We start from the raw sequence: 51,667 nt of genomic DNA, 5'->3' as shown, positions 1-51,667 counted from the left end.
CCTGGTGGTGGCGTCGACGTCGGTTCGGGCGAGGCCCTGGTCGACGTTCTCGATGGCGAGTATCTGAGAGCCGCTGCTGGCGTGAATCTTCCATCCATGCGGGGCGGTGATGTCGACTGCGAGTGCGTCTCCGCTTCCGTAGCACCGAGCCTCGAGCTGGTCGGGGCGTGGCGTGGTGATCTCGGTGTCCGAGTGGTCATCTCCCCAGCCGATGATGATGCTGCCCAGATCGGTGCTGGCATCGGTGACGATCACTCCGCTGGTCGAGGCTGAGACCGCCGCGGCCAGGCGGCCCTCGTCGCCTCCGCAGGCGGTCAGTGCGGCGACGGCGCCGCCGGCAAGAGCGGCAGCGGCAGCTGCCCGGCGGCGCCGTCTGTGGGACAGAGTCATCGGTTTGTGGTTCCTTTCGGTGGCCATGTCGCCCGGTGGGCGGGTTACTTGAAGACGTCGACGAACCAGCGGCCATCGGTCTGCTGGGTAGTGACGGTCTGGGTACCGCGGTCCACCGGCTGTCCGGGCTTCATCAGGGAGAGGTCGACCAGGTAGACCCCGTCGGACAGCTTCATCGTGCGGATGCAGTAGTTGGTACCGACCGGCACAGCGTCGATGAACTTTTGCAACTCGGGCGCGGGCTGCACCGAAGAAGTAGGCGTCGCAAGCGCTCGCGCGGCTTCCCCATTGCGCTGGATGTAGTACGCGTGGTTGAACGCTGCGATGACGCCCGCACCGCTCTTCTGGTCACCGCGATCGGCGCGGCATTCGCCGTCCCCCGTGGTCTCCGGTTCCTCGGCCCTTTCAGGTTCGGGCAGGTTGAGCGTGGGCAGTCCGTTCTCGTCGGTCGGGGCGGCGGCCGTCATCGCAGCCTGAGTTGGATCGGGGTTATCCTCGCGCATCTGGTCGTTCGCGACCACCACGGCCACAACGATGGCGGCGGCCATGCCAATTGCGGCTGCGGTCTTCACGTATAGGCGGCGACCATCGGAAGGGCCATGCGTTCTCCGGGCTGCCGTTGATAGTGGCTTGACCAGCCCCTCGGACACCGCACCAGTGGTGCGGGTGCCTGAGGGGACGTCGCCGGTGGGTGTACCACCGAGAAGGTCGATTACGGCGGGATGCTGTGAGGACTTACGTCCGAGGGTCGGCCTCTTCATGGTGTTGCACCCACTTTCTCGGGATCAGTTGCCGCGCACGACGCCGCCGCCGACGGCGTTCGCCAGCAGGTTCCCCGCCAGACCCGGCGTGGCGTCGTTGAAGAACGAATTGAGGGTGCCCTCGACCTGCTCGATCACCTGTTGCCCTCCGGGCTGGGCCGAGGCGAAGTCGCGCGCCTGTTGGTCGATCGCCGGCGCGGACTCGACTGTGTCCTGCACGGCCGACGCCGCAGCCTGTCCGATCGGGCCGGAGTTCTCCCAGTCGGTGAGCACCGTCTCGGTCTGCGCGGTCACTGCCTCCTGGTCGATGTCCGGGACTTCGACCTCGTGCGGTTCGCCCTTGTCACCCGCCGCGAGCGGGGTCACCGCGGCCACTGCGATCCCGCCGCCGACCAGGGCGCCCGCGGCCGCGGCCGGGATACCCGCTGCTGCGGCACCGATACCCGCGCCCGCGGCGGTGCCGATGACGCCGACTGGCACCCATCCGATTCCGGGGAGGAAGACGGTGCCCGCGGTCATTCCGGCGATGCCGCCGATGGTGCCGCCGACCAGAGCACCTGCTGTGGCGGCTGTTGCGCCTGCGGTGAGGGCACCGACTGTCGCCCCTGCTGCCCCGGCACCGACTTGGGCGGCGGCGATCCGGTCAGCTCGGTCGGTCTCGACACCCATCGATCGCCAGGCCGTCGACACCCCTGATTCGACTACCGCGAAGGTGTTGTTGGTGCGGTCCTTGTCCTCGTCGGTGATCCAGTTCGGCTGCTTGATGTGCATTTCACCGATCCGGAGGGTGTCGCGTGGAGCGATGATCGGAGCGGTCGGCGCGACGGCGGTCGGCAGGTGCAACTCCTGCACCCGGACCGGTGCGACGTAGTAGTCGTCCGGCGTGATGTACGAGTCGTTTTCGTAGTCGTAATTCGGCAACGCTCGCCATTCGATGTTCTCGTAGGCGGCGGGCGGGGCGACCCAGTACTCCGGCTCCGCCGGGGCCTCCGGGACGTACGCGGGCTCGATCTGGGGTGTCGGTGTGGAGGTGGTGGTTCCGCCCTGAGTGTCGGCTCCGGTCACACCTTCCTGGTTGCTTCCACCGGTGACACCTCCCTGGATCGGCTCGGCGATCGCGGACGGCGACAGGGCGATACCGGAGGCCAGCGCCGCCGTGGCTACCGCCAGTGCAGTGGCCGCGTGCGTGGCATTGGCTCGACGGTGCCGGCCACCTGCGCGGCGCGCGGCCCGATTACCGGCGGGGATCTGGTTGCTCATCTCGAATGTGCCTTTCAGCTGGGATCGGCCCGCATGAGACCGGTGAACGCGATGTGGGTCGGAGAGTCCTCGGAGTGACGTCCGGCTCGGGACTGGCCGGACCAACGCATCAGCCAGCGGCATGGCCCATCAGGCCGATGGCGGTCGCGGCGAGTACGGTCAGCGCGTCTTGGGTCGGACGGCGCAACTGAGGCAACGCGATGCGCTTGCCGCCGGCGAAACGTGGCTCGTACGGCATCCGACATACCGGTACCGCCAGGTTGCTGAACCGCTCAACGATGTCGTGTTCGTCTGCCGGGATGTCTCCGGGGCCGTCGGTGATCACGATGACTGTTCGGCTCAACAGGTCGGGCCGGACGGCGGCGAGGGCCTTGAGTGTGCGTTGTGCACCGATGGCGGCGTCAGTGCGGATCGGCACCGGGATGAGCGCCACATGCGCGGCGCCGGCCACCCACTGCCAACTGTCTGCGAGGATCGAGTTCCCGGTGTCGGCGACGATCAGGTCCCGGTGCTGACTGAGGACCATTCCGAGCGCCTGCGCCTGGTCGTACCCGAGGGGTGTGGCCGCACCGCCGATCACGACATCTGCCCCGCTCGGTTGCTGGGTCAGGTACTGCCTCAGCATCGTCGGCCGGACATCGGTTGCCGCGGGGGTGATCTCCGCCAGCAAGTCGAGCACATCCGAGCCATGAGCGGGCGGCACCGTCACCCGATCGGAGAAGCTGCCGCCGACCTCTCCGAGGTCGGCGCATACAACGCGGCGGGAGCCGCGATAGGTGGCAATGGTATCGGTCAGCGCAATCGACAGAGGCGTCTTCCCGACACCACCTTTGACCTGCATGACACCGATCAGCGCACGGTCCGGCAGCGGGCCCGCGATGATGGTCTGGGCATCGCGCAGCCGCATCTCCAATGAGGCTTCCTTCGGTACCAGTTTCAGCCCGAGCGCTGCGTTCAGCCGGCCTCGCAGGCCGAGCCGTGCCGGATCGCTTGCCACGGGCGAGGCCGGCGCCGCCACCAGATCCACCAGTGCCTCCAGTGGGCCGGTGACGGCCTCTTCCGCTCCCTGGTGCTGCGGCGTGCGAGAACGGCTCTGCGTGGCGCCCCCCTGCCGCCGATTGGGGGCCGGCGTCTGCAGCTGCGGGGGGACCGCCGGCTGGGATTGATAAATGATGGATTCGGCTGCCACGACCACGGGCCCCGTCGGTGGTACGGAGGAGTTCGCCGCCCGTGCCGGTGGGGGTGCCGTGGGCGCACCGGTGGGGATTGGTGTGCTGGGCGCGCGTGGCTCCACCTTCCCGTTCGGGAGGACGGTCAGGTGGCGGCTGTTCTCGCCCTTTCGATACACGACCTCCAGACCGACGTTCTGGTCCTTGGCGACTGAGTGCAGGAACCTGTGCACCACGGCTTCGAGCGTCTCGGTTTCGGTCGCTTGCAGGTCCACCGGGTCCACAGCAGCGGAGGCAAGGATCGCGCGGGCGGTCGTTTCGGAGGTGATCTCGACATCGATGGTCGGCGACATCTTTAGTTGATCCCGCTGAAGGCGTTGGCGCCGGACAACTCGGTGTCCATCTCGTCAACGATCGATTGTGTGCGGTCGAGAGCCGCGAGCGCCTTGTCGCGGGCCTCGCCTTCGGGCAGTGCCTCGTACACCGCGCGGCGTTTGTCGACCGCGTCTTTGATCTCAATCAAGCGGTCGCGGGTCAGCTCCTGCGTCTCGCTGAGCTTGGCCAGCCATCCGGGCACGGAATCCTTGAGATACCCGCGAAGCTCGGTGATCACCGGATCGCTGGCACCTTTGGTGACGAACGGGCTGCGCAACGCGCTGATGTCCTCGGCGGTCGGAGTGATCGACTGGGAGATGCGGCGGCTCATGGTGTGTCCTCTCGGGTTGGTTGTGTATCCGGTGGAGCAGTGGAAATCAGTCGCCGCAATGGGCGTTGTGGATGGATGCCTGGCTGACGATTGAGAGCGGTCCGAAAGAACCGCCGATTGTCGATCCGAGTAGTCCTGCAGCCGCAGCGATCGACCCGATGGCCGGTCGGGGCATGCGTGGTTTGGGCTGCTGCTCCGGGGCGGTGGAATCGGTGTCGGTGTAGTCGGTCATCGAGATTCCTTTCCTGGGGTGGGGAGAGGTGTTTCAGACAGTCGCGGGGAGCCGGTCGGGTGCCGGGAGGAATACGACGTCGGTGGGGCCGTAGTGGACGTTGGTCTTGACTCGTCCGCCGGTGTTGATGGACAACGTTGTTTCGAGGACGTCGCCGGTTCCCTTGTCGCGGATGACAGTGACCGCCTCGACGGTGACGGGAACTTCGCTGCCCTGGCCATCGTCGATGAGCACTGCCATGCCTTCGGTGACAGCGGAGGCCGGGATTGCGTCGGCAACATCGTCATCGTCGGTGGCTGCGCTCTGACCGATCGGGCGGTCACCGAGCACGATCGGTTCCAGGACGTCGCCGTGCTCGCGGGCCTGCTTGGCCAGTGCGCGTTCGGATTCGATGAACTCGGCCAGTTCACGCGAGTAGCAGGTGAACTCTGGTGCTTCGAATGGTTGGAGCCCGTCGATGATCGCCTTCTCCGATTCGGACAGCTGGCTCCACTTGTTGGGATGCCGGTCGACGTTCGGGGTCCACCACATCTGTGCGTCGACCGGGCTGCCGTCGGTGCCGAGCGCGATGCCGCGTCCCTTCACCGACGTGTCGACCTCGCGACCGACAGTGGAGTCGCCCCACATCATCAGCGCACCGTCCTGGGAGAGATTTCCGAGGCTCAGGCGCGTGCCGAAGTTGTCACGGGCGTTACCGCTGGCGCCGCCGAACAGCGAGGCGTCCGGACGTTGGACACCGAGCAACAAGCGGATGCCGGCCGAGCGCGCCAGGACGGCGAGGTCAGCCCACGCCCCGAGCGGGTCGAGTTCTTTGAGGAGCTCTCGGGTCTCGTCGTCGCCGGTCTTGGCCAACCGCTGCCACTTGCCAGAGAGGATGAAGAATTCGTCGAGGACCGCGATCATCAGTGGGAGCTGCGAGCCCTCGATCTTCTTGTGGTGAATGTAGGCGTTGCGGGCCATCATCTCGGTGTGCAGCGCGCGCACGAACATTGCTGCGCGGAGCGCGTCGTACACGATCGCGCCGCAGCCGGGGTAACCCTCGAGGCCATCGAGTTCGATCATCTTCGGATCGACCCCAACGAATGGGATGCCACGGCGCGTCGCCTCGGTGAGCAACGTGCGGATGACGGAGGTCTTGCCACCGCCGGTCGGGCCCACGATCAAGCAATGCGGTTTGTTCGAGCTCGTCGACACATCCCAGAACATCGTCAGGTCCGCCGCGCCCGTCGCATACGGCAGGTGCCGCAGGTCCTCGTCGACCAGGGCGAGCGGGTGGTCCACCCGGGTCGGCATCGCAGCCACGAGCCGCATCACCAGGTGCCCCTGCGAGGGGGTCCACTCCGTCGTCCAGGTGCGGCCAGACTCGTGCACGCCGGCAAGAGACGCCAGGGCCTCGTCGACCTTCGCTTGGAAGCCGCGGGCACCGGAGTTCATCGACGGCTCGAACGTGATCTTGAAGCCGGTCTCGACGCCGTTCTCATCGACCGAGTCGACGGTGACCTTCGCGTCCTTGAGGATCGCGCCGGCATCGAGCGCCGCCTGCAGCGCCTTGTGCCGAGAGGAGCGAGTGTCGGGGATGATTTCGGCGCGGGTGACGAGGATTCGATTCTTGTACGCCTCATGCTTGACGCGCACCTCCCATTTTCCGTGTTCGGGGAATGTCTCCTCGATCGCCCGGGTCAGCTCGTCGAACGCCTTGGGCCGGATAACGGTGCCGGGGTGCAGTGTGATCGTCGCCCGGCGGAGTGCCCGTCGTCCGGGAGCCAGTGAAACGGTGACCTTCCGGGGCAGGTGACCGGTGGTCTGACGCACCACGGATTCGAGCATCCGAGTCGACTTGTGCGCGCGGTAGCGGGACACGTCGACAACGCACAGTGGGACAGCTACAGCGGCCAGGGGCCACTGATAGCCGTGCAGCTGGGTGAGCACGGCCGTCACGGTCTCGTTCCCGTCGATGGTCGGCAGCAACCGTGGCGCGTACACCGCCGCGGCAGCGCCAGCGACGGCGACCGGTGAGGTGGGGGTGAAGCGGCCGATGCGCGTCGGGTTGCCGTCCGAATCGACCTGCTTACCTCCGCGCGCGGTGGCAGAGTCACCAAAAATCTCGCGATACTGCTGAACCACCCAGTCCTTGACCGGGTCACGACTTGCATTCACCGCGGGCTCCTTTCGCACGGTCTGACACCACTGCGGGAGTGATGCGGGAGCACTGTGGCAAAAAGTGCGCTTCGGGTTCAACGGGGTATGTGGATAACTTTCGAGCGGCGCATTCGACGAGCAACTCCTGGCCCATTGGTGCTCCACTCGGGCACCTCACCGCCCCGAACCCTGCAGTCCCTGCACCGCTCATCGAGACCGATTTGTGCCGCGCCCCCAAGCCGTGGCGAGGTAGGCATCGGCAGGAACGCGGTCGCTGTGTCGGCGAGGTTCGACGCGGTATTCGCTGCACGTGGCGGAATAGTGTGAGTGCGCGGTGAACCCACCCGCCACCGCACTCCGAACAGCAGTCGCGTACCGCATCGCAGAGCGCTCGAATGAGCGGTCGAGTTCCGGACGTTTCGACGGTAATCCGACCGCTGCGGCGAACATGTCCGACACCCGACCGAGCACGCGCGAAAAACCTCGATCTGCGAGCGGTACGGACGGGCTCGGTTTGGCGGTCGTAGCGGTCCCGATGTCAGGCGCGGCGGGTCCTCGCAGTGCGCGCTGTACCGCGTCCCGCTGCGCGGTCGAAACAGCATCACTGCAGGCCTGTGACATGGCCGTCACGAAATATGTTGGCGCGGCGCAATTTCTAGTAGTACACTCCCCCTAGGCCCGGAGGGCCGGGGGGAGTGACCCCCGGAGGGGGTGGGGTTTCCCCCCTTTTTCGGACGCTCAATTCGACTGCTGGATTCGACCGCTCGATTCGGACCCCCGATTCGGACGCCCGATCTCCTGCCTTACAGAGCACGCTCTGAATCGGTGCCGCAGCACTCCCATTCGATCCTCATCTCGACGGCGGGAAGGTGCGTGCTTGTCTGCGCCTGAACACGGGTGGTCAGACACCACACTTCAGCGCTGAATTTCGTGTTGTCACGGCCCTGCCGCAGCCGTTCCTCCGTGGGACTCCCACGCACCGCCCCCTCCGGGTCCTGTTGTGCTGCGCTGCGAGCCCCGGATCTCAGGCTGAGCGGATCAAACGCGCACCGAACGACACACGACCCGTCACGGGTCTACACGTGACACCCTCCCGGCCCATACACCCGATGCCCGCGCGCAGCTCGTGCGGGTTTCACCAGATGGCCGAGAGCAAGCACCAACCGATACGCCGACGACCACCGCTGCGCCTTCGAATCGGAAGTTATCCACATACCCCGTTGAAGTCTGCGCGCGATTTTTCTTACGGTCGCCCGCACCAAGTTTCAGGTGCTCGCCAGATTCGACCCGAGGAGAACCCATGTCTCTTGCGTCCACCGCCGTCGACGCCGCACTCGCTTCCCCCGAACACACCTCGATCGGGGGTGACGTTCTTGCTCAGGAAACCGAGGTGAACACCAGCAATCTCAAGGACTGGATCGGCAACAACGTATTCGTCGTGATCTTCCTGCTCGTTGGCTGCGCGATCGCGCTCGGCGCCCTCAAGAGCAACTTCGCCAAGGTGCTGACCATCGGCGGACTGTCTCTCGTCGCGATCACCTTCTTCGTGCTCGCCGGGAGCCAGAGCGCAATGAATGGGCTCGGGGCCTTCGTACTCAGCCTCTTCAACGTCGACGTCTGACGCGTGCTCGTCCTTGTGCACAAATCCTCGAAGGGAGTGAGCGCGTGATCGACAACGACGATCTGCTCTATCGCGTGGACTCGCACTACCTCGGCCCCTCCGGCAGAACGCTCCCGATTCGCATCCGGTACTCCGCCGTCGGGGTGGGTGCCGCGATCTTGGTCACGGTCTTCGTTGCCGCCCGCATGATCGTGCACGTCCCGCTGGGCTTCACCCCGCTGGCGGTGATGGTCACGCTCACCGTCTTTCTCACCACCAAGATCACCCGATACATCAACGCTGACCGTCCCCTACATTCCGTGTTCATCGCGGCGTGGAACGACTTGGTGGCGCCACGGTCGCCGAAGCCCGGACAGACCGTCCTGGCCCCGGTGCCAGCTGCATCACGGCCTGGCGTCCTCGACCTGTCCGCTACCCCTATCGAAGGTGAGAGCCGATGAGTCTGAACAAGGACATTGCCGCCCTGTTCGACCCGAACTTCGACGAGCCGGAACCGCCCGTCGTGCCGCCGGGTGCCCTGCCTCCCTCCTGGGCCGCTGCGATGCGCGGCGCCGCCTCCGCCATCTCGCCGGCAGAACCGGCAACGCCGCACCTGGCCTGGTCTCAGGTCTCCGACGCCGGCATGCCGCCGGGCGAATCACTCAGGGCACCTGCGGCAAGGCCCGCGCCGGCCGAGCCGCCCGCCGGCGAAGAACCCACTGGGCCGCGGCGACGTCGTAAGCGCGGCACGACCTCCGAAGCCGAGTTCGATCGGCAGCGCACCGCGGCGAAGAAGCAGGCCAAACGTGACCGCAAGGCCATCCGGCTCGCCCTGACCGGCGTCGAGGGCAACATCACCCGTACCCGCAGCACCTCGACAGCATGGTTCGTCCAGCCTCCAGGGCCCTGGAATATGAGACCGGTCGGCCGGCAGCGTCAGTACATTCGTAGCGAGGCTTTAGTGTTGGCCAACCTCGCCGAATCCGGTGTGACGACCTTGCATCGGCGAGTAGTTCGTACGCCGTGGCCGGTGCGGCAATGGGCGCAGCAACACGACGCGTGGGCCGAGCCGATCGATGATGTTCCCGGTGCCCTGTCGTGGGCGGACTACCTGCACGGTCACCAGCACGCGATGCTGTGGGACAACCCCACCCTCAAGGGTCGGTACTGGGGCATCGACCTGCCGCCGCGGTCAAGACTCGGACAGGCACTCGACGCCATCGCGCAGATTCTGGGATACGCCCTCGACTGGCCGCTGCTCGGACGTCTGGCTCGGTTGGTGCGCCGATGGGCTGCCAACGCGTTCGTCACTGAGCGGGACACGATGGCCGAGCATCTAGCCACCATCGAACGCCACCTCGCCGGGCAGGGCGTGCGGGCGCGGCCGGCGACACCTGGGCAGATGGACTATCTGCTGCGGCGCTCGGCCACACTCGGATTACCCCTCGATGCGGACGGCGTGCTCGCCGGCGGCGGCGACTGGGAAGCCTCCGACATCCCGGCACTCGAGGACCTCGCTCAGGTCGCGCTCACCCCCGGTGACGGGTACACCACAGTCTCGGGTCTGGTGGACGGTCATGACTACACCGGTTACGCGATCGTGCTGACAGTCGGGCGCATGGCGCCGCTGCCGATCCCCGAGCGGATGTTGCCCTGGCAGGTCATCGGCGACTCATCAGGCGAGCCGATCGAATGGTCCGAACGCATCCGCGTGCACAGCAAGGGCGAAACGCTGCGCAAGATGCGCCGGCTGACCTCGAAGATCGAGGCGCAGTTCGATCACTACACCGTCGAGCACGACGAGTCACCTCCGCAGGAGTTGGCCGAACAGCACACGCGGGCACAACACGTCATCTCCGACATCGAAGAGGACCACTCGGGGCTGTCGGTGCGCACAGAGGGTTACTACCGGCTCCTGGTGGTAGGTGCGTCCCCCGAGGAGGCGAAGAACAAGGTCGCGATGATGCGCGAGATGTACGCCCCACACATCTCTCTCGAACAAGAGCACGGCCAGTACCAGATGCTGCGCGAGTTCATGCCGGGCGAGCGGCTGGCGAATTACGCGCACTGCCGCCGGATGAACGTCGAATCCCTCTCCGCCGGCATGGCGGCCGTGGGAGATCGCCTCGGTGACCGGACCGGGGTGGTGCTCGGCCAGACCGCGAGCATCGCCCCACGACCGGTGATTTGGGATTTGTTTGCCGCGCACTCGAAGAAGGACAAGTCCGGGCTGACTCCGGTCGTCGCCGTCCCCGGCTCCGGCAAGACGTTCCTCGCCGGGGTGACCGTCTATCAGGCGGTGCGTGCCGGCGCCTACGGTGTGGTGCTCGACCCGTCGGGTCCACTCAAGAAGCTCGCGCAACTGCCCGAATTCCGCGGCATCGCAGAAGTTCACGCGCTCACCGGCCGCAGCTCACGGCCCGGGTCGCTCAACCCGTATCGAGTGATCGTCGACCCACGCCGCACCGATCCCGAGTACGACCCGGCCGGCCCCGACTACCTCGACGACCTCGACCCGGCCGCGGCCGCGGCCGCTCAGTACGAAGCGGACATGCGCGCGGCCGCCGCCGAACGAATCTCGGTCGCGGTGTCGGTGCTGAAGATGATGCTCACCCCGGCCCGGCTCGAGCACGAGTGGACCGAGACCGTTCTGCAGACCGCGGCGAACAAGGTCGGCGGCGAACGGCATCACAACTTGCGCGAGGTCCTCGACGCCATCGCCGTGATCGGCGGCGAGGACGAGAACGTAGATCTGCGCACCTGCGCGAGGAGCGTGCACCAGGACCTGGTGATGATGGCGGACCTCGCCGAGGCTCGCGTGCTGTTTCCCGAGGAGGGCACGCGCGGCGAGGTCGACGACGTCGACAGCAGCATCCGGCTGACAGTCCTGACGATGCCCGGACTGCAGCTTCCTCCCGAGCACACCGATCCGTCGCAGTGGACGCCGCAACAGCGGATGGCCGGGCCCTTGATGCACATGGCCGCGTGGCTGGCCAACCGACTTGTCTACGAGCTGCCCCGGCACGTGCGCAAGGTTCTGTTCCTCGACGAGAACAAGTACCTCGAGCAGACCGGCGCCGGTCGCACCCTGAACCAGCGGATCTCTCGCGACTCCCGCAAGTGGTACGTCCGGGCGCTGGTGTGCAGCCAGCTGCCCGATGACTTCCTCGGTGTCGACGGGTCCGACGACAAGTCCGCCTTGTCCTACGAGGTGATCATCGGCGACCTCGGCGGCAACGCCCACGCGATCGAGGGCGGGCTGAAATTGCTGAACCTGCCCCTCGGTGAGGGCTATGAAGACCTGCTGGCCAATCTCGGCAGCGGCGGCGAGGACACCCTCGACGAGGACACCGACACAAGCGACTTCGACCAGGCCCGCCGGTTCGTGATCAAGATGGCCGACGACATCGAACTCGTCCGGTCGGACTGGACGCACTTCACGCACCTGGCGCACGTGTTCGACGCATTGAACTCGCGGGCCACCCGAAGCGCCTTCGGGGGTGCCGCATGATCGGCCCGCTGCGTCCCCCTCTCCCCCGCGTGGCCACCGCTGCTCAGGGAGGTCGACTCCGGCGCTATGTGAGCATCTGGGCGCGGTTTGCGGTCGTGCTGGCGCTGGCACTGGCACCGGTCATCACTCCCGGCGGCCCGATCGCTGCCGCCGACGGGTTCGACTGCAAGGACGTACCTCGCCCAGAGTTCCCCAACGACGTGTTCGAGACGTACTTCGACGCCACCAGCGCCGACCGGACACCGATGCCCGAAGGCGGCGGCCAAGGCTCGACCGGCTACCAGTCCTACGGTTGGGCGGGGCTGAACTGGTCCACCTACGACCTCGGCTGCGGCAACGATCTGGTCCGCGCCCCCGACGCCGTCGGTGACACCGGACTCGGCAACATGTTCATGACCATCGGCAAGTCGCTCGCGGCGGCCGCATTCTGGCTCGACGACCAGACCAAGACAGGCCAGCATGCCGCGGCAGCCGGTGTCGGCTCGGCACTCGAGAACTTCGACCGCATCCTCGACTCCATCGTCACCGGAATGTCCGGCGTATACGGAATCTGGCTCGGACTCGGCCTCACCGCGGCGTCGACGATCATGCTGTGGAAGGCGTTCAAGGCGGACGCCGCGGGGGTCACCAAGACCGCAGGCGTCGCCGCTGCCGCGCTGACATTGGGCGCATTGATGGTCGGGGCGCCGCAGAAGGCGATCGACATCGCCGACGACACCTTCGGGGCGGTGATCACCGAAACCCAGGACGAGATCTTCTCGGTCTCGTTCGGCGACGGCGACGGTGCCGGAACTCTTGCGGGCGGCGAGACCGACCCGCGGAACGTGCTGCTCGACAAAATCTTTCTCGAGGACTGGCGCAAGGGATGGTTCGGCACGAACTACGACCCTCAGGACGCCGCCGGCTTGGGTCCGAAGCTGCGAGATGCACTGGCGTTCAGCTACGTCGAACAGCGAGCGGTCGCCGACGACCCGAACGCACAGAGCGAGCTGGCCGATCAGAAGGCTGACAAGTTCCGCGAGATCGTCGCGTCCCTGGAAAAGGACCACAAGCTCTCCTATCACCAGTTCCAGGGCAAAGAGTCCGGCCGGTCCTCGACCGGATTCATGGCAATGGTCAAACTGGGCCTGCCCTCAATCCTGTGGATCGGCGCATCGCTCCTCAAGCTCACCGCCCTGCTGGCCATCCGGTTGGCGATCCTGTTCGCACCGGTGTGGGTGCCGATCGCCATTGCCCACGGTGGGCTGCTCGCGCGGGCATTCCGGATGCTCGCCTCGGCCTTCCTGTGGGGGGTGGCCGGCGCTGTCATCGTGGCGCTGTACCTGATGATGGTGGTGCAGCTCTACGTCACCAGCAGCGGAGCGGTCGACGGCAGCTGGCGCCTGTGGTTCATGGTCTTGCTGTCCGTCGTGTGCTGGTCAGCGATGCGCCCGTTCAAGCGGATGACGCAGACCTTCACTCAGAACAACGCGAGCATGGTCAACCGCAAGGCCCGCGGCGCCCAGAAGTCGATGAAACGCAAGCTGTTCGAGGCCGGCAGTTTCGTCGCTGGCGGTCCGGCCTCGGCGATCGCCGAGAAGGCCGCGGAGCGGTTCGCCCGACGTGGTGGCCGCGACCTCGACGACAACGACACCTCGATCACCCCGGTACGACCGGAAGGCCGGGGGCTGAACAACCGGCGCCGCCAAGAGCTTGCCGAATCCCGTGCCGGAGCCCGCAAAAACCTGCTCCGCCAGCAACTCGGCCGCGGTGCCCGCTTGGGCTCGGGCAGGAACACCGAGGACCGCGACGCCCGTATCGCAGGGATCGCGGCCATGGCCAGCAGCGATATAGCCAAGAGCCGAAACAAGCTCAGTGACCGCGACACCGACCGCGCCCTGCTGGCCGGTACGTCCGCGTGGCGCCGTCTCGACAAGGACGAAGCCGAGGCCCAGAAGAAGGAACGGCGCGCACGTCGGGAACTGGTCACCGCCTCGGTCGGACAACGCTGGGACGGTGGAAACGGCTCGGCCATCGCGCCGATGCGGGTCTACACCTCCCACCGTGGCACCGCCGCGTCTGGCAGCGCGGTGTCGAACTCGGCGCCGCGCCAGCGCATGCGGAGCCAGCAGTCCCATGCGCGCCTGTGGGACGCCGCTCTCGGTAATCAGTCCACCTCCCCCCGGAACACGGACAGGTACAACTGATGACATCCTCCGGTCCCAACCCCGTCCTCGCGCCGATCCGCCGATGGGTGCTCTACTCACGCACCAACCTGGCAATCACCGTCGTGTCGGCGATCCTGGGACTGTTCCTCATCGGCATGATTTTCGGCGAGCAGAAGCTGGCCACGAACACCGCGAAGACCACCACGGCCGCCGCATCGAGCACCACACCGGCAAAGGTGGAGCCCATCAGCTACGAGCTGACCCCGGTCCGCGAGTCCGCGGTGGCCGGCAAACCGGCAAACAAGGTGGCCGCCACCGCCCCGGCCACCGCGATGGCGTACGCACACGCATACGTCGACGCCACGCCTTCGGATACCAAGTGGACCGAGGTGATCGCCCGATACACCTCCGTCCAACCGGGCGACACCCTGCTGGCCGCACGGCCGCAAACGATGGTGGCCATCACCGGTCCGACGGCCAGCGAACTGATCAACGCAGAAGGTGGCACGCGCAAGGCTGAGGTGACGATCCCGACTCAGGCCGGGCACCTTCGAGTGACGCTCGTCGTCGAGGACACCATCAGCGGCGGGCAGCGATGGGTGGTCGACACTCCCCTGCCCACCCTCGACATGTCCGAGGTGGCGATGCTCGCGCCGGACACCGCTGTGCGGCCTGACCCGAACTTCTCGGCACCAATTCCGAACCCGAGCACTCCGGAACCGGCCCCGACGACCGCGCTCCCTACGACGACTCCGCAGGCCAGCGAGGACACCGACGAGCTCCCGAGCCAGAAGCCGCTTCTCTCGCCCGCCTCGGTCCCGGTCCCCGGACCGATCCCTCTCCCTGAACTCGACACCCCACTCCCTGGGGCGTTGTGACCGTCAGCCGCGCCGCGCGGGCGCTGCTGATGACCGGGTCGATCGCAGTGGTGCTCGGAACATCGGCGTGCTCGTTCGCCGGAATCCCGGTGATCCCGAAGGACCGCTGCACGACCGCTCCGGACGACTCCTCCGGGTCCGACATTCGTGCCGGTCAGGTCGGCCCCCTCGCACCGTCCGGACCGATCCGCATGCCGGTCGAGTCCGGCACCACCGAGTTCACCTCCGGATTCGGTGAACGATGGGGCGCCCAGCACCAGGGTGTCGACCTGGCCGGCCCCGTCGGCACGAAGATCCTCGCCGCGCTCGACGGCATAGTCGTCAAGTCGGGAACTGCCAGCGGATTCGGCCACTGGATCGTCGTCGACAGCAACGTCGAGGGAAAGCCCGTCTCCACGGTCTATGGCCACATGTTCGCGGGCGGACTACATGTGTGGGAAGGCCAGCTGGTGCGCGCCGGTGATCACATCGCCGACATCGGAAACGACGGCGGGAGCACCGGTCCGCATCTGCACTTCGAGTACTGGGAAGGCGGCCGACTGCAGGGCGGCACCGCAGTCGATCCGCAAACCAAGCTCGGTGATCTGAACGCACAGACCGGCGGCGCTCCCGCAGCCCCGCACAACGGCGACAACGTGCAGCTCGCCGCCGCATCCCGATCGACAGCGGACTGCGCCGGTTTCGGCATCGCCGGTGCCGGCGAGCTGGCCTCCGGCATCGTTCCGTCTGAGTTCGAGGAACCGATCCGCAGGGCCGGCGGCGTGTGCCCGGAGATCGACTCCCCGCTGATCGCCGCGCAGCTCGAGCAGGAGAACGGATTCCGTTGGGGCGCGGGCGCACCGGTCTCATCCACTGGAGCGATGGGCCCGGCCCAGTTCATGCCCGGAACTTGGGCGACGTGGGGTAAGGACTACGACGGGGACGGCAAGGCCGATCCGAACTCGATCGGTGACGCGGTGCTCTCCCAAGCCCACTTCATGTGCGCGCTTCACCAAAACGTCTCCGGCATGATCGGCGCAGGCAAGGCCACCGGGGACCCGGTCGAGCTGACGCTCGCCGCGTACAACGCCGGCCCCGGCGCAGTGCAGCAGTACGGCGGCATCCCTCCGTACCCCGAAACCCAGCACTACGTTCCCAAGATCATGACGGCCCGGGCAAGGTTCACGAACCCGAACTCGACCGGACGGTTCATTCCCGGCCAGTCGGCCAATGGCGGACAGGTCGTCAACGCGGCCCGCGAATACCTCGGCACCCCGTACGTGTGGGGTGGCGGCGGTACCGGCGGCCCGTCCGGTGGCGGGTTCGATTGCTCAGGTTTGACCAGCTACGCCGTGTTCGCCGCCAGCGGAGGCAAGACCACGCTCCCCCGCACCTCGGAGCAGCAGTGGACGGTCGGTGTCGAGATCCCGATCAACGACGCTCAACCCGGCGATCTCGTCTTCGGCTCGTGGGGCCCGGATGGTCCCGGCCATGTCGGCATCTTTGCTGGCAACGGCCAGATGGTTCACGCCCCGACCACCGGCGATGTCGTCAGAGAGGCACCGTTGTTGCAGTCGGGGATGAAGGCCCGACGGATGACCTAACCAGGGGACGTGTCGTCTATTGTAGGTTCTCATGATTGATGTCGCTTTTCTCATCGATCTGTCGCCCAGATGTCGCTTCCGACATTTTAGTGAGAATCGATCTCGGCGTGTCTGCGGCCTGATCCTGGGCTTGGGCGGTTGGGTGTCCGCCATGACTAATGAGGGCAGCCTGATGTGGGCTGGTTTGGCGGGAGTTGTGCCGGGGTCGGAAGTGGCCGTGCGGTTCCGGGGAGACGACGGAGCGTTCGTCGATACGACGTTGCGGCGGTTACCGGTGGAGGAGGTGCTGGCGGGCCGTCCGGTGCGGGAGTTCCGGTCGTGGCAGGGGCGGCGGCACTATTCGGGTTGGTACTGGTCGGCTACCACGGGTGGTCATGTGGTCTACGAGAGCCGTCTGGAACTGGCGAGAATCCTTCTAGCGGACCAGGACCCGACCGTGGTGGCGATCGCGGCGCAACCGTTCCTGCTCGAAGGTGTCGATGGCGATCGGAAACGACGGCATGTGCCGGATCTGCTGCTGGCGCACAAGGATGGAACGCTGACGGTGGTGGACGTGAAGGCAGCTGCCCGCGTTGCCGATCCGAAGGTTGCGGCTCAGTTCGCGTGGACGAGGGCGGTGTGTGAGCGACACGGTTTCGGGTTCGAGGTATGGACGGGTGCCGATGCGGTGCTGGTGGAGAACTTGCGCTTTCTGGCCGGGTATCGGCGGCCTGCCACGATCGCGACCGAACTGGTGCCGGCGGTGATCGATGCGGCGGTCGTGCCGGTGGCGATCTCCGCTTTGGAACGGCGGCTGGGCCTGTCGGTGCCGCAGTGGCTGGTGCGACCGGTGATCCTGCACCTGTTGTGGCGATCGTGGCTGGTGGCGGATCTGTCGCGGGTTCTCGGCGGCGACACGCTGGTGTCGGCGGAGGTGGTGGCGTGAACGCGCGCACGGTGACGGTCGCGGTCGGGGCGGGGCTGATGGTCGACGGCGACGCGGCGCGGGTCGTGGAGTTCGACGGCCGTAAGGTGGTCGTTGAGTACGCGGACGGCCGCTACGGAAGCTTCGCTTTGGCGGAGTTCGTCTCGCGGGCACGTGGTTTGGAGCCGGTCGAGGAAGGTCTGGATCCGGGGCTGGTGCTGGCGGGGCTGTCACCGGCCGAGCGGGAGCAGGCCGCAGCGCGAGGCGAGCATGTCCGGGAGGTGTTGACCGGCTACAGGTCCGGTTACGCCGAGGCCGCGCGCACAGATGAGCCCCGCCCCGGCTATGCGCCGGCGGTGGGGCTGAAGGCACGCTGCGAGGCCAAGGCCGCGGAGTTGGGGGTGGCGTCGCGCACTGTCGAGCGGTGGGTGGCCGCCTACCGGGATGCCGGTGAGGCGGGGCTGGTCGATGACCGGCGCGGCCGTGGCCGCGGCTCGACGGTGGATCCGCGCTGGGAGGCGGCGGTGGCCGCGGAGCTGGCGGCGGGGGTGTCGGCGTCGACACCGACCCGCTCGGCGGTGCTGATGCGAGCCGCCGAGCGGCTCGAGCGCGACCACGGGGTGGGAGTGGTGGCGCTGCCGTCGCAGGCGACCGCCTATCGGCGGCTGGCAGAGCTGGTTAAGGGCACGAACGCGGTGAGTGGGTCGGCGAAGGCGCGGCGTTCGATCGCCCAACGCCCGAAGGGGGTTTACGGCCGGCTGCGCGCCACGCGTCCGGGTGAGTATCTGATTCTGGATACCCAGGATCTGGATGTGTTCGCGATGGAGCCGGTGACCTGTCGGTGGGTGCGGGCGCAGCTGACGGTCGCGCAGGATCTCTTCGACCGGCAGATCCTGGGGTTGAAGGTGACCCCGGTGTCCACGAAATCGGTTGATGTCGCCAGTGTGTTGTTCGAGTCGGTCACAGGCCGCAGCGCGGGGCGCCCAGCGTTGGGGCCGGTGCACGGGTTGCCGAAGCATCTGGTGTTCACCGAGGAGAACACCGGCGCCGACGCCGAGATCTGGTGCCCGCCCGAGACCCTGGTGATCGATCACGGCAAGGCGTTCCTGTCGGCGCATGTGATCGGGGTCTGCGCCCGATTGGGGATCTCGATCCAGCCGGCCCAACCGCGCAAGCCCACCGACAAGCCCACGGTCGAGAGGTTCTTTCGTTCGTTGAGAGAGGGTCTGATACAACATCTTCCGGCCTACAAGGGCCCGGACCTGCACAGCCGCGGAGAAGGTCTCGAGGAGCAGGCGTTTTTGTTCCTGCACGAGCTCGAGGATGTGATCCGCGACTGGATCGTGACGGTCTACCACCCGAGTGACCATGACGGGATCGCGGTCGCCGAGTGGCCGAATCTGGCGATGTCGCCGAATGACATGTTCGCCCTGGGCATCGCCAAGGCGGGAGTGTTGCGGATCCCGGCCGCCCCGGAGCTCGCCTTGGAGTTCCTGCGGGTGGTCAAACGCACCATCCAGCATTACGGCGTCGAGATCGACGGCCGCCGCTACAACGGTCCTGCACTGGACGGCTACCGCAACGCGACCAGCCCCTACGGCGGCCTCGACGCCGGGAAATGGCCGTTTCGCGTCAACGACGACGATGTCCGCCACATCTACTTTCAAGACCCGGGCGATGGGCAGTGGCATCAGCTCGACTGGGAACACGCGCCGATGCTGGGCACTCCCTTCTCCGACGAGGCCGCCCGCTACGCCCGCATCCTCGCCCGCCGCACCGACCGTTTCACCGACCCCGCCGAGACGCTGGCCACATTGCTGAGCCGGTGGGATGCGGGTGAGGTTCTCGACCGGCGCGAACGGCGCATGGCCGCCCGGCTGGCGGCCGAGCGCAGCGGCCTGGCCGCGGCAGCCGAGCTCGAACTGGCCGCCGACCCTGTTCCGGCGCTGAGCGCCGCCACCACCAGCTCGGGCCCGCCGGTGGTTGGCGACGACGATGACGACAGCGAGATCCTCGACGACGTCGACGACTTCTACGCCGACGCGCTGGAGGTGCTCGAGTGAGCAGCGCCTACAGCCTCTCCCGCAAGGACGGGTGGCGCCGGTTCGTCGACACCGCGCCCCGCACCCGGCCCGACACCCTTACCGCTACGGCGTTGTCCGCCTTGGGGAGTGACGCCCGCGAGGACTATGACGACGCCCGCCACGACTGGCACGCCAACTTCGGCACCATCGCCACCCCGCAGCTGAAGGCGGTGCGCGACGAATTGGAGTTGATCGTCGCCTCGAATCGTCAAGATCCCGATCGTGTTCGGGGCGCGGCGGTCATCGACGGGTTCCCCGGTCTGGGCAAGACGACCATCGTCAACCTGTTCGGCCGCGACTATCACCGCCAGGCCCTGCGTCGCCGCGGCCCGGTCACCGAGTCCGGTGATGAGCACATTCCGGTGTTCCGGGTCGGTCTGACCTCGAACACCACGCTGCGGACGTTGAACAAGATGATCTGCCAGTTCTACGGGCATCCCGGCGCCGATCGCGGCAGCGCCGCCCAGTTGGCCACCTACGCCCTGGACTGCGTCCTCTCGTGTGATTCGCGGGTCGGGATCATCGATGATATTCACTTCATCGACCAGAACAGCCGAGACGGGCTCGCCGTCAGCAATCACCTGAAATGGCTGGCCAATGAGCTGCCGGTGACGTTCATCTACGCCGGAGTCGGTCTCGGAGAACGCCGGTTCTTCGAGGAGGGCCTGTCCGGGTCCTCGGCCGCGTTGGCGCAAAGCGCCCGGCGCTGGACCCGCCTCGAAGTCGGCACCTTCGCCCACGACCGTCACTGGAAATCCCTGGTCAAGGCGGTCGACAAACAGTTGGTGCTCACCTGCTGGCAGCCCGGACAGCTCACCGGCCTGGCCGACTACCTGTTCGCCCGCACCGGCGGGCACATCGGGTCGCTGATGACGCTGATCAACCGCGGCTGCTTCAAAGCGATCCGCACCGGAGCCGAGGCGATGTCACAGGAGCTGCTCGACACCGTCCGCATCGACGAAGCCTCCGAAAAGGCACGCCACCGGCTCGAAGCCGCGACCCGCACGAGAGTCGAGCGCAAGCAGGTGAGGCGATGACCACGATCACCACTCTGCCGTTGCGAACACCGATCACCGCCGGCGAGAGCCTGGATTCCTGGATCGACGCGCTGGCCCGCCGCAACGACACCTCCCCGCGGGAAGTGCTGCGCGCCTTGGGCACCGATCACCTCGGTCTATCGATCCGCCAGCTGGTCGATGAACTTGATTCCACGGAGCTGCGCCGCATCGAAGCCGCTACCGGGCTGCCGGCCCGTCGTCTCGACGCCGCGACCGGTCCCGCCGTCCCCGGGATCGAACGGCTATCGATGCATTGTTCACGGTTCTGCCCGCGCTGTTTGGCCGAGGCCGACGGGCGTTGGCAACTGTCGTGGCGGTCGAGTTGGGCGATGGTCTGCGGTCGGCACCGGCTGCTGCTGCACGACACCTGCCCGGGACCGGACTGCCGAGCAACGCCCCGAGTGCAGATCGTCGGCGGCGCCACCGCACCACCGGCGTCGACCTGCAGCCGCCCCATTAGTCGGTCGTGGCTGCGTTGCGGCGGCGAGCTATTCGCCGCGGCGGACCTACCCGCCCCCGACGAAGTCCTCGATGCCCAGTCCTGGATCGATCAACTGATGGCCGCGGCCCGCGCACCTGGCCCCGATCCGGCCCATGCGACACTGACCGATCTGCATCTGGTGGTGGCCTGGTTGCTGCGCCTGGACCGCGCGGCCGCGATCGCTGCGGCCCGCGCGATCAACCCGCGTCGGCACGCGACTCCGCCGCAACCGCGCAACGGCAGCCCGCCCGACCTCGATGCGGCACTGACCGCGGCGCTTCTGATTCGCGCCAGGACTGTTCTCGGGGACGACGAGGCTAGCGCGATCGACGAGCTGCGCACACTGGTGACGAACCATCCTAATCCACAACGGGTCTCGCCACCAGAGTTCACCAAGCGACACTTTGTGGTCATGCCGAGCCAATTTCCCAACCGCTATCTGCGCGCCGTCGACGCCGATCTACCCGGAGCCGTCCGGCTGCGCATGCGGACAATCACTGCCTCGGCCGCAATACCGCGCGCCGATGGGGCTGCGCGGATCCGGATGCTGCCGCAACTGTTCTGGCCCGACTGGGCCGGCCGTCTGCTGCCCGTCGCGGGCGGCTTCCACACCGACCTGTTCCGAGCTGCTCTCAGTGTCCTGCTGACCGTCCCCGGTGATCCCTCGCAGCGGATGGACACCCACGCCGGGTTGTTGAACCCACGCGTCACCGCCGCCAACCTGAGCATCACCCTGCAAGGATTCGACAAGCTTCCCAGCGGATCGGCGCTGACCGATGTCCTCGTGCTTCTCTGCCGCATCACCGAACACCTCGACCAACACGGCACACCGATCGACTACCAGCGGAGACGTGAGCAGATCCCCGCCGAAACCATCACCTGGGACCAGTGGCGTGACCTCGCCTGTTCGGTCGGAGCGCACCCCGGCAAGCACCGTCAAGGACGGCTGCGGCACGCCCAACGTCACCTGCATCAACTGCTGTCCGGTGCCGACCTCGCCGACCACCGCCACCCACTGGCGTTCCGCAGCCCCAATGACCGCGGCACCTTCGTCGAGTTCACCACCGCCATGGCAGCGCCGCTGCGCCGAGCCCTGAACGAACACGCCGAATCCATACTGGTTAACCTCGCCATCGACGAACCACTGACCTGGTCGCCACCAACCGACCTCGCCGACGGGCTCGCCCTGCCGGGCATCGATACCGGCGACCTCGACCCCGACAAGGTCAGTCGCCTGGTCGTCGACGAACACCGCTCCTCGAGGGAGGCCGCCGAGGTTCTCGGCGTCCACCTCGAGCACGTCCGCATCGCGATGGAACGTCTCGACCAACCACGACGACAGTGGGCGCCCCATGCGGCACCCGCCGCATGGTTGCGTGAACAACACGCCGCCAGGCTGTTCACCCGCGAGTTCTTCGATCGCGAATACATCCAGGCCGGACGCAGCCTGAACGACATCGCCGCCGACACCGGCATCGGCCGCCACATCATCACCCGATTCGCCAAACAAGCCGGGATCTCCCTGCGCAGGGCCCGTGCACCCTTCCGCATCGACCCGGTCTGGCTGCGCGAGCAGTACTGCGCGCAGCTTCGTTCGACCGCCGACATCGCCGTCGAACTCGGCACCGAGCAGATGCGCGTCAACAATGCCCTGCATCAGCACGGCATCCCGGTTCGGCCGCAAGGCGTCGCGAGCCGCACCGAGATGATCATGACCTTCGACCACCTCCCACCGATCATCCGCGCATCTGTCGAGGGCACCCTGCACGGTTGGATTCGGCTGCACCGCTTCCGGATCACGATGGCGTTCCCTTCCCTGGGCACCGCCGCCGGCTACCTCGGAATCAAGTCGAACAGCCTGCTCCACCAACTCCGACTCCTCGAACATCACGTCGGAGCACCCCTGTTCCACCGATCCCGTCGCGGCACCGCGCACAAGCCCACCCCACACGGACAGACGCTGCTGCGCGAACTCGACAACGAGCACGTTCAGCCACTGATGACCGCCGCCCTGCATGCCTGCAGTGCCCTCGCAATGCCCGACGCGAAGACCCTCGCACACGCGGTGCGCGAAGCAATGACACCGCCACGAAACCCTGGCCTCCTCAAACCTTTCAGAGATATCCCCGTCGGTCGGCTGCGGATGACCCGCACCACGCTCACCCTGCTACGCCACCTCACCACAACCGATGCCGAGGAGTTCTATGGCCACGGCCTGCATCAATGCACCAGCATCCAACACGGCACCCTCTACCCACTCCTGAGAAGTCTCGAACAAGCCGGATGGCTCACCAGCCGCGACGAAGACGAGGCCGACTGGCTCGCGGGCGCCCCACCCGGATGCGGACCAGGACGACGCCGCACCTACTACCGACTCACCCCAGACGGGCGGCGCGCTGCCCTCCGCGAACTCAACACGCCAAGAAAGCGACAGAACAGTGAGAACCCAGGAGCGACAAACCCATGAGAAACCACACCATCAGCCCAGGACAGCCACGACCAGGACGACAAGAAGGACGAGAACCTACATCTATGCGGGTCAAGCCACATTTTCACGGACAGAAAGGAACTGGAGATGACGGTTCGTAAGGTCCTGGTCGTTCTCGTCCTGACTGTGATGGCCGGTCTTTTCGTGTACCTGCACTTCACTGGCGACGACCGAGACGGCCCGGACGCGGGCGCCCAGCGGGACACCACAACCAACCACCCAACGACAACCAGCGCCACCGCCGCACTCGAGGACACGATCCCGCAGCAATCGGCCGGCGCCCACGCGGCCGAGGATGCCGCCCGTCAAGGCTTGACGGTGGCATTTACCTGGAACCCGGCAACCGACGGCTCTCCTTCCGATGCGTATGCCCGGGCCCGCCCATGGTTCACCGAGGTATTCGCCGCCCGCACGATCATCGACGGCGGCCCCGAGCGCGGGCCCGGCATTCAGTGGGACCAGTGGGCGAGCCAGGGCGCCAAAGTTGTTGCCGACGTCGACCTTGGCTGCTCGGGATGCCCACCAGATTCCGAGACCGTCGTCCATCGTGTCGCCACCATTTCTCAAACCGCGATCGTCGGCGAGCAGACCGAAGAGGTCACTCCCGACACCACCGTGTGGATCACTTTGATCCGAACCATCGAACGGTGGCTTATCGACGACATCCGCTATTGACACCGACGGTCCCCGGCGTGCTTGTGGTTGTCCTCCGGAAACACCAGACAGACGGCAGGCGTTGGGCTCTGACACCTGAGACGTGCTACCTTCCCAGGTCGGTGGCTTGACTTATGGTCTGCATCAGGGGATTTCACTCCCCATCGTTGATCGAGAAGGGCTGAGATGAGGAAATCCACATTCGTTGCTGCCGGTGCGGCAACCGTCACGGCTGTCACCCTATCCCTGGCAGCCTGCTCCAGCTCGGAGTCCGAGACTGGCAACGCCGGAACGGTGGCCCCACCTGTGGACACGTCGGTCAAAGACCAATGGGAGGACGCGATCTCCATCGGGGTCGGCAACAAGCAGGGCACCGGCCTCGTCACCCAGTCTGCAGCTGACCAGGTCACCGCGCGCTGCATCGATGAGGGCGACACCCTCAAGATCGAGTTCACGGCTCCGGACGGTTGGCACGCCCAGCTCACGCACGGCTCGCAGATCGTGAAGGTGAAGAACGACGATCTCGGCTACCCCGAACACGATTTCGAGACCCCAGAAGGGATCATCGAGGCGACTCAGCCTCAGAAGGATGAGCCCAACCGCTTTTCGATGGGCGTCACCTGGGACAAGCCCGGGCCTGGCGAGGTCGAGGTCCAGCTTGAGGACGAGACACCCCCACACTGGGTGGTCGACTCGCCGTACAAGGAATTCGCGATGTACGCCCACATCACCTGCGCAAGCTGACACGTTCCCGACATCCATCCCGTCAGGGATGTGCCATCTGCGCTGATCAACACCGGTTTTTGCGCACTTCATTTCTCCAACTACAAGTACCCGAGGAGACCTCGATGGCATTCCACACTCCGTACGGATCCTCACGTCCTGCGCCGCCGGTCACCGGACAACCACGTCCCCACATCGCCGCGCAGCGGCAGGATGGTCCGTCGACGACCGAGTTGATCCACTCCCGGATCTTCAGCGACTTCCGCCCGGATCGGTCATCTCACCGAAGCTGATTGCATTTCCGCGCGGACGCAGAAAGCTGGGGCACTTCCTCGGAAGTGCCCCAGCTTCAGGGACGTGTCGTCTATGCAGCTAGGAGGCTGAATTCAGTGCCCCATGCCGATGCCGCCGTCGACATTGATGACGGTGCCGGTGATGTAGGCGGCTCCCGGGCTCAGCAGGAATGCCGCGGTGGCAGCGACCTCTTCAGGCTTGCCGAACCTGCCCAGGGGAATGTGTGACAGTGCCGTCTCGACGACCTTGTCGCTGACCGCCGCGGCCATGTCGGTCTCGGTGAAGCCGGGAGCGATGACGTTGGCCGTGATGCCACGGGAGCCGAGTTCGCGGGCCAGCGAGCGGGTGATACCGACGACCCCGGCCTTGGCTGCGGTGTAGTTCACCTGTCCGGGCATGCCCGAAAGGCCGCTGGCCGAGCCGATGACCACGAAGCGGCCGGCACGGTGCTTGAGCATGTTGCGAGTCGCTCGCTTGGTGACCCGGAAGACGCCGGTCAGGTTGGTGTCGACCACGCGGATGAACTGTTCGCTGCTCATGCGCATGACGAGGGTGTCGTCGGTGATGCCGGCGTTGGCGACGACGCCTTCAATGGGACCGTCTGCGGTCTCGACATGGGTGAACGCGCGGTCGACCGAGTCGTCGTCGGTCACATCGCATTCGACGCCGTGGACGCCGTCCGGTACGGCGGAGCCACGGTGCGTGCCCCACACGGTGTGCCCCTCTTTGACGAGATGGCTGGCGATCGCGGCGCCGATTCCTCGGTTGGCTCCGGTGACGAGGACGCGCAAGGGTTTACCTCCAGGTAGTGATTTCATCGTTCAAAAAGATGTGGTGGGAAATATCAGACCGGTGCCGGAACGGCGTCTTCCTCGACCAGCAGGATGATGGCGACCGGGTCGCCGTGCTTCTCACGCGCCGAGTGCAGGGCGAAGGTCGACGCTATGAAGCGCTCGCCGTTGATTTCAAGCTTCTGGTCAGATGGCGTCTGGCCGTCGGTTCGGGTCAACTCGTCGAGGTTGACTTGCTCCATGACCTGCGTGATCCGATTCTCCCCGAGCGGCGCGAGACGGCCGATCGTGGTCAGCGGGATCTTGTCTCGGGCTTCGACGAGAAGCAGCGTGGCGTTGCTGAACCGGATGAGGGACGAGATATTGGCTTCCAGCTCACGGTGTTCGATCTTGAGTGTGAGGCCGTAGAGATGCCGCTGTTCACCCTCGTCGGTGACGCGTAGGCGGCAGCTCGACCACATGTGGACGTATTCTTCCCCGCCGGGACGTAGGCTCCAATAGCTCTGGATGAGATCGCCGTCGTCACCGGTCAAGGCGTCGTAGTAGCCGCCGACCATCGAAAAGGCGTCCTCAGGGTTGAGCCAAGTGAAGAGGTGTTGGACATGGCGTTCCTCGCCGGCCTGCCGGCCGTCCCCGATCATGCCGGGATCGTCGCCGCTGGTGCGTGTGGTCTTTGCCGTCATATCCAGGACCCAGGCGTTGTAGGTTGGGCGCGGATCTGGCTTGCGAGTTCCCACCCAGAGGATCAGTCCCACGGGGGTGCCGTCGGCTGCGTCGATCTGGTGCGTCTCGACATTCAGTCCGTCCACCGCCGGAATGGAGCGCCCGTCGAGCGTCGCTTCCACTACCGCGCGCACGACTGCCTCACCGGCTCTGTCGAGACCGAGTTCGCTCGCGCATCGCTTCAGCCGACGGGCGACCCGCTCTCCCGCCGCCGAGTGGATGAACACTTCCCCTGTATGCCGGGTGCCGATGATATCGACAGCCAGCCACATCCCCTGGATAGCCATTGCCTCAGCATATGGGAGGTACCCGTTGACCTTTCGCGGTGCCCGACCAACCCTAGGCGGTTCGAGAACACGTTCTCGGTTGCTCCGAATTAGCCCGATCTCCGGATCGTGCGACACGGAGCCGCCTTCCATCGTTTCGTCTTGCACATGCGTTACACCGGTTGGTATGTTTCCGCTGCGACCGATGGTGCAGGGCACTCTCGGACCGCAAGCACCGACCGGTGAGCGATTCCTGGTTGGAAGCAGATGGCCTGCGCGGCAAGCGCGTTGGGTCCGCTTTCAGCTACCCAGAATCGGGGAACCGGTAATGCCCACTCTCACTTCACTTCTCGGCGGTAACTCGTCATCCGCTGTCGCTGCGCGCCCAATTCCACTATCCGGTTCGTCGCAGAAGGACGGACCGGAGCCGTCGCCGCTTCATCTTTCAGGCGGGCGTGCCCGGTGGGCGGCTCCGCGCGCGTTCGTACGACTCACGCAGCTCGCCGCCCGGGATTCCGAGAGCAGCGGACAGCTTTGCGGCAACGTCCTCGGTGAGGCGAGCCTCGCCGCGCTCGATCGCCCCGACCATCGTTGTGCTGATGCCAGCCTTCTTGCCGAGTTCCGGCTGGGTGAGACCGAGAAGAACGCGCCAGTCACCGGGGTACCTACCCTCGGACGGAACGATGACGAGGTCCGACATCTGGAGGCCGAGCGCACGCACCACCTTCGCCAGGTGGTCGATCTGCGGCGATCGGGCCCCCGTCTCCCAACGGCCGATCGCGGTCTCGGTGACATCGGAAACGCGCGCGAGATCTCCGCGCGACATGCCGGCTTTCTCCCGCGCCGCCGTGAGGCGCTTCGGGACAAAGCCGCGGATTACTTTTCGAGACACGAGCCGGGCTCTTCGTGCGACAGGGTGGCCTTCATTGCTAGACACCATGCGCCTCCAGATATAAGCTCGACACACCGTCCTTCAATAACGGTATGTTTTGTCGGTACATTACATCGCTCACATCGGGGAGGATGAGTCGCCAGAACAATGAGAAATCCCCTGGTCGTTAGCACCGACCAGGGGACCCCGTAGCCAAACCGACTGTTAGCCGCAGCCGGAAAAGCCGAGAAGTCGAGGGTTAGCCGCCCTCGCTTCGAATGCAGAAATGGACCCTCTGCCATGAATACGTTAGTTGGCGCGTCAACTACGCGCCCAGTGCCTCCTGAGATTGAAACCGATCCGCGACTCGTACTCGCTGCACACAAGCGCGTGAACGGGAAATGCTCCGGGTGCGGATATATCGGCCCCCAGAGCCAGCCGCTGTGCGACCTAGCCGCCAAAGCGCTACGCGTACTCGCCGACCGAGGTATGCGACCGCCACACGTGCGTGCCCTCACTGACCACTCCGACCAGGAACTACTACGGCTCGCCGACCAGCACAGCGGTGACCATCGGTGCCGGCGGTGCGGCTTCGCCTACTCGAAGACCGTGCGTTCCTGCCCGGCGTATCGCCGCATCCGCGACGCCCTCGAAGCCCGCGGCCTGATGCAACTCACTCCCGCCGTCTCCCCCGACCGCGGCCTGTGCGCCAGCAAAGGAACCGGCTGGGCAGTCGATGGCATCGACATCGCTTCCTGGCGTAAGGCTATGGACACGTGCGCACAGTGCCCACTGCTGGCTCGTTGCCAGGAACAGCTGAACGCTCTCCTCGATCGCGGGGAGCGACCACGCGAACAGATCGTCGCTTCTTTGCTGTTCACCACCACTGGACAAGTCATCGACCGGGCAAGCCTCGACCGGTACGCCATCAGCCGTGGCCGCAGCACCCGCACACGGCCGGCAACCGTGGTGCCGGCCGTCAAACTCCTTGAGGTGGCGGCATGACCTCACTCGTCGACCAGGTCTACTTCATGGCCAACGGCCAAGTCGAGACCCCAGCCACCGAGGGGCCCTCCGCTGTTCGGTGGGGATGGTTCGCCGACCTCTACGCTCATCCGCACTGGGGCCTCGTCACGGTCCCCGGATTCTCGCAGGCTGAGGCACAGACTGTCGCCTCCCTCTGCCGCGCCACACCGATCGCCTCGGTGGACTCGATCTCAGCACGCTGGGATGTATTCGAGCAGCTCGCGGCGATCAAGCTCGATCGCGCGCCGTCTGATTTCGCGTGGGCAGCGGTAGCCAACTCCGCGATCGATGCCCGCGATTACTTGGCCGGCGGCAACTTCAGTGGCGCAGAAACGGTCACCAGCGCCTTCTGGGCTCATTTCTCGACTCAACCCGCAGCAGTCGCCGAGAGTCAGATCTCCGCGGCAATCGAAGCGTGGAACACCCGTTTTCACAGCTCAGCAAGAGGGGCAGCCGCATGACCAACCTCACCGCCACCGACCGCCACGGACACGAATGGGAACTCATCCCGATGCGAGAAACGATCTGCGCTCGCAAGATCGTCGAAAAGGCTGCTACGCCGACCGTGCTCAACGCAGATCAACTCCTCACCAACCACGGCCCCCTGCTGCTCTCCACCGATCGGCCGATGTTCAGCGTGGGTACGTGGGATTCGCTCGTCGACGTCGTCGACCTGGTCGCCACAGATCCAGAGACAGCCACCATCGAGCAGATCCGGAAGGTCGCCTCTGTGGCCCAACTCATGCTCGCAACGACGCCGCATCAGCAGCACATAGAGGCGGTGCCGATGCCGCGTCCGCTCCCCCATTCAGCACGCGCGAGCCTCCGCAGTCTGGAGGGGGGCCCGTGGTGAGATGGTTACCGACCTGTGTCCAAAGAGAAAGAAGTGCTGCATGTGACTGAGTAACCAACGAACGTCCTCGATCAATAGAACTCAAAAGAGCAGACCCTCAGAAACAAGAAAACCCCCTGGTGGGGGTGGTTTCGGATCAGGAACCGCTACCGCGGTATTCGTCGAGGAGGACTTGGTCGGTCCTCCTACCAGAGGGTGATGGCCTGGCCGGGCCGTCACATTTTCTCTGAGGGTGAGAGTCAGAAGTTAGCGCTTCTGAAACTCGTACTGCACATCCCCGAAGGGACATTCACACACCGTGAATACGTCTCAGGATAACGCATTGCCTGAAACAGCATCAAGAACCCAATATTCCACGCTCGGCGTGTCGTCGGACACTTCCGCGTACACACCCGATACCGCCCCCGATTCGGAGTTGGCGGCCCTCGTCGTCGACGCGAAACGGTGGGTCGGGGAACTTGAACAGCTCAACCACACCAGCGGTCAACGTGGCAGCTCATGGATGCTGCCCATCCCCGATGGCGCCTACCTGGGTATCCCGGTCTGGTCCAGTCCGGGCGAGTGGCTGCGGCAGCTTCGATATGTGGTGACCCATACCGAGACCGGCAGGACCGCGGTCAAACGGCACCGCATCGGCGTTGAAAGTCTGGTCGCGGTCGGGACCGCCCACGCCCGATTCGCTGACACCGAGACGGGTCGGGATATGACCGCTGCGGTGGAGAAAATCGAACGTGTGGCAGGGGTGTCCGAGTCGGTGGTCCACCGCGCCCGCCGAGTCCTGCGTGATCTGGGAATGGGCCACGAGATCGTTCGCGGTCGCCACCTCCGGGGACACGAGTTCATGGCAGCTGAGCTGCATCACGGTGGCCACCAGCATCGGGCCGCGAGTGTGTGGGCCTTGTCGAGCCCGAGATGGGTCGTCGAGGCCACTCCCCAAGCAGAGATTCCCGGGCGCACCCCCTCGCGGTCTGCGCACCGCGCGCAGACGTATCGGCAACGCCGTCAACGGCAGCAGGCAGCAGCAGCCAAAGCCCAGGCGAGCAATCCACAGGTCACCGGGCGTGACACCCTATCTTCTGGCTCTTCTGTTCTTGAGAAGTTCTCTCGTAAGAGAGAACTCACCAAGCGCGCGCGAACGCACGCAGGAGCAATTACCGCCAATACCAACCAGCCTCTGCACACCCAACGCGCGGCCGCAGAACTCGCCCATCTCGCCCCTGCACTAACTCCGGATAAGCATATCGGCCAGCTCGTAGATGTACTCGTAAGCACCGGCATCGACACCACCCGCTGGACCGGCCGCGACATCGCCGACGCCCTCACACGCGACACTCAAGACCGTGGTTGGACCTGGCCCGACGCGAAGAGCTGGAACACCGGCGGCTACACGGTCCAAAACCCAGTCCGGTACGCCCACATGCGACTCTCGCGCATCGATTTCACCGGCCCCTCACCGAGCCAGCAACGAGCCAGAATCGACGTCCAGAGACGCGTTGAGCAGGCAGCACGCGCTAATGAGGCCGCGACGGCCCGATCCCGGGCAGCAAGTTCCGAACACCGCGCGGCGATGCGCGCGAATTGGCGCACACTCGCCGCCACGCACGCCTCACACCAAGGGGTCCACGAATGATCACCGCCTACACCAAGCCGCCGTTTGTTCGGTGCACTGACACCAACCGGGCTGTGATGAAGGCCGGACTCGAACGCAGCCTGGCCGACATAGCCTCGACCGTGACTTCTGGAAGCAGCACGAAACGAAGGGCGTTACTCCATGGGTTCCCGCAGCCACGAAGGATTTGGGCATAGGATGCCGCAAACCGCCGCGTTCACCCCCGCCCCTACCCCGAGGACGGAATCTCACGTGTCGACGAGCCAGACGAAGGCGAAAGCCAGACCGCGCCGCTCCCCCACTCGCCAGCAACGAACAGCGCAGGTCAGCAAAAACTCCGACTCTGTCCGCGAACGGCTACGTACCGGGACTACCTCTGTCGTCGTCGACACTGCTGGAAGTGAGATAGACCTCGACGACCGCACGTTCGCCAAAGCCAGGACGGACGAGTGGACCATCCGCATCATCGGTACGTCTCTGGTGCGCATTCACCTCGATACCCCGCTCCCGGAGACCGCGCAGATCGTGGCCACCGACGCTGCCCGACTACAAATCACAGGGCATGTGCGCCTCTACGCCTACACCAACACCATCGTCGACGCGTTCGATCATTGTGGCGTGATCGCACGCAACCACGCCACCATCAACGCCTGCGACAACGCCCAGGTCAATGCGACGGACAGCACCTTCGTCAACGCCTATGACAACGCCGTTGTCTACGCCGAAGGTGATGCGGTGGTCCACGCCGGCGGCAACACGCACCTCGTTCTCAGCGAAAACGCCAGAGCAACCACCCAACGCGGTGTCACCGTCCATGGGCCCTCCCGCAAGAATGTCTCCGTCCGACGCTGAGATCCGTTGCCGACCAAGTTTCACTGGAGGTGGCAGAAATTGAATTGACACCACGCGCTGGACGGAAATCGCACGAGCGCTTGATCGAGACACGCTGTACGCGGCTGGAGCTGGCCGAACGCTGTCCGCAGCATTTCACCGTTGGGGATTGGCCGGGGGAAGAGCCCTCCCGGGAACTCCACGCCGCCGGGAGCTGGATGCCCGTGCGGGCGAACTCGAACACCGCAACACCCAAGTCGCTTCCTCAAATCACCGAGCCGGCGGGTTCCGTTGGTGTTGCTCGATTTCCGCGGACGATGCATCGCTGGTCGTTTAGTGGGGACGTGCCGTTTTCCCATGTCAATGTGAGCGATTGACATCTCAGGGGGCGCAGGGTTCCGAATCCTCTACCTCCACTGGCGGGCCAGCGACGACTGCAGCAGTGTGCTGGTTCACCTCAAGCGGCCCGGAATTGGGCCGGAGGTCAACGCCAAGATCCTGCTTGGGCTCCGCAGGCGGCAGTGAGGTCCTCTCTGCGGCCGTTGCTTCTCGTGGGGTCTGGCTCCGAGTCTCTTCATTGCTCACGGTCCCATCTCCGGGGGCCATCCCCCGCCATCCTCGTTTGACGGGTAAGTCACGCTCGAAAGCCACCACCCGTGGGCGCGGTCTTGGTTTCTGGTGATGTGCGAAGTCGCGAGAGGATTCTTCCACCCTATTGCTTCATATGCCGTGAGCTTCCGCATTGGTTTCTGACTGATGTTCTGGAACGTCAGCGGATCTCCGATGAGCCCAGCAGAGCCCACCGGAGCACAGCCCAGTAGGGCGCATTAGAGCGCAGCTCAGCAGAGCACAGCTCAGCAGAGCACAGCCCAGTAGGGCACAGCCCAGTAGGGCGCATTAGAGCGCAGCTCAGCAGAGCACAGCCCAGTAGGGCACAGCCCAGTAGGGCGCATTAGAGCGCAGCTCAGCAGAGCACAGCCCAGTAGGGCGCATTAGAGCGCAGCTCAGCAGAGTGCAGCCCAGACCAGCTGTTGTTAGTGGTGATTCCGATAGCAGAGATGTTCTGAAGTTTCCTTAGATAACTGCATGTCATTGCAGGCTATGTGTCCTTGGGCTACATACGATCTAGCTAGCTAAGGGAAGTAGATCAGATGTATGCGTAGGAATTGTAAGGTAATATAAGCTTATATAAGTGCCCATATGGGAATAGGAAAGGGAGGAATATGACGATCACGGCGATCGCGAACCTCAAGGGCGGCGTCGGAAAGACGGTGGTCGCCAATGGGCTCTCGCATGCCGCTGCCGCAATCCGCAGGCCGGTCCTGCTGGTCGACGCGGATATGCAAGGCAACTCCACTAAGCACCTCACCGGGTACACGACATCTGAGCCAGCGCCGAATTCGCTCGCAGATGTACTCGACCGATCGACGGATTTGCCGATTCATGACGCGATCTTCGCCGCACGGCGTGAAGAAATACACGTAGTGCCGTCGGGCTTCGCTGAACTTCAGGCGGTTTCGGACCAGCTGGGAACCAAGCCCGGGGGAGAGATGTCCTTCGCTCGCGCGCTCAAGCCGGTCGCTGGCGACTACGAGCACGTCCTGATCGACTGCCGCCCTGCGATTGACCTAGTGTCCCGAAGCGCCCTGTACGCCGCCGACAATCTTCTGATCGTCGTTAACCCGGAGCCGGACGCAGTGGACGGCCTCAATTCGATCCAGAACGCACTGGAAGACCTGGCTGAGTACATGGACAAGGTCCTTCCCATCGCGGGGATTGTCATCAACAAGCTTGACGGCCGTCGCAACGACCACGCGGACGTTGTCTCCTACCTCAAGGAGTACGCGGCTGCAGACGGTATCGCTTTGCTTGGCGACCCGATCATTCAGAAAGCAGACATCTCCAAGCTGACCAACGTCGGTATGGGGTTCGATGAACACCCCTCCAATCCGGTCTGGTCCCGCAACCTTCACAACAACTTCATCGAGATCCTGGAGAAGGTGGCACTCTGATGAGCAAAATTCCCCAGCCCGCCCGACCCGTGCCTCGCAGTGCGCGCAACACGTTCGCTCAGGCAGCGGCAACGACAACCGCAATGCCAGAGGCCGTTGCATCGGAGTCGCCCGCAACGTCGTCTGACGCGCCCGCAACGTCGTCTGACGCGCCCGCAACAGTTACTCGCTCTGCAGCATCGTCTGCAACGCCGCGGCAACGCAAGGCTGCACCGGAGTCGACGAAACCGGCCGCAGAGAAGAAGCGCAAGGCTCAGACCACCGACATCCTGCTGTCTCTGGATGAAGAACTGAAGGACCGCATGGTCGCAGCGCTCGAACACACCCGCCCCCGGACCGGGATCAAGAGCCAGCAGATGTTCATCCGCACCGCGATCGACCAGCTGTGCACCAAACTCGAAACCCAGTACAACAACGGCGAACCTTTCCCCGCGCCTGCCAACGAAATCGCCATATAGCCCATATGGGCAAGCAGTCGCCATATGGGTTATATGCGCAACGTTGCGCCGAAGCCGGATATGAAACCTGCCAGCACAAACAGCATTGCAAAGGTATGGCCGTGCAACGGCCGCAACGAAAAGAGACCCCGCCGGGGCCTAGCCGGCGGGGCCTCATTGACCGGGACCCCGTGGAAGGAAAACCCGATCATGACCGACCTTAATCTCCGAGCATTACGAGTCCAGCGCCGCAGCATCTTCGCAGTCGGCATTGCGGTGGCAATCGCCGTAGTTGCGTTCATGCTGTCTTTCGCGGTGTTGCGTGAATTCGCATTGCAAGACGGGATTCCGCACTCACTCGCGTGGATCTTCCCACCGATCGTCGACAGCGCAATGCTGAGCGCAACGATTGCCGTCGTTGCGCTCCGGACGATCAACCGCAACGGCATTGCAACCGCAACGCGTCCGGTGGGAAGTGCACAGCTCTCGCCAGGCACGATTCGCTGACGACCGACAAACAGAGAGACCCCGCCGGGGCCTAGCCGGCGGAGCCTCATCGACCGGGACCCCGTGGAAGGAAAACCCGATCATGGCCAACTTTAAGCTCCGACTTAAGCCTCGACGAGGACAAATCCAGCTCGCCAGCCTGATTGTTTCGTTGGTCCTTGGAATCCTCATTTCGATCGGAATCACCGTAGGTGCCTTTGTGCTGTCCTTCGCGGTCCTGCGTGACCTCGCACAGCAAGCCGGGATTCCGCACTCACTCACGTGGATCTTCCCGCTGATCGTCGACGGCGCAATCATGGGCGCAACGATCGCGGTCGTTACGCTGAGCAAGATCGACGGCGTGCCGGGTAAGCGATTCTTCAAGGCGCTCGCTGTCATCGTCGTTTTCATCAGCGTCGTCGGGAACGCGTACCACGCAGATCAATGGGCAACCCGAGCCGGACAGAAGGTGGCAGCCGGCGCCGATCTGGGGTACACACCGCTCTCCCCGATAGGAGCTGCGCTCATTGCGGTCATTGCGCCGCTCCTGGTCCTCGCCTTTACCCACGGCTGCGGGATCCTCATCAGGGCGATCGGGATCGCCCAAGCCTCCACCGCGCGCGTCCAAGAATCTCGCGACCAGGAACAGCGGGAAAGCGCTGTGGAATCCGAACACCGCGACGAGCGGATCCGGCAGACCTCGCAGCACTACCAGCGCAATGCGACAGACGTTGCGCCGGTGCCCGGTGACATCCCGGTTGGTGTTGTCCCGATCGATGTTCCCGTCGCCGCTGCGGCCTCGACCCCCGTAGGCGAGACCGCAGATTCGGCCCAGGTTGAGGACCTGAGCCCCGTTGCTCTCCCCACGGAGTCGGCCGTTGCCGACGTTGCGGACGCGGACAGCGTTGCGGACATTGCAGACCTGGGGCAGCAGGGGGTAGTCCGCAATGCGCCGAGCGAGGACTCCCAAGAGCTCTACGTGTTGCCGGACGAGGAGCAGACCATCGAGAACCTCCTCGCCTTCATCGACTCCTGCGATGACTTCGAACCCGTCGTCAAGGAAACCGCCCGTCTCCGGATCACCGAGAACCTCAGCTACGCCGAAATTGCGACGATAACGCGGGCCAAGGCGTCCTCCACCGCAATGCGCCGTTTCGACAAGGTCGCGCACCGCGCAGTGGATGCTGGATTCCGGACACCGCCGCTGCCCGAGGTCGACGATGCAACGGACATTCGCAATGCGGCAACACCTGATCAGCAGTACGCGCTGGTGGGGGCGCGCTGATGCCCCACCGGGGGGAGGGCGGCGACGATCAGTTCGTGCTCTTCGACCTCACCGCCGACGAGGCGGCCGAGGGCGATACCCCGGTGGACGCCGGTGCGGCAACGAGGGCCATCGAATCCGACGTTACGGTGCAATACTCGCCCGTTGCGGACGCAACAGAAGTCGACGTTGCGCACCAGGACGTCTGCGCTCAAGCAACGTCGGACGAGGATGCAACGGAGGTCGGTGTTGCAGACGAAGCGCCCGCAGCGTCGCCGCCGCTATGGGAGGCGTTGCCGGTCGGTGACGAGGCCGACGGTCATGCGGTGATCGTCACCGCGGCGGGGACGTATACGCCGTCCGGGCGGGAGTTGACCGGTGGGGCCGCCGCGTGGCGATGCGGATCGCCCGCGAGGCAGGTCGTTGGCCGGTCCGCACCGTCACCGACTCCTGGGTGTACCTCCTCGCCGGTGGCGAGGATCTCGCCGACCCGAGCGCGGCACTGGGGAAGATGGCGGTGGAGAAGGACACCGTCCTCACCGACACACTCCTGTCCGCCGTGGCGTCGGCGCAGGACGTGCACGAGGTGAACCTGGCAATCAATGCGGTCTTCGCCGACGAGAACGACGGGGAGGGGGTGCTCTGATGGCCCTGCACCTTCCCACACCCCGCACCACCAAGCCGCCGCAGCAGGCGGTCGGCCTCGACGGCCTCAAAGTGAACGTCGCCGACGCCGCGACCAGCGGTGTCGAAAAATCGAAGCAGGTCAAGAGCGGCGGACTGGCCGCACTGACCAGCAAAGTCTCGATCAAACAGCTGCGCACCGAGCTCGGCAACGACGGTCTGCGGCAGGCCGCGATCGACGCCGGCCGCACCCCACCGTCCGACCGGACGTTGCGGCGGTGGGCGCAGCAGGGCCGCATCCCGCACCCGGACATCCTCGAACGCGCGCAACGCCGTGCGGCGATCGAACGCCTCGGCGGCATTGATGCCGTCGCACAGAAGATCGGGCGTTCCCGCTCCGCCGTCTCCCGATACCGCTCCGGGGACACCAACGAGCTGCGGGCCGACGCCAGCAAGAAACTCAAAACCGTAAAGGCGCAGGACATCATGAAACGCGCCGGGGTGCTGCGGCCGGACGGCACCCCGAAAAGAGCAGTCATCCGGGTCAAGGGCGGTGTCATGGTCCGCAACGGCGCCGACGTGGGATACGACTACCGGGTCCGCACCCTGGATTTCGCGAACTCCGACACCCCGTTCAGTAGCGAGGAGTCCCGCGAACTGGCCGCCGCCCTCGCGAACGACGATCACGCCCGAGTCGTTGCGCTGCTCGAGCGGCACGCCACCCTCGACTACCCGGAGAACAAGGGCTTCGACAGATACAGCGACCAGTTCGGGTTCCACTTCGACCACATCGATTCGGTCCACATCGACTGGATCTGACCCGGAGGGGACATGTCGTTTCCGCAGGTCATGACGCGAGGAAGAGACACGGCGTGCGCGGGGGCGGGAGGCAGGGCGGGGTGCGGATGAGGGTTATCCACATACCCCGTTGAATCTGGCTGCCGAATTCGGTCACCGTATGCACCTCACCCCATCGGTGTGTGTTCTTCGGACGCTGCGCGTGGCATCCCGGGGCCGCATCGAGGGGTGAGCGTCCAAGCTCGCCGGCGACAGATGAGGTGCCCATGCCCGCAAGATGTTCGAGAGCCCGCAGCGTGGTGGCTCTCGTTGCGTGCGCGACCGTCGCCGGCGGTGCCGTCGCATTGACCGCCCCCGCTATCGCGCACGCCGACCCCACCGGCTGTGCGGCGACGTTCAATTTGCTGATCCCCGGTACCTGGGAGACCTCGGAGAACGCCGACCCCCACCAACCTGTCGGGATCCTCACACCGGTCGCTGACGCCATCACCACTGCCCACGGCGGGCGGGCAGAGGTCTACACCCTGCCGTACATGGCCCGTGCGTTCGACAACGGACATACCTACGCCGACAGCAAGGTCGACGCCCTCACCAAGGCCGAGGCCGTACTCACCGAGGTGTCGAGCAAGTGCAGGAACACGAAGTTCACGATTACCGGCTACTCCCAGGGCGCCGATGCAGCGGGCGATCTCGCCTCGGGGATCGGCAACGACAAGGGGCCGGTGCCCGCTGATCGTGTGCTGGCCGTCGGCCTGCTCGCCGACCCCGGCGCCGGCACCAAGGGTGCGGCGATCGTTGGGCCTCGAACCTCCGGCGCAGGTATCGCGGATCCGCGACCCCAGGGAATGGGCACACTCTCCGGCAGAGTTGCCTCGATCTGCGATCCCGGCGACCTGTACTGCTCGATCCGCAAGGGCGACAACCCGCTACTCGGCTCGCTCGGATCGATTCTGAGCAAAACCACCGGCACGGGCGACACCAGCAACGTCGGCGGAAGTGCCGAACTGGCGACCGCGCTGACCTCGGATTTCTCCGGAGCTGACCTGCCCGCGCTGGGCCGGGGTGTTGCCGCGCTCGGACAGCAGCTCGCCGAGCCGAACATCAACGTCGGCGCTGTTGCCGCAACGGCGTCGTCCATCGCACAGACACTCGCCCCGATGGCGGATCTGATCGACTCCGGGACCGCGCACGCCGCCGCCGGACAGCTCGCCGGAGCCCCGGTGGGTAGCCCCGAACACAGTGCCTCCGAGGTGCTGTCCCACGCCGGGGAATCCGATCTGTCGGCCGCGCTGACCGCCGTGACGACGCTTGCCGACACCGCGGGCAGGCTGGCCGATTCGGGCTCATCTGTGGCCGGGACGTCGGGGGACGCGGCGCAGCTCTCGGCCGCGGCCACCACCCTCGACGGTCAGCTCGCCCCGCTGACATCCACCCCGGCCGATGCGCTGTCGACGGCCTCGAATGTGCTGTCGGTGCTGAAACCGGCCACGGTGGTGGGCCAGGTCCTCAACGTCGCCACCGGGGTGACAGCTCTCGACGTGCCTGGCATTCTCCGCAACCTCACGATGCTGCCGCAGAAGGTCGCCGCGCTCGACGCCCGCGGAGCACACCAGGTGGCCGGCGAGCTGAACAACCAGTTCGCACCGTTGGTGAAGATGGCCGCGGCCGTCGATCTTCGCTGGGTGTCGCAGGTGCTCTCGGTCATCCCGGACCCCACCGGGTACACGCAGATTGCTGCGCTCGTGGCGTCGATCCTCGCAAATGTCGACGTCATCCGGCTCGCCACCCTGATCGGACAGATCCAGGAAATTGCCTGGACCGCGGTGGAGAAACTGCTGCCACCACCCGGGCAGCTACCCGACCCGCTCGGAGCGGGTGCGGCGATGACCGGACTGCTGCCCGTTGGCCTCGACCTGGCCTCGGTCGCGGTGGCCATGCTCTCGGGCAAGGCATCCAAGACCCCTCCGGAGCTGCTCGGCACAACCTCGAAGGCGGCCACCACCATCGCCGCCCAGGCGCAGAATTTCGATCTGCCGGCGCTGACCGGCTCGTTGACGACCATGGCCCAGTCCCGCGGTGCCGAGGATCTGGCCGCTCTGGTCGGAGAAGGGCTCGAGGCCGCGAGCTTTTTCACCTCCGGCGCCCACACCAACTACAGCGCTCTGGTCGTCGATAACGCAGGCCGCGACGCGATCACCTGGCTGTCGGATTGGCTGACGCTGCAGATCGGACGGTCGGTATGACCTCCCGCGCCCACAATCCGGCCGCTCGCTGGACCTTCTGCAGCCTGTGTCATCACCGCGGTTATCACAGCCGCGCGGACGCCAGGGCCGTGCGCAGAAGACATCCCGGGGAGAAGGGCCTCGCCGTGTTCGTTTGCCCGCACACCGGGGGACTGTTCCATGTCGGTCACCGCCCAGATGCGCTGACCAGTGGTCAGATCGATCGGCAACTGCTGCGACACCAAGCAGTCCGAACAGCGGAAGGTCGACGAGAATGAGATTTGGCAGCAACAAGTTTCGATCGTCGATCGCCCTGGCGTACGTCGCGGTCGGGTTCCTCGGGGGCGCCGGCCACCAAGCCGGAATCGACCGCCCGCGCGGTCTACCACGGACTGTGGTCACCGCGGCACAACAGTCGCCGGCAGAACAGGCCCCGGCGGCAGGCGCCGCTCGAGCGGGGGCCGAGGTACCCGGCGTTGACGAGTTGATCGCCGGGATGACCGTTGTCGGCCCATCTCCACGGTCGCCGGATACGACCGAGACTGCGGCAAGGGAAACGGCTGCGCAGGACTGGGGAGAACGACGCGCGGTATTCGCTGACGACACCACCTCGAACGTGATCGCATCCGAGGAAAAGTGAACCAGTCGACATCGAAGCGGGGGCCGCAAGTGCCCCTGATGATCAGCCGGAATATCAACAACGATACGAAGGAACCGCAGATGAGCCTCCACGCCGATGTAGTCCACCGTGCGCTCTCCCTCGACGAACAGTGCGTACATGCGTTGAGAAACCGCGGTCTGCGGCTGACGCGCGCCGAGAGGCAGGTTCTTTATCGTGTGGTGCGGCAGAAGGGGAGTGAGGAGTTCTTCCTCGGTGGTGTGCTGGGGATCCACTTGGTTCTCTTTCTGCTGTTCGCGTGGGTTCTCCGCGCCTTGGGAGATCAACTCGGGGTGCCGATCCTCCATGAACTTGCGGGGCTCGCCCTGTTCGGTGCGGCGTTCCCCTTCGTCGCGCAGTTCTTTCGGTGGGTGCTTCATTCCTTCGGGCCGATCCGCGCCTGGCGTACCCGCCGCTTCGAGACTGCCCGGGGCCGAGCCGAATGCGTGCTCTCTGAGATCTCAGAACGAACAGCACCGGTCACCGCCTGACAGCGTCACTCCACGAACTTCGTGGACTCAACCGAACAGGCAGCCCTGGAGAACGACGCACACACGGGCGATGCTCACCGGTCACTAGCGTGACTGAAAAGAAATCCGCGGCAACAGGTGATAGTCGGCGTCCTACCTGTTTGAACGACACTTCCTGCGAACGATTTCCGCTTGTAACATACAAGCTCGACGTTGTAAGGTAGTGGAGATCGGAAGCTCGGATGATCTTCAAGGCATGACAGGGTCGAGCGGAACGGACCGGGGGAGAATGGAATGTCCCACGACGGCGTCCTCATCACCCCTGTCCACCGAGCGGCGCAGCGTCGTAATCGACTAGCCCGCTTCGGTATCCGAGACCGACTCGGATGTGGGGACATGCCGCCGGGCCAGTACGATGCCCACATGTGCCGCTCGAAAGCCCACGGAAGTGGTCGACGTTGCCCGGGGTGCGGAAGCTACAAGGCCGCTGCGAAAGCCAACGCGAACAGGCGATTGGGCCGTGAAGCTAGGAAGAAGGTCGTCGACCACCTGAAATAGCAGGGCATGACCCTGACGGCGGCCGCAGTGCAGGCGGCGCCCCCGAGCGTCCTGCCGGAGCTGATGTCGGCGTTGGGAATCGACCCGGCAGTGCTGGGGGAGACCCCGATGCCGAGCGTCCACGCCAACCCGCCGTCAGCGAAACTGCTGATCGCGCACGCCGAAGCCGAGCGTGCGAAACTCGCCAGCCCGACGCTCACCCCGGCACAGGTCGCGCTGGAGGAGGCCGAGCAGCACCTGGCCGCAGCCGACGCGGAGACCGACGACGCCCGAAAGGCCGTCAACCGGATGCGGGCCCGGCTGCGGAAGGCGAAGAAGGCCGCCGCGGAAGGGACCGGAGCAGAGTCCGAGGTCGCCGCGAAACAGCAGGACGTCGACGACGCCAAACAGGCATATCTCGATGCCCAGCGCCGTCAGGGCGAAGCCCGCGACGACCTCGCCGCCGCCAAGTTCGGCCTGCACGAGGACATGTCCACCGCTGCCGAACGCGACGCCTACTTCGCCTCCCTCTCCGACGACGAGGTCGACACGATCACCCGAGCGCTGAACCGCCGCGCCGCGCCGGCCGCGGAGCAGGCTCTCACCGAGGGCGGACAGCCCGGCCTCTCCTCGATTCCTCGGGATACCGGCGTCTACAACGCCGGCACCATTCCGATGGAAACCGGATCCGGTGTCACCGAGGTCGAGGGACGCCTCCTCGACGGCGGGACCGCCATCTACCGGCGCGGCTACTCGGACTTCATCATCCTGCAGCGCAGCGGCGACGCGTACCACCCGGTGGGGCAGGCGAGTAGTAAGAACGACGCGCTGGCCAAGGCCAATCGAATTCCGGTCCTGACCGCGCCCGATCCGCTGCCGACCGGTGCGACCGAGATGCAGAAACAAGCCCACGCGATGAAGGGCGAAGTCGGGCTGCACGTGGCCCGGAAGGCGGTCGCCGGAGCCCTATCCACGCCGGCCGCGCAACAGGCGTTGATCGACGAAGAGATGGCCGAGGCGAGGGACACCCTGACCCACGCACTCGGCGGCGGACCGGCCCGCGCCGACATCCACGACGGCATCAAACGGCACAAGAGCCGGCTGCGGGAGCAGGCGGCGGACGCGGCAGGGCAGCAGGCGCGGGCGACAGCCCTCGCGGCCGGTGCGAGCACGGCCGAGGCCGACGCCGCGTACCTGAAGGCGCACCGACGTGCCCTGGGAACACCGACGGTCGGGGGCGGGGTGATCCCGCACTTCGACCACGACATCCCACCGCACAGCCTCGGCGCCGACACCCACGCCAGCCTCTGGCGCAGCGGAATCCGCGCCTACGGCAAGGAAACCGCCGGCGACTACAGCGTCATCGGACAGAAGGCCGGCGACCTGAAGGCCTGGGGGTTCCAGGTGGGCCCCGGCGGGCAGGTGCAGACGTCGAGCATCGGGTCGTTGACCACCTCGAATGCGCAGTTCGTGCAGAAGATGCTCAGCTATCAGGAGCGGACCGCGCTGACCACCTACACCGGCGGCGGCTACCACGCGATCAATGCGGCGATCACCGGCCGCGACCCGAGTCCGTCCGGGCACGTCAAGACCGTGGTGTCGCAGCTGGACTCGGCGTTCGGCAAGTTCCGGGAACACAACCCGAACACGGCGCCGATGACCCTGGTGCGCGGCACCCGAGTGCCGAGCGGATTCAAGGGCAGCACCGAGGAGTACATCGACGCTGCCTTCACGGTCGGGTCCCGCATGCAGATCGGCAAGGTGACCAGCTTCTCCACCAACCACGGCACCGCGAACGCCTTCGCCGGCCACCCGCCGTACATGATGGTCGTCCGCACCCGAGACGGACTGCCACTCAAGTCCATCTCGAACTTCTCCTCCGAGGACGAGGTCGTCCTCCCGATGGGCACCGATCTGCGGTGCGTGAAGGTCGACCACCAGGGCATCGGTGGCCGGCCGACGGTCTACATGGTCGCCGAAGACCTCGTCGCCGAATCCGATTCCGGCACCGGCGGCGGCGCGACCAAGGCCGCGTAAAACATTATCTACCAGCTAAAATGACACGTCCCCTCCCGGGAGGGGCGACAACGGAAGGACTACCGCGATGGCCGCACTCAGCGACGAGCAGCTCGACGAGATCCGCCGGCAACTCGATCAGGGGATGACCCCGGACGCGATCGCCGACTACCTCGGACGTGTCGCCGACCTGGACCTGATGGACATCGAGACCGTCCGCACCGCCGCCTACGCCCTCTCGCGAGGAGAGACCCCATGACCGCACCGACGACCGGCAACCACACCGCGCCGGCCGACACCCAGATCCGGTACGCCAACGCGATGACCGGACTGGCCGCCGGCGACGCCTGGGGATACCAGGTCGAATTCACCAGCTACGCACAGATGCCCGCGTATCCGGTCACCCCACCCACCGGACCGTGGGTCATCTCGGACGACACCCAGATGACCCTGGCCGTGCACCACGCCCTGGCCGAAGTTACCGACTTCGACGACATCGAGACGGTCACCGACGCTATCGTCCGGCAGTTCCTGCTCTGGCAGGTCGACCCCGACAACACCCGCGCACCGGGCCGCACCTGCATGCGCTCGCTGCACAACCTCCGCGCCGGGGCCCGCTGGTACGACACCGACGGCGCCGTCGAATCCGCCGGCTGCGGGGCAGTGATGCGCCTGGTGCCCACCGCCTTCGCTCCGCAGCCGTATTGGTTGGGGTTGACCGCCCTGCAGGCGGTGATCACCCACAAACATCCCCGCGCCGTGGTGCCGGCGTTGCTGCTCGCCGACGCCACCCGCCACGCACCGCAGCGCCGCGGCCGATTCCTCGAGCACGCCCTCACCGCCGCCGCGCAGATCTACCACGGCACCAGCACCTGGACCGAGGACCGGTATCTGCGGGAGGTCCTCGCCCCGATCACCGGGGACGTGTCGTCGTACCTGGTAGACGGGCTGAATGACGGGACCGCGGACATCCTCACCGCCGCCGCGGGCCGCCTCGAACAGCTCCGCCCGCTGTCGCCGGCCGAATTCGGCGACCCGTGTGCCGGGATCGGAGAGGGCTGGGAATCGGCCAGCGCCATCGCCCTGGCCCTGCTGGTCGCCGACCTCGCCACCACAGACAACGGCCACCCGGCTCCTCTGACAGGGCCGGAGGCGCTCGCCTGGGCGGCCACCAGCAACGGCGACTCCGACTCCATCGCCTGCATCGCCGGCGGACTCATCGGCTCCGCCCACCCCGAAAACGGTTACTGGGCCACCGCGGGTCTTTCGCCCTCCTTCGAGCCCCGCTATTCAGAGGAGATCACTGCCGCGGCGAGCCGGCTCCCGACCGGCGGCACAGCCGACTGACGTCACCTACGCCACCACGTAGGCGCTCCGTGGAGCTCGCGGGGGAGTACCTGCAGCACTGTCCATAGAACCCCTATTGCCCCTATCTCCCATATGGGTAGTAGGGGCAATAGGGGCGCCCGGTTGGCGGCCGCAGCGCGTCCCTGCTGTGGCCCGTAACTGGGAGTCTCTCGCGCCGACAGGCGGCCGTATGGGAACATATGTTCGAACGAAGGTGTCGGGCGTGGGAGGTGCTGTGGAGGCCGAAGCGGCGGTGGACCCGAGGGCCGACCGCATCGAGCAGCTGCGACGGCGGATGGACGCGATCCCGGCGCGCTCGGCCGGGCCGCCCCGGATCGGCCGCTCCGACCCGCGTCCGGTGGGGGAGCAACCCGCAGCGGCGGACATCCGGACCCTGCCGGTCGCGGGTCCGTTGGCGGAGCTGCTCGTGCACCGGGGGCTGGTGCGCGGCACCGTCGCGCAGATCACCGGCCCAGCGTCCCTGCATGCGAGTCTTCTTGCCGCGGTGACCGGTTCCGGCCACTGGGCCGCTGTGGTCGGCGACCCGACTCTCGGATTGCTCGCCGCCGTCGAGATGGGCGCCGACCTGAACCGGTGCGCGATAATCCGGGATCCAGGGGACGACCCGATAGCGATCGCCGCGGTGCTGGTCGACGGCCTCGACCTGGTCCTGGTCAGCCTGGGTGACCGGGACATCTCACCGAGCCGGGTGAGGGCGGTCACCGCGAGGGTGCGGAGGGCCGGGGCGGTCTTGGCTGTCGACGGGCGATGGCCGAACGTCGATGTCCGGCTGCGCGCGGAGGTGGCCGGCTATCACGGACTCGCGGCCGGCCGGGGGCGGGTGACTGGCCTCGACCTCGACGTTGAGGCCATCACGCGGGGCCACCGGCCGCGCCGAGCCCGGGTCACCGTTGCCGGCTGCGGCGGGCACGTCGAATGGACCACCGCCACAAGAAATCCCGTCGCGCCGTCGCCGGCGCCGGAGTTGCGGGTCGCCCAATGACCGAACCTGCCGTGGCCCCCCGATGAGCGCGCCTGCCGGCCTGGAGGGTTGGAGCGAACCGTTTCCCGGCGCGCCTGTCCTACGCCGCCTTCCTGCCCCGGTGCCCGTGGTTGTCGACATGGCCCACGTCCTGCCCGGACCGTCGGGGTTCATCCGCGCCGACACTCTGGCATTACGGGTGAGGGCAGGCGGGGTAGTTCTGGAGTCGGAGATGCCCGGGGCCCTGCATTCCTGGCTCCGCGTCGCGGCCGACGGACGGTGGCTCGCGCAGGTCTGCGTGCCGGTCCGCTCCGCGAACGGACGCGGGCACCTCGACCTCTGGCTGTGGGTCGAATCCGCGAACGTTGCACCACAACCGACCATCCGCGACACCCCACCGGCACCGGAAAATGATCCTGAACTGGGTGGATGACACGTCCCCCAAGTGGTGTCGCGGATACTCTCACCCTCCCTGGTATATGAGTATTCCGGTAACGGGTACCTGTTCCGCTCACCCGGCCGCGCTTGTAGGCTCGCGGCCATGACCGACAGCGCACGCGACCGCGAACTCGATCTCGTCCTCTACGGTGCCACCGGGTTCGTCGGCAGGCTGCTCGCCGACTACCTCGCCCGCACCGCCCCGGACGGGGTACGGATCGCGCTCGCCGGACGCTCCCACCCGAAACTCGAGGCGCTCCGCACCACCCTCGGGCCGCGGGCCGCGAACTGGCCGATCCTGATCGCAGACTCCCAGGATCCCCTCGCGCTCGTCGAGCTGGCCGCCCGCACCCAGGTTGTGGCGACCACGGTGGGCCCGTACGCGAAGTACGGGGCCGAACTCGTGGGCGCCTGCGTCGCGGCGGGCACCGACTACGTCGACCTGACCGGGGAGGTGCTATTCGCCCGGGACAGTATCGATGCCCACCACGAGAAGGCCCGGGCGGGTGGGGTGCGGATTGTGCACTCCTGCGGGTACGACTCGATCCCCTCCGACCTCGGGGTGCACGTGCTGTACCAGGCGGTCCGAGCCGACGGCGCCGGCGACCTGGGGGAGACCACGCTGGTGGCGTCGCTGCGCGGCGGCGTCTCGGGCGGGACCATCGATTCGCTGCGCACCCAGATCGACGCCTCCCGCCCCCACCCGGCGCTGCGCCGGTTGGCCGCATCCCCGTACTCGCTGAGCCCCGACCGCACCGCCGAACCCGACCTCGGCCGCCAATCCGACATCGCGATCGTGAACGGCGCCGACATCGCCCCCACGGTGCGGGGGTGGACGGCACCATTCGTGATGGGCTCCTACAACACCCGCGTGGTGCGCCGCAGCAACGCGCTGCGCGGCTACCTGTACGGGCGCACCTTCAAGTACCGGGAGGTGATGAGCGTCGGCGGCTCCCGACTGTCCCGCCTCTACGCGGGCAGCGTCGCCGCGATTCTCGGTGGCCTCGTCCTCGGCCTCAGTGTCCGGCCCACCCGGTATCTCCTCGACCGCATCCTCCCCGCCCCCGGCCAGGGCCCCAGCGAAAAGACGCAACGCGACGGGTATTTCGCCATGGACCTCTACACCACCACCACGACCGGCGCCCGCTACACCGCCCGAGTGAAAGGGGACGGGGATCCCGGCTACCGGGCCACCGCGGTCATGCTCGGCGAATCCGCACTGAGCCTGGTCCTCGACCGCGACCGGCTCCCCGATACGGCCGGGGTCCTCACCCCCGCCACCGCCCTCGGCGACGTCCTCGTCGACCGGCTCAGAGGTGCCGGCCTCGAGATTTCTGCCCGCACACTCTGACACGACCTTCTCTCGAGCCGCCGGCTGGCTCGCGAGTTCAATTCCACCCACGCGATGGGAGCTCGTATCGGGCTGACCCGCCACGCCGGAGCCTGCAGCATGATCCGAGTCTGGTCTTGTCTGCGAGCATCCCTGCGGTCACCGACGCATGAGGTGGGGGACGTGTCGTCCTTCCTGTTCAAGGGATCGCAAGTGTCGCATCAGACTCGGTTCCTGGTGTCCCGTCTCGCGATGTCCGGGTCGCCGGCAGGGCTGCCGGACGGCATCTCGTTCGGGGTTTCGTACCTTGCAATGCATCGTTGTATTGTTTGGGCCTGTACGGACCCGCGCGCGGCACCTGCCAGGCGTGATCGCCGGGCAGCACCCGAAGGACCCCGTCCGATGGCCGGGGAATGACCAGAAAGGACACTCGTCCACGATGGCGAACCCGCATCGATTGACCACCGATCAGGTCCTCGAGCTGATCAAGGCGGAAACCGGTACCGAGCTGTCGGCCACGACGTTCCGCGGATACGTCACCCGCGGGCAGGCTCCGGCGCCGGTGGAGAAGATCGGCCGCACCCCGCTGTGGAAACGGTCGGAGATCATCGAGTGGGCGAACAACAGGCCCGGCCAGGGCGCGCGCACCGACCTCCCCAAGTCCCGCCGCCGGCGCACCGACTGACCCTTCTCATCCCTGTTGGTCACTTGCCAACGAAATAAGCTGGTGTGCAACAGAACCGGGCGAACAGCGAAGGTTCTCGGGTGGGGGAGACGGGGTGGGCGTGTGGTGCCCGGGCGACGCGGACACGGCGGGACCGTTACCATCGCCTCTGGCCCTGCGGGGACCAGCTCCACTACGAATATCGACGATTACCGGGGGATGAATACACATGAGCGCTGAGGTCACGCAGGCGGAGAAGGACGGCGCCAAGAAGTACAGCCCGATCGTGTTGTCCGCCTACGACACGTTCGTGCTGCAGTGGAGCAACACCTACGCCTGGCGCTGCCCCCGCGAGCGACTCCTGGCCCACTACGACACCCACCTCGGCGCCCGGCACCTCGACATCGGCCCCGGCACCGGCTGGTACCTGCACAACGCCACCTACCCCACCGCGGCGCCCGAGATCACCCTGATGGACCTCAACACCAACACGATGGCGATGACCACCGGCCGGCTCGCCGACCGCGCTATCACCCCCGCCGTGCACACCGGCAGCATCCTCGCCCCCATCGACCCGGCCGTGGGGGTCTTCGATTCGGTGGCAGCGAACTTCGTGTTCCACTGCGTCCCCGGAACCTGGCCGCAGAAAGGCGTAGCGTTCGGGCACATCGCCCGGGTCGTCGCCGACGACGGGGTGTTCTTCGGCTCCACCATCCTCGGGACCGGTGTGCAGCACAACCTGTTCGGCCGCGCGTTGTGTGCCTTGTACAACGGGCCGATCAAGGCCTTCGACAACACCGCCGACGACGAGGACGGGCTGCGCACCGCCCTGTCGGCCGCATTCGAAGATGTCGAGATCACCGTCATCGGCACGGTGGCCGTCTTCGCCGCCCGCCGGCCGCGACGCACTCCGGCCTCTTAGCGGCCCCGAGGCCGACAGATCCGGCGCCCACCCCCGTCGACACTGCCGGGCCGTGACGTCATACCCCGGCACTCGGTCGACGGTAGAGAAACAGGCCGCCACCGCACGCCGACCGATCTACGGAAAAGTTCCGCAGATCAGGACCGGGATGGAGCACCGGCCTGGGGCAGTGGGTGGCGACCTGTTGCTCGTCGCAGAAGCCACCATAGATCGCCGCACCGACAGATCCGCCGCGCACAGACTCCGGCGCCGCCCCGGACGGGCTGCCCGCGACATCACTGGACCGCCTGGACTCTGCGGCTCGGCACCCTCGTGGTCGGTGCCGCGATCCCCTCAGCCCGACGGGTGGCGCGGTTGCTGTCGCTGCCCGCGGCACAAACCTTCGCCATGACGGTGCTTTCGCCACCGCTGCTGGTCCCTGTGGTGGCACGCCGCCGCCCTGGGTTGGGGCTCTGATGGCGGACTCCACCCGGATCGGGTCCTGAGATGGCCCGCCGTCGTCCTATCGGGGAGGTGCGGTTCACTGGTCGGCGGGGACATGCCATGCCCGCTGGTCGAGGCATCTTTCGGCCCGAGTGCGAGGGTCTTCTCGCCGCCGGAGCCCTCGAACCCGCACAACCTCGAACCCGCACAACCTCGAACCCGCACAGCCTCCACCGCGTTTTCCCGCGAGCTCTGGAAGCAGCACGAAGAGCGCATCTCCGTCCGACGTGATCGCGCATGACATAGAACCTGTCCGTCCGCAGGTACATGAAGCCTTGTAACATCACAATGTCATCATGTAATGTACATGTTGTTGATGCAACGCCGCTACGTCGAATTACTGCCACTGCCACTGCCACTGGCGCTATTAGTCACAAGGTCAACATGCCATGTCGGACTGTGTCAGAACAGGCGAGCGACCGCCGTCATCGCGTCCCCGTTGAACCCGGCGCCACTTACTCTGACGCGCACCAACCACCTACAGGAGTTCTCGTGTCCCACCTCATTGCCGAAGCCGTCACCCCCGACCACCGCGACCGCATCACGATCGTGCACGGATACCGCCGCGACGAGGCGGGTTCGCAGTTCGCTGCGGTGGAATTCGCCGACGGCACCGCGGGGGAGGTCGACGTCCTCGACATCTTCCTGTCCGTTCCGGAGGCGGTCGCTGTCGCAGCCTGAGCTGCTCCACGGGCCTATGTGTCGGGGTCCTGCCATCGAAGCCCTGCACGAGGACGTCATCGATGCTGTCCGAGTGTCTGGGTACGCTGTCCCCACGGCAGTGCGGGTGTACGACGTTCCGCTGTAACACAGGTGCCAGTCGCACGCCGGAGGTCTTCCGGGTCGCTGCACTGCGGTCCAGCTCTTCGACGATGAATACCGGTGCCTCACCCAGGTAGGAGTCACGAGATGATCCCGAACGATCACCACGTCCCGGTCCACACCGGCAGTGTCCACACCGAACCCTGGCGCACCGCGGCCGCCGACACCCTTCGCTCTTGCCTCGACGAACGCGCACGCCTCTCCCGGACGGGGAGGAACTCGGGCGACCACCGGCCGCCGCTGGCATTGCGCCTGTATCGCGCCGAGGACCTGCTGCCGCTGACCGCCGCGACGCCTACCCCCGAGACCGAGACCGAGACCGCACGTCGCAAGAAGCTGAGTTTCTCGCCGGGAATCGCCCTTGACGCCCTGGCCGGCCGCCGCACGGTCCTGTGCGACCCGACCACCGCGACACCAGCCGGTGATGCCGAGGTCGTGCGTCTCGGCCGGCTGGACGATGAACCCGAGGCCTCAGGCGAATAGTTCCTTCATCGAACCGCCACCACTCGACCCAAAACAACCGTTGACCGGCGTTGACGGCATGTCCCCGGTCTCGATTTCCTGCGCCGAACAGAGAGGTACCAATTCGTGACCGAACTCCCAACTGATCTGAGTGCACCACCGGTGCGGGGCAGCGGGGCGGCCCGATGATCGGGCGTCCCCCGACATGGGGAACCCCGTTTCCGGGTGAGGTGCTGCCCACGGTGGAACGCGAAATCGGCGCCCTCCGATCGGAACTCGCGGTGCACGACGGTGACAGCAGCCCGGTCGTGGGGATGTTCCGCCGATACCTGGAGCTGCTCGAACGCGACGGATTTCTGCTGCGCGACCGCGATCGGTTCGAGATTCGGCGCTTGCTCCGGCGGGCCCAGGGCCAGGTCACATCCACCGCGGTGTTCCTCGCCGGCGTCGTGGCGACGATCCTCGGGGCCGGCGGCGCCTGCATCCTGATGGACTACACCGCCGCCGCGCTCGGCCCGGCCAGCTTTCTCGCCGGAGTCCTGGTGGGAGCCGTGATCGCCGGTACCGTGATGCGAGTAGGCACACGTGAGCTGGAGTCGTGGACAGCGCACCTCGCCGACACCGCGATGGCGAGCCTGAACGAACGACTGCCCTGACCCGT

General features: G+C 66.1%; 46 protein-coding genes and 1 pseudogene. 36 read left to right on the top strand and 11 right to left on the bottom strand.

Annotated elements, in window-relative coordinates; translation table 11 throughout:
• From JWS13_RS05365 to JWS13_RS05335, 7 genes are all read right to left on the bottom strand, one after another.
• Window positions 1-390: hypothetical protein (locus tag JWS13_RS05365; RefSeq protein WP_206004841.1), on the bottom strand; the 390-nt coding region annotated here is incomplete at its 3' end.
• Window positions 391-434: 44 nt separating this feature from the next.
• Window positions 435-962, bottom strand: coding sequence for a DUF8176 domain-containing protein (locus tag JWS13_RS05360; RefSeq protein WP_241032103.1), 528 nt, complete (start codon window positions 960-962; stop codon window positions 435-437).
• Window positions 963-1,175: 213 nt separating this feature from the next.
• Window positions 1,176-2,411: an insoluble domain protein gene (locus tag JWS13_RS05355; protein WP_206004840.1), complete on the bottom strand. Its 1,236-nt coding sequence runs from the start codon at window positions 2,409-2,411 to the stop codon at window positions 1,176-1,178.
• Between the two features lie 109 nt (window positions 2,412-2,520).
• Entirely contained in the window at window positions 2,521-3,933 is a 1,413-nt protein-coding gene (locus JWS13_RS05350; RefSeq protein WP_206004839.1) for a CpaE/TadZ family protein, read from the bottom strand.
• A gap of 2 nt (window positions 3,934-3,935) precedes the next feature.
• Complete coding sequence (locus JWS13_RS05345; protein ID WP_206004838.1) at window positions 3,936-4,286, bottom strand: hypothetical protein; 351 nt, start codon at window positions 4,284-4,286, stop codon at window positions 3,936-3,938.
• Window positions 4,287-4,332: 46 nt separating this feature from the next.
• The gene (locus tag JWS13_RS05340; protein WP_206004837.1) at window positions 4,333-4,518 is read right to left on the bottom strand and encodes a hypothetical protein; all 186 of its coding nucleotides are present in this window, start codon (window positions 4,516-4,518) and stop codon (window positions 4,333-4,335) included.
• Window positions 4,519-4,551: 33 nt separating this feature from the next.
• Window positions 4,552-6,675 (bottom strand): FtsK/SpoIIIE domain-containing protein, encoded by a 2,124-nt coding sequence (locus JWS13_RS05335; protein ID WP_206004836.1) that lies wholly within the window; start codon window positions 6,673-6,675, stop codon window positions 4,552-4,554.
• 1,282 nt (window positions 6,676-7,957) lie between these two features.
• Here JWS13_RS05335 and JWS13_RS05330 point away from each other — a divergent pair.
• The 12 genes from JWS13_RS05330 to JWS13_RS05275 all read left to right on the top strand — a co-directional run bounded on the left by JWS13_RS05330 (window position 7,958) and on the right by JWS13_RS05275 (window position 24,789).
• A complete protein-coding gene (locus JWS13_RS05330; protein ID WP_206004835.1) occupies window positions 7,958-8,278 on the top strand; it encodes a hypothetical protein in 321 nt (106 codons plus the stop codon).
• A gap of 44 nt (window positions 8,279-8,322) precedes the next feature.
• A complete protein-coding gene (locus JWS13_RS05325) occupies window positions 8,323-8,718 on the top strand; it encodes a hypothetical protein (protein WP_206004834.1) in 396 nt (131 codons plus the stop codon).
• Complete coding sequence (locus JWS13_RS05320) at window positions 8,715-11,768, top strand: ATP-binding protein (protein ID WP_206004833.1); 3,054 nt, start codon at window positions 8,715-8,717, stop codon at window positions 11,766-11,768. The genes JWS13_RS05325 and JWS13_RS05320 overlap by 4 nt, the downstream gene beginning before the upstream one ends.
• The gene (locus JWS13_RS05315) at window positions 11,765-13,954 is read left to right on the top strand and encodes a PrsW family intramembrane metalloprotease (protein WP_420854997.1); all 2,190 of its coding nucleotides are present in this window, start codon (window positions 11,765-11,767) and stop codon (window positions 13,952-13,954) included. The genes JWS13_RS05320 and JWS13_RS05315 overlap by 4 nt, the downstream gene beginning before the upstream one ends.
• Complete coding sequence (locus JWS13_RS05310) at window positions 13,954-14,793, top strand: hypothetical protein (protein ID WP_206004832.1); 840 nt, start codon at window positions 13,954-13,956, stop codon at window positions 14,791-14,793. The genes JWS13_RS05315 and JWS13_RS05310 overlap by 1 nt, the downstream gene beginning before the upstream one ends.
• On the top strand, window positions 14,790-16,376 hold the full coding sequence (locus tag JWS13_RS05305) for a peptidoglycan DD-metalloendopeptidase family protein (protein WP_206004831.1): 1,587 nt from the start codon (window positions 14,790-14,792) through the stop codon (window positions 16,374-16,376). Before JWS13_RS05310 ends, JWS13_RS05305 begins: the two co-directional genes overlap by 4 nt.
• A 31-nt stretch (window positions 16,377-16,407) precedes the next feature.
• The gene (locus JWS13_RS05300) at window positions 16,408-17,301 is read left to right on the top strand and encodes a TnsA-like heteromeric transposase endonuclease subunit (RefSeq protein ID WP_241032032.1); all 894 of its coding nucleotides are present in this window, start codon (window positions 16,408-16,410) and stop codon (window positions 17,299-17,301) included.
• Window positions 17,298-19,343: a helix-turn-helix domain-containing protein gene (locus JWS13_RS05295; RefSeq protein ID WP_206004372.1), complete on the top strand. Its 2,046-nt coding sequence runs from the start codon at window positions 17,298-17,300 to the stop codon at window positions 19,341-19,343. Before JWS13_RS05300 ends, JWS13_RS05295 begins: the two co-directional genes overlap by 4 nt.
• The gene (locus tag JWS13_RS05290) at window positions 19,340-20,401 is read left to right on the top strand and encodes an AAA family ATPase (protein WP_206004373.1); all 1,062 of its coding nucleotides are present in this window, start codon (window positions 19,340-19,342) and stop codon (window positions 20,399-20,401) included. The genes JWS13_RS05295 and JWS13_RS05290 overlap by 4 nt, the downstream gene beginning before the upstream one ends.
• Window positions 20,398-23,370, top strand: a complete 2,973-nt coding sequence (locus JWS13_RS05285; RefSeq protein WP_206004374.1) for a TniQ family protein — start codon at window positions 20,398-20,400, stop codon at window positions 23,368-23,370. Before JWS13_RS05290 ends, JWS13_RS05285 begins: the two co-directional genes overlap by 4 nt.
• Before the next feature lie 150 nt (window positions 23,371-23,520).
• Window positions 23,521-24,066 carry a hypothetical protein gene (locus JWS13_RS05280; protein WP_241032102.1) on the top strand — a complete coding sequence of 182 codons (546 nt, stop codon included), beginning with the start codon at window positions 23,521-23,523 and terminating at the stop codon, window positions 24,064-24,066.
• A 285-nt stretch (window positions 24,067-24,351) separates the two neighbouring features.
• Complete coding sequence (locus JWS13_RS05275; protein ID WP_206004829.1) at window positions 24,352-24,789, top strand: hypothetical protein; 438 nt, start codon at window positions 24,352-24,354, stop codon at window positions 24,787-24,789.
• A gap of 365 nt (window positions 24,790-25,154) precedes the next feature.
• Here JWS13_RS05275 and fabG read toward each other — a convergent pair whose 3' ends face one another.
• From fabG to JWS13_RS05260, 3 genes are all read right to left on the bottom strand, one after another.
• The gene (gene fabG, locus JWS13_RS05270) at window positions 25,155-25,880 is read right to left on the bottom strand and encodes a 3-oxoacyl-ACP reductase FabG (RefSeq protein WP_206004828.1); all 726 of its coding nucleotides are present in this window, start codon (window positions 25,878-25,880) and stop codon (window positions 25,155-25,157) included.
• A 26-nt stretch (window positions 25,881-25,906) separates the two neighbouring features.
• Complete coding sequence (locus tag JWS13_RS05265) at window positions 25,907-26,863, bottom strand: hypothetical protein (RefSeq protein WP_241032101.1); 957 nt, start codon at window positions 26,861-26,863, stop codon at window positions 25,907-25,909.
• 424 nt (window positions 26,864-27,287) lie between these two features.
• Complete coding sequence (locus tag JWS13_RS05260) at window positions 27,288-27,782, bottom strand: helix-turn-helix transcriptional regulator (protein WP_338050650.1); 495 nt, start codon at window positions 27,780-27,782, stop codon at window positions 27,288-27,290.
• 435 nt (window positions 27,783-28,217) lie between these two features.
• On the opposite strand from JWS13_RS05260, the gene JWS13_RS05255 reads away from it, so the two are divergent.
• From JWS13_RS05255 to JWS13_RS05215, 9 genes are all read left to right on the top strand, one after another.
• Window positions 28,218-28,718, top strand: coding sequence for a hypothetical protein (locus tag JWS13_RS05255; protein ID WP_206004826.1), 501 nt, complete (start codon window positions 28,218-28,220; stop codon window positions 28,716-28,718).
• Window positions 28,715-29,200, top strand: coding sequence for a hypothetical protein (locus JWS13_RS05250; RefSeq protein ID WP_206004825.1), 486 nt, complete (start codon window positions 28,715-28,717; stop codon window positions 29,198-29,200). Before JWS13_RS05255 ends, JWS13_RS05250 begins: the two co-directional genes overlap by 4 nt.
• Window positions 29,197-29,592: a hypothetical protein gene (locus JWS13_RS05245; protein WP_206004824.1), complete on the top strand. Its 396-nt coding sequence runs from the start codon at window positions 29,197-29,199 to the stop codon at window positions 29,590-29,592. Before JWS13_RS05250 ends, JWS13_RS05245 begins: the two co-directional genes overlap by 4 nt.
• 298 nt (window positions 29,593-29,890) lie before the next feature.
• Window positions 29,891-31,222 carry a hypothetical protein gene (locus JWS13_RS05240; protein WP_206004823.1) on the top strand — a complete coding sequence of 444 codons (1,332 nt, stop codon included), beginning with the start codon at window positions 29,891-29,893 and terminating at the stop codon, window positions 31,220-31,222.
• 231 nt (window positions 31,223-31,453) lie between these two features.
• Window positions 31,454-32,053: a hypothetical protein gene (locus JWS13_RS05235; protein WP_206004822.1), complete on the top strand. Its 600-nt coding sequence runs from the start codon at window positions 31,454-31,456 to the stop codon at window positions 32,051-32,053.
• 1,202 nt (window positions 32,054-33,255) lie between these two features.
• Window positions 33,256-34,044 carry a ParA family protein gene (locus JWS13_RS05230; protein WP_206004821.1) on the top strand — a complete coding sequence of 263 codons (789 nt, stop codon included), beginning with the start codon at window positions 33,256-33,258 and terminating at the stop codon, window positions 34,042-34,044.
• On the top strand, window positions 34,044-34,502 hold the full coding sequence (locus JWS13_RS05225) for a hypothetical protein (protein ID WP_241032100.1): 459 nt from the start codon (window positions 34,044-34,046) through the stop codon (window positions 34,500-34,502). The genes JWS13_RS05230 and JWS13_RS05225 overlap by 1 nt, the downstream gene beginning before the upstream one ends.
• A 189-nt stretch (window positions 34,503-34,691) precedes the next feature.
• Window positions 34,692-34,988, top strand: a complete 297-nt coding sequence (locus JWS13_RS05220; RefSeq protein WP_206004820.1) for a DUF2637 domain-containing protein — start codon at window positions 34,692-34,694, stop codon at window positions 34,986-34,988.
• Window positions 34,989-35,070: 82 nt separating this feature from the next.
• Entirely contained in the window at window positions 35,071-36,252 is a 1,182-nt protein-coding gene (locus JWS13_RS05215; protein WP_206004819.1) for a DUF2637 domain-containing protein, read from the top strand.
• On the opposite strand, the gene JWS13_RS05210 is transcribed toward JWS13_RS05215, so the two are convergent.
• Window positions 36,222-36,446 (bottom strand): hypothetical protein, encoded by a 225-nt coding sequence (locus JWS13_RS05210; protein ID WP_206004818.1) that lies wholly within the window; start codon window positions 36,444-36,446, stop codon window positions 36,222-36,224. The genes JWS13_RS05215 and JWS13_RS05210 overlap by 31 nt on opposite strands.
• 161 nt (window positions 36,447-36,607) lie before the next feature.
• On the opposite strand from JWS13_RS05210, the pseudogene JWS13_RS05205 reads away from it, so the two are divergent.
• The 15 genes and pseudogenes from JWS13_RS05205 to JWS13_RS05135 all read left to right on the top strand — a co-directional run.
• Window positions 36,608-36,877 (top strand): annotated as a pseudogene (locus JWS13_RS05205) (hypothetical protein); the annotation flags it as partial.
• Window positions 36,877-37,674, top strand: a complete 798-nt coding sequence (locus tag JWS13_RS05200) for a hypothetical protein (protein WP_206004817.1) — start codon at window positions 36,877-36,879, stop codon at window positions 37,672-37,674. The pseudogene JWS13_RS05205 and the gene JWS13_RS05200, both read left to right, overlap by 1 nt.
• A gap of 245 nt (window positions 37,675-37,919) precedes the next feature.
• Complete coding sequence (locus JWS13_RS05195) at window positions 37,920-39,896, top strand: cutinase family protein (RefSeq protein WP_206004816.1); 1,977 nt, start codon at window positions 37,920-37,922, stop codon at window positions 39,894-39,896.
• A 615-nt stretch (window positions 39,897-40,511) separates the two neighbouring features.
• Window positions 40,512-41,024, top strand: coding sequence for a hypothetical protein (locus JWS13_RS05190; protein ID WP_206004815.1), 513 nt, complete (start codon window positions 40,512-40,514; stop codon window positions 41,022-41,024).
• 543 nt (window positions 41,025-41,567) lie between these two features.
• Window positions 41,568-43,577 (top strand): ADP-ribosyltransferase, encoded by a 2,010-nt coding sequence (locus JWS13_RS05185; protein WP_206004814.1) that lies wholly within the window; start codon window positions 41,568-41,570, stop codon window positions 43,575-43,577.
• Between the two features lie 67 nt (window positions 43,578-43,644).
• On the top strand, window positions 43,645-43,815 hold the full coding sequence (locus JWS13_RS05180) for a helix-turn-helix domain-containing protein (RefSeq protein ID WP_196775324.1): 171 nt from the start codon (window positions 43,645-43,647) through the stop codon (window positions 43,813-43,815).
• The gene (locus tag JWS13_RS05175; protein WP_206004813.1) at window positions 43,812-44,903 is read left to right on the top strand and encodes an ADP-ribosylglycohydrolase family protein; all 1,092 of its coding nucleotides are present in this window, start codon (window positions 43,812-43,814) and stop codon (window positions 44,901-44,903) included. The genes JWS13_RS05180 and JWS13_RS05175 overlap by 4 nt, the downstream gene beginning before the upstream one ends.
• Window positions 44,904-45,126: 223 nt before the next feature.
• Window positions 45,127-45,906 (top strand): hypothetical protein, encoded by a 780-nt coding sequence (locus JWS13_RS05170; protein WP_206004812.1) that lies wholly within the window; start codon window positions 45,127-45,129, stop codon window positions 45,904-45,906.
• A 118-nt stretch (window positions 45,907-46,024) separates the two neighbouring features.
• Complete coding sequence (locus JWS13_RS05165) at window positions 46,025-46,318, top strand: hypothetical protein (RefSeq protein ID WP_206004811.1); 294 nt, start codon at window positions 46,025-46,027, stop codon at window positions 46,316-46,318.
• A gap of 108 nt (window positions 46,319-46,426) precedes the next feature.
• Window positions 46,427-47,674 (top strand): saccharopine dehydrogenase family protein, encoded by a 1,248-nt coding sequence (locus tag JWS13_RS05160; RefSeq protein ID WP_206004810.1) that lies wholly within the window; start codon window positions 46,427-46,429, stop codon window positions 47,672-47,674.
• Between the two features lie 418 nt (window positions 47,675-48,092).
• A complete protein-coding gene (locus JWS13_RS05155; RefSeq protein ID WP_206004809.1) occupies window positions 48,093-48,338 on the top strand; it encodes a helix-turn-helix transcriptional regulator in 246 nt (81 codons plus the stop codon).
• A 208-nt stretch (window positions 48,339-48,546) separates the two neighbouring features.
• On the top strand, window positions 48,547-49,239 hold the full coding sequence (locus tag JWS13_RS05150; protein ID WP_206004808.1) for a class I SAM-dependent methyltransferase: 693 nt from the start codon (window positions 48,547-48,549) through the stop codon (window positions 49,237-49,239).
• A gap of 975 nt (window positions 49,240-50,214) precedes the next feature.
• Complete coding sequence (locus JWS13_RS05145) at window positions 50,215-50,403, top strand: hypothetical protein (RefSeq protein WP_206004807.1); 189 nt, start codon at window positions 50,215-50,217, stop codon at window positions 50,401-50,403.
• Window positions 50,404-50,631: 228 nt separating this feature from the next.
• Window positions 50,632-51,027 carry a hypothetical protein gene (locus JWS13_RS45425; RefSeq protein ID WP_241032099.1) on the top strand — a complete coding sequence of 132 codons (396 nt, stop codon included), beginning with the start codon at window positions 50,632-50,634 and terminating at the stop codon, window positions 51,025-51,027.
• Window positions 51,028-51,248: 221 nt separating this feature from the next.
• Entirely contained in the window at window positions 51,249-51,662 is a 414-nt protein-coding gene (locus tag JWS13_RS05135; protein ID WP_241032098.1) for a hypothetical protein, read from the top strand.
• Window positions 51,663-51,667: the final 5 nt, after the last annotated feature.

The organism is Rhodococcus pseudokoreensis, from assembly GCF_017068395.1.
Lineage (GTDB): Bacteria > Actinomycetota > Actinomycetes > Mycobacteriales > Mycobacteriaceae > Rhodococcus_F > Rhodococcus_F pseudokoreensis.
This window is presented reverse-complemented; position numbering and strand designations above follow the sequence as displayed.

Excerpts from the sequence above, each read along its gene's own strand:
- JWS13_RS05200 (WP_206004817.1), top strand. The coding sequence starts at position 36,877 with ATGGCCCTGCACCTTCCCACACCCCGCACCACCAAGCCGCCGCAGCAG.
- JWS13_RS05185 (WP_206004814.1), top strand. The coding sequence starts at position 41,568 with ATGACCCTGACGGCGGCCGCAGTGCAGGCGGCGCCCCCGAGCGTCCTG.
- JWS13_RS05310 (WP_206004832.1), top strand. The coding sequence starts at position 13,954 with ATGACATCCTCCGGTCCCAACCCCGTCCTCGCGCCGATCCGCCGATGG.
- JWS13_RS05155 (WP_206004809.1), top strand. The coding sequence starts at position 48,093 with ATGGCGAACCCGCATCGATTGACCACCGATCAGGTCCTCGAGCTGATC.
- JWS13_RS05285 (WP_206004374.1), top strand. The coding sequence starts at position 20,398 with ATGACCACGATCACCACTCTGCCGTTGCGAACACCGATCACCGCCGGC.
- fabG (WP_206004828.1), bottom strand. The coding sequence starts at position 25,880 with ATGAAATCACTACCTGGAGGTAAACCCTTGCGCGTCCTCGTCACCGGA.
- JWS13_RS05265 (WP_241032101.1), bottom strand. The coding sequence starts at position 26,863 with ATGGCTATCCAGGGGATGTGGCTGGCTGTCGATATCATCGGCACCCGG.
- JWS13_RS05220 (WP_206004820.1), top strand. The coding sequence starts at position 34,692 with ATGACCGACCTTAATCTCCGAGCATTACGAGTCCAGCGCCGCAGCATC.
- JWS13_RS05150 (WP_206004808.1), top strand. The coding sequence starts at position 48,547 with ATGAGCGCTGAGGTCACGCAGGCGGAGAAGGACGGCGCCAAGAAGTAC.
- JWS13_RS05180 (WP_196775324.1), top strand. The coding sequence starts at position 43,645 with ATGGCCGCACTCAGCGACGAGCAGCTCGACGAGATCCGCCGGCAACTC.
- JWS13_RS05175 (WP_206004813.1), top strand. The coding sequence starts at position 43,812 with ATGACCGCACCGACGACCGGCAACCACACCGCGCCGGCCGACACCCAG.
- JWS13_RS05350 (WP_206004839.1), bottom strand. The coding sequence starts at position 3,933 with ATGTCGCCGACCATCGATGTCGAGATCACCTCCGAAACGACCGCCCGC.
- JWS13_RS05300 (WP_241032032.1), top strand. The coding sequence starts at position 16,408 with ATGATTGATGTCGCTTTTCTCATCGATCTGTCGCCCAGATGTCGCTTC.
- JWS13_RS05165 (WP_206004811.1), top strand. The coding sequence starts at position 46,025 with ATGGCCCACGTCCTGCCCGGACCGTCGGGGTTCATCCGCGCCGACACT.
- JWS13_RS05330 (WP_206004835.1), top strand. The coding sequence starts at position 7,958 with ATGTCTCTTGCGTCCACCGCCGTCGACGCCGCACTCGCTTCCCCCGAA.
- JWS13_RS05345 (WP_206004838.1), bottom strand. The coding sequence starts at position 4,286 with ATGAGCCGCCGCATCTCCCAGTCGATCACTCCGACCGCCGAGGACATC.
- JWS13_RS05250 (WP_206004825.1), top strand. The coding sequence starts at position 28,715 with ATGACCTCACTCGTCGACCAGGTCTACTTCATGGCCAACGGCCAAGTC.
- JWS13_RS05340 (WP_206004837.1), bottom strand. The coding sequence starts at position 4,518 with ATGACCGACTACACCGACACCGATTCCACCGCCCCGGAGCAGCAGCCC.
- JWS13_RS05215 (WP_206004819.1), top strand. The coding sequence starts at position 35,071 with ATGGCCAACTTTAAGCTCCGACTTAAGCCTCGACGAGGACAAATCCAG.
- JWS13_RS05320 (WP_206004833.1), top strand. The coding sequence starts at position 8,715 with ATGAGTCTGAACAAGGACATTGCCGCCCTGTTCGACCCGAACTTCGAC.
- JWS13_RS05230 (WP_206004821.1), top strand. The coding sequence starts at position 33,256 with ATGACGATCACGGCGATCGCGAACCTCAAGGGCGGCGTCGGAAAGACG.
- JWS13_RS05260 (WP_338050650.1), bottom strand. The coding sequence starts at position 27,782 with ATGGTGTCTAGCAATGAAGGCCACCCTGTCGCACGAAGAGCCCGGCTC.
- JWS13_RS05160 (WP_206004810.1), top strand. The coding sequence starts at position 46,427 with ATGACCGACAGCGCACGCGACCGCGAACTCGATCTCGTCCTCTACGGT.
- JWS13_RS05225 (WP_241032100.1), top strand. The coding sequence starts at position 34,044 with ATGAGCAAAATTCCCCAGCCCGCCCGACCCGTGCCTCGCAGTGCGCGC.
- JWS13_RS45425 (WP_241032099.1), top strand. The coding sequence starts at position 50,632 with ATGATCCCGAACGATCACCACGTCCCGGTCCACACCGGCAGTGTCCAC.
- JWS13_RS05195 (WP_206004816.1), top strand. The coding sequence starts at position 37,920 with ATGCCCGCAAGATGTTCGAGAGCCCGCAGCGTGGTGGCTCTCGTTGCG.
- JWS13_RS05315 (WP_420854997.1), top strand. The coding sequence starts at position 11,765 with ATGATCGGCCCGCTGCGTCCCCCTCTCCCCCGCGTGGCCACCGCTGCT.
- JWS13_RS05245 (WP_206004824.1), top strand. The coding sequence starts at position 29,197 with ATGACCAACCTCACCGCCACCGACCGCCACGGACACGAATGGGAACTC.
- JWS13_RS05355 (WP_206004840.1), bottom strand. The coding sequence starts at position 2,411 with ATGAGCAACCAGATCCCCGCCGGTAATCGGGCCGCGCGCCGCGCAGGT.
- JWS13_RS05280 (WP_241032102.1), top strand. The coding sequence starts at position 23,521 with ATGGCCGGTCTTTTCGTGTACCTGCACTTCACTGGCGACGACCGAGAC.